The organism is Mesorhizobium sp. B3-1-9 (assembly GCF_006439595.1).
GTDB lineage: Bacteria > Pseudomonadota > Alphaproteobacteria > Rhizobiales > Rhizobiaceae > Mesorhizobium.
In genome coordinates, this window is the sequence record NZ_VFTJ01000006.1 from 56,137 (window position 1) to 111,888 (window position 55,752).

A 55,752-nucleotide genomic window follows, 5' to 3' on the forward strand; every position below is an offset into this window, starting at 1 on the left:
CGCGCGCCTTGCCGGCCAGCCTGCCGTGGCCGCGCAATTCCCGCGTTCTGTCGAGCAGGCCGGCGGTGCCTTCAATGCCTTCGAGGGCGACGGCTCGACCTCCAATCGCAATCGCAGCCTGTCCGATATCGAGTGCGCCGATGGCCTTGGCCGCCTTACGGGCGGCTTCGATGTCACGCCAGTCGGACTGGTTTGGCCCGGTCACCGTCAATGGACCTTCGCCAGCCGTCAGTTCCGGAACGACTTCGTGCGCGCCGACGACCTTGACGCCTCGCTTTTCCAGGCCTCGGGTCAACACCTTCAGCAGGCCGTCGTCGCCGCGTCGCAACGCTCTGACCACGGAGGGAATTATCGCCAGCAGGCCAAATGTCGGCTTTATCCTGCTCAGCCGCGGCCTGCGCTTGATCTCGCCGGCCAGGACAAGGTGCGTGATGCCCCGGCGCTTCAGCAACGGAAACAGCAGTCCGATGTCTTCCAGCGCGAGTTTTTCCTGATCGTAGGCCGCGAAGTCCGCCTCGCGGTCGACCTCACCGGCGGCGATGATGATGAAGGGCACGAAACCGTGCTTGACCAGGCCATCGGCGACTTCGACGGGCAGGCTGCCACCGCCGGCAATAATGCCGACCTTCGAGCCCGGCGCGAGTTGGAACGCTGATGCGGCGCGCTCAGGCCTCGTCATCGCCGCTGTCTTCGTCGCCGCCACCTTTGAGCGATGGGACGGCAAAGTGTCGCTTGTCGCGACTGGTGATGAAATCAATGATCTTCATGGCCGTTGGCGATCCGGCGAACTCGGCCTTGGCGAGCTCCACATTCTCACCGACGGTGCGGGAACGATCGAAAATCGTCCTATAAGCCTTGCGCAGCAGGTAGATCTCGGAACGCGGCAGACCGGAGCGTTTGAGACCAATGATGTTCAAGCCGCGCAGGCTGGCGCGGTTGCCGACGGCAATGGCGTAGGGAATGACATCGCCGACAAAAGCCGAGCAGCCGCCGAGAAAGGCGTTGTCGCCGACGCGCACGAATTGGTGAACCGCGCTTAGGCCGCCGATATAGACGTTGTCGCCAATCTCGCAATGTCCGCCGAGCGTCGCGCCATTGGCGAAGGTGGCGTTCTTGCCGACGACGCAATCATGGGCGATGTGGGCGTAGGCGAGGAAGTTGCCGTTGTCGCCGACAGTTGTCTCGCCACGGCTGGTGTCGGTGCCGACATGCATTGTGACGCCTTCACGAATGGTGCAGTTCGCTCCGATGACCAGGGTGGTGCGACCGCCCTTGTGCTTGGTGTTCTGCGGCGGCGCGCCGAGCGTCGCCATTGGATAGACCTTGGTCCCGGCCCCGATGGTCGTGGCGCCCATCACCGACACATGGCTGACCAGTTTCACACGATCGCCAATGATTGCATCGGCGCTGATATGGCAGAAGGGTCCGATGCGGACGCCTTCGCCGAGCCGGGCTCCTTCTTCGACGACCGAGGAAGGATGGATGGATGTCTCGACTTTCATGAGCATTTCGAACCGTCAGCCGGTAACCATCATGGCCGAAACCTCGGCTTCGGCGGCTTTCGCGCCGTCAACCATCGCCTCGCAAGCGAATTTCAGCAGGTTGCCGCGTTTCTTGATCTTTTTGACGTGGATCCTGAGCTGATCGCCCGGAACGACCGGCTTGCGGAATTTCGCGTTGTCGATGGTCATGAAATAAACCAGCGACGGCTTCTCGGTGTTGAGGCTGCGAATGCAGATCGCGCCCGCGGTCTGGGCCATGGCCTCGATGATGAGCACACCGGGCATGACCGGCTGCTGGGGAAAATGGCCCTGGAAATGCGGCTCGTTGATGGTCACGTTCTTGATGCCGACAGCGGACTCGTCGCCGTCTATGTCGACGATGCGATCGATCAGCAGGAATGGATAGCGATGCGGCAGGAGCTTCATAAGCCCCATGATGTCGACCGCGTCGAGTGTCGTTGCCACCATATCAGCCATTTCCGTCGCCTTGCTTGCGCGTCCTGGCCATCCTGCGCAGCATCGCTATCTCGCGCATGGCTTCCGCCATGGGCTGCGCCGGATAACCTCCCCAGACCTCGCCTGCCGGCACGTTGTTCATGAATCCACTTCTCGCAGCAAGCTTGGCCCCTGGTCCGATGGTCAGATGATCGGCAAGGCCGACACCGCCGCCCATGGTGACGTTGTCGCCGACGACGACGGAACCGGAAATACCCGAAAGCCCGGCTATAATGCAATTGCGGCCGATGCGAACATTGTGGGCGATCTGCACCAGATTGTCGATCTTGGTGCCTTGGCCGATGATGGTGTCGGACATGGCGCCGCGGTCGACGGTCGAATTGGAGCCGATCTCGACATCGTCCTGGATGATGACGCGGCCGATCTGCGGCACGCGTTCAGGTCCTTTGGCGCCGCCGACGAAGCCGAAACCATCCTGGCCGATCCTGGCGCCGCCATGGATGATGACGCGATTGCCGACAAGCGCATATTGAATGCTGGCACCGGGGCCGATGAAGCCGTCGCGGCCGATCTGGCAGGAACGGCCGATAACGGCGTGGGGCGCGACGACCGTGCCGCTGCCGATGGATACGCCGGGACCGATCACGGCACCCGCCTCCACGATCGCCCCGTCCTCGACATGCGCGAATGGATCGATAAACGCATGCGCCGAGATGCCGGTTTCTCCGGTCATTGGCCCCGGAGTCGCGGCCTGCGGAAACAACAGGCGCCCGACCATCGCGAAAGCTTGCTGCGGACGCGGATGCATGAGCACCGCGATGCCCGGTGGCGCCTTGCTGGCAAAATCGGCAGGACACAGCACCGCGGCCGCCCTGAGCGACTGCATCAGGGCGAAATTGCGCTTGCCGTCGACAAAGACGAGCGCGCCATTGCCACCCTCGTTGGCCGGAGCCAGCGCCTCGATGGCAATTTCGGCCTGATCGGAATCGAGCAGGCTGGCGCCGGTCAGATTCGCGACCTCGCCAGCCGTATACCGGCGTGAAGGCGCGAAGAACACCGGATCGGTCATTCCAGAAGCTATATCCAGCTGGGTCGGATCGGTCCACTCCGGGCCGTCAGCCGGCCCGGAACCATCGCAACCACGAAATTAGAAGCGGGTGGCGATACCGAAGTTGAATTCCTGCACGTTGTCGGTCGACTCTTTCTTGACCGGGATCGCATAGTCGATGCGGATCGGGCCGAACGGCGAGGCCCACATCAGGCCGACACCGACCGAGGCGCGCAGCTTCATGCCAGCCGAGTCTGTGCTAACGCCGACAAGGTTGTTGCCATAAAGCGTGGCCGCATCCGCAAAGACGGCGCCACGCAGACCGAAGCTCTCCGGAATGACTGGAAGCGGGAACTGGGCTTCTGCGGAGGCATTGAAATACGTCGTGCCGCCAAGGTGATCACCGCTGCCGTCACCGGCAACCGGACCGATGCCGCCATACTCGAAGCCGCGGATCATGCGATCGTTGCTCTGGAAGAGATCGAAGATGCGAAGATCGCCACTGCCGTAGCCCGCGATGTAGCCTGCTCCGCCCGAAACAAGGCCGACGATATCAAGCTGCTCGGACAAGGTCTGGTAGACGCTTGCGCGTCCCGTAAGCTTGACCCACTTGGCGTCGCCGCCCAAACCGGCAAACTCGGTTGTACCGGTGATATAAAGGCCCTCATGCGGGTTCTTCATATCGTCGATTGTGTTGTAGACCAGACCGAGACTGACCGAGGACTTGAGCCAAGGGCTTTCCGCAACACCATCCCGAATCGCCTGAGAGATGGTGCACTTGGTTGAATCGTAGATCCCGTTGGTCGTGCAATCGTCTGCAAGCGAGTACTTCTCTTGCGAGATATTGTACGCGAGCTGCGTCGAAATATTGTCGGTGATCGGCAGGCCGAAGCGAACGGTCGCGCCGGTGGTGTCCGTATTGTAGTGATCGTATTCGCGGGTCGACTTGTAGATGTCGAAACCCGCCGCGATGCGCCGGCCGAGGAAGTAGGGCTCGGTGAAGGAAAGGGCGAAGTCGCGCGAATTCTTGCCGCCGCCGGCCGACAGCTTGATGTACTGGCCACGGCCGAGGAAGTTGCGTTCGGTGATCGAGCCTTCGATGGACGGGCCGGGCGTGTCGCCGCCGGTCGAATAGCCGGCGCCGACCGAGAACTCGCCCGTCGACTTCTCGACCACGGTGACCACGAGCACGACCTGGTCAGGGGCAGAGCCCGGAACCGTCGAAATGTCCACGGACTGGAAGTAATCAAGGTTTTCCAACCGCTTCTTCGCGCGCTGGATGAGAACCTGGTTGAAGGCGTCGCCTTCGCTGACATCGAATTCGCGCCGGATGACATAGTCGCGCGTGCGGTCGTTGCCGCGGATTTCGATGCGCTCGACATAGGCCTTGGTGCCCTGGTCGATGGTGTAGACGACCGAAATGGTGTGGTTTTCGAAATTACGGTCGCCGCGCGGCGTCACCTGGGCGAAGGCATAGCCCGAGCCCGCGACCTTCTCGGTCAAGGCGACGATCGAATCCTCGACGTCCTTGGCGTTGTAGACGTCGCCCTTGTGGGTCTCGACCGCGGATTCCAGCGACTTCGAGTCGACCTCGGGAATGGTGCTTTCCACGCTGACGTCGCCGAACGTATAGCGATCGCCTTCCTGCACGGTGATGGTGACCGTGTATTTGTTGGTGGTATCGTCGAGCTCGCCGACGGCCGAGACGACCTGGAAGTCGGCATAGCCGTGATTGTAGTAGAAGCGGCGCAGCAGCTCCTGGTCGGCGCGCAGCTTGTCCTCGTCATAGACGTCGTCGCGCAGCACGAAGGAGAGCCACGACGAGCGCTTGGTGTTGATGACGTCCGACAGACGGCGGCTGGAATAAGCGTGATTGCCGACGAAATTGATCGCCGCGATCTGGGTGCGGCCGCCTTCGTTGATGTTGAAGACCACGTTCACGCGGTTGTCGCCGAGATCCATGATCTGCGTGGTCACCGCGGCGTCGTCGCGGCCGATGCGCTTGTAGGCGGCTTTGACCGACTCGACATCGGCATCCAGCGCCTGCTGCGAGAAGGTCGCGCGCGGCTTCAGCTGGATGGCGGCCTGGAGCGCGTTGTCCTTCAGCTTCTTGTTGCCCTGGAACAGGACCTGGTTGACGACCTTGTATTCCGAAACCTTGACGACCAGGCTCGAACCGACCTGGTTAATCTGAACGTCCGAGAACAGGCCGGTGCCGAACAGCGCCTTGACGGCGTCGTCGATATCGGAGCTGGAGAAAGGCTTGCCCGGCTTGATCGAAATGTAATTGCGGATGGTTTCCGCATCGACCCGCTGGTTGCCGCTTACCTCGACACGCGAAATGACCGCGGCCTCGGCCACCGACGTGGCGGCGAACTGCACTGCGAGCGCGCCTGGTACGACCAGAGCGGCGGACAAAGCCGCCGCGGAAGCGGCGCTCAGAAACTTGGATGCTGCCTTCATCGGGCTTTTGTACCTTTTTCTCGTAGTCCCCACGGCGAGAAAACCGGACGTGCGGTATTTTCCCTTACCGTATTAACCGGATTTTCCCTACACGCAAGGCTCCCGGTTAATTTGTATTTACTTAACCGTACCGCGTGGCTTTCGCGTCACGCATATCCCCACGCATGGTAAACGGCATCTCAATATGACCGGGGCTGAAGCCAAATTTCTTCATGATTTCAGCACCCAAACAGATCGTTCCAAAACACGAAGCCCATGAAGCCGAGCACCAGGAACAGCCCGGCCCGGTAGGCCATCTCCATCATTCGCTCCGAAACGGGCCGCCGTATGATGGCCTCCACGCCGTAGAACAAGAGGTGGCCGCCGTCGAGAGGGGGAATCGGCAGGAGATTGAGAAATCCTATCCCGACTGACAGAAATGCAACAAGCTGCACCAGCCACTCGAAGCCGAGCTTGGCTGCCTGACCCGACATCTTCGCGATCTTGATCGGACCGCCCAGTTGGCATTTGTCCTCGCGTCCAAGCGCAAAACGTTGCAGGAACTGGCCGGTGCGCTCGATCACATGCCCGGTTTCCTCCACCGCTGCCACAACGGCGCCGGCCGGCGTATAGGAGATCAGGCGCGGCTGGCCGAGCTCGGCGTTGTTGACGACGCCGATAACCGCGACCTTGATCTTGTTGCCCAGCGCATCCTGCTGCTCCATCGGCTCCGGCGTGGCCGTAACGTCGATTTCCTTGCCGTCGCGCAGCATGGTGAAGGCGATGGCGTCGCCCGCCCGGCCCGAAACCAGCCGCTGCACGTCGGCGAAGGTCTCCACCTTGCTGCCGTCGACTTTGACGAATCGGTCGCCTGGCTGGATTCCAGCCTTTTCCGCTGGGCTGCCCTTGGTGACTTCGGCGACTGTCGGCTCCAGGACCGGACGGCCATAAAGCGAAAACAGCACCGCGAACACGACGATCGTCAGCAGAAAATTGAACAGCGGCCCCGCAACGACGGTAGCGGCGCGCTTCCAGATGGGTTGCGTGTGGAAGGCGACCTCGCGCTCGGCTTCCGTCAGCGATTCGAGCTCTTCCGTGCTCGGCTGGCTCGATGTCGCGTTCATGTCGCCGACAAATTTGACGTAGCCGCCAAGCGGAATGGCGCAGAGCTTCCAGCGCGTGCCGCGGCGGTCGTAGAAACCGAAGATCTCAGGGCCGAAGCCGATAGAAAAAGCCTTCACGCCGATGCCGCACCAGCGGCCGATCAGATAGTGGCCCATCTCGTGGACGAACACGACCACGGTCAGCACGAACAGGAACGGCACCAGCGTGCCAAGGACGAAGCCTTGTGTGCTGAAGACCGCGTGAAAGATGTCGTTCAAGTCATGCCCTCAAATTCGCCCGCACGCGACACTCCACCGCGACTGTGGCATCAATCCGGGCGAATCCGTGGAGCGCGCCATTTTTCGCCTTACTGCTGCGTCGTTCAGTTCGGAAACAGCCCCAGTGCCGGATGCTCGGCGCCCGCCGCGATCCAGCCCAAGACGTACAGCGCGAACGCGGCCGCGACAAGCCCGTCCACCCTGTCCATGACGCCGCCATGGCCGGGAATGAGATTGCTGGAATCCTTGGCGCCGTGCCGGCGCTTGACCCATGATTCGGACAGATCGCCGATCTGCGAAACGATCGAAAGCGCCAGGGCGACGAGGCCAAGCTGGACGAGATTGCCGGCCCCGGCCGCAACCGCCAGCAGCAAGCCGGCGACAACGCCGCCGGCCGCGCCGCCCAGCGCGCCGCTCTGCGTCTTGCCGGGCGAGATCGACGGCGCGAGCTTCGGGCCGCCGACCGCACGGCCGACGAAATAGGCCGCAATGTCGGTCGCCCAGACCACGGCGAACAGGAAGAGAATCGCAATCAGTCCAGAATGATTGCCGTCACGGACATAGGCGAGCGAAAAGCCGGAAAGAGCCGCATAGGCCAGTCCAGGGGCTTCCCACGGCGCAGGCCCTCCGACGCGGGCGGCAATGGCCGCGACCGCCACAAGGATCGCGACAAGCAAGAGCAGCCACAAAGCCGGCACGCCGGCGATCAGCGCGCCGATGAAAACCAGAATCAGCGCTTCCGGCAGGAAGCCGAGAGCCGCCCCGCTCGCGGGACGCGCCATGCGCGTCCATTCATAGAAGATCAGCGCCGCTATTCCCGCGCAGAACAGCCGAAACGGCAATCCGCCGAGCCAGGTGAGCGCAAGCGTCAGCACCGCCATCACGATTGCCGAGATGACGCGCTGCTTGAGATTGCTCATGCGTGGCGGCGCCTAAAGCGCGACGTCGCGGGCGGCAAGCCCGCCGAAGCGTCGTTCTCGGCCGGCAAAGTCGCGCAAGGCGTCGGCCAGGTGCTCGCGGCTGAAGTCCGGCCAATAGCAAGGCAGGAAGATGAGCTCGCTATAGGCAGCCTGCCAGAGAAGGAAGTTCGACAGCCTGAGCTCGCCGCTGGTTCGGATCACCAGCTCGGGATCGGGAATGCCCTTTGTGTCGAGCGACGCGGCAAAACTTTCCGCCGTGATCGCGTCGCTCGCCATGTCGCCGCGCGCGACGGCATCCGCCAGCCTGCGCGCCGTGCGGACGATCTCGTCGCGGCCGCCATAGTTGAAGGCGATCACCAGCGTCAGCGACTCGTTGTCGGCGGTCAGCGATTCGGCCTCCTGCAACAGCCCTCTGATATCGGGCTGCAGCCCCTCCTTGTCGCCGATCACCCTCACCCGCACGCCGTTCTGGTGCAGTTCCGCGAGATCGCGGCGGATGAACAGCTTCAAAAGCCCCATGAGGTCGCTGACCTCGGATTTCGGCCGCGACCAGTTCTCCGAGGAAAAGGCGTAGACGGTCAGGTAGGATATGCCGAGCCCTGGCGCTGCGCGAACCGTCTTGCGCAGGGCCTCGACGCCGGCGCGGTGCCCGGCAAGGCGCGGCAGGCCGCGCGCCTTGGCCCAGCGTCCGTTTCCGTCCATGATGATGGCGACATGCGCGGGCGTTGCCATGGTCTCGCTTTCGGGCCGGAAAACCCGACCCTAAACCTGCATGATTTCAGCTTCCTTATCGGAAAGCAGGTGATCGATGGTGCTGATCGTCTCGTCCGTCAGCTTCTGCACCTGGTCGGAGCGCTTGCGCTGATCGTCCTCGCTGATGGTGCCGTCCTTCTCCGCCTTCTTGAGGAAATCCATGCCGTCGCGCCGCACATGGCGCGCCGCGACGCGGGCGTTCTCGGCGTAGCCGTGCGAAATCTTGACCAGTTCCTTGCGGCGCTGCTCGTTCAGCTCCGGCAGCGGAATCCTGAGATTGGTGCCGTCGACGATCGGGTTGAAGCCCAGATTGGCTTCGCGGATGGCGCGGTCGACGGCGCTGACCATCGATTTGTCCCAGACCGAGACCGAAATCATGCGCGGCTCCGGCACCGTCACATTGGCCACCTGGTTGATCGGCATCGTCGTGCCGTAGGCCTGGACCTGGACGGCATCGAGCAGGTTGCTGGACGCGCGGCCGGTGCGCAGCGAGGCCAGATCGTGCTTGAAGGCGGCGATCGCCCCGTCCATGCGTCGCTTCAGGTCTTCGAACTCGCCACTCATGATCATCTCCTCGACCCGTTCGCCGGGTTCAATGCTTGTGCCGTCGTCCCGTCCGCGGTTCCGTCTGACGGATCCCGGCCTCGGTTATTTGTCCGCGACGACCGTGCAATGGCCGCCGCCCCTCAGAATATCGCCGAAACCACCTTTTTCGTGGATCGAATAGACGATTATCGGAATGTTGTTTTCACGCGCAAGTGCAATCGCGGCGGTATCCATGATCGCAAGCCCGCGTTTGATGACCTCCGCGTGGCTGATGCGGTCGAAACGGACCGCGTTCGGGTCCTTCTTGGGATCGGCCGAATAGACCCCGTCGACCTGCGTGCCCTTGAACAGCGCATCGGCGCCGATCTCGGCGGCGCGAAGAGCCGCGGCCGAATCGGTGGTGAAGAACGGATTGCCGGTGCCGCCGGCGAAGATGACGACCTTGCCCTGGTTCATATAGGCGGTTGCCTGGCGCTGCGAAAAGCTCTCGCAAAGTTCCGGCATGGCAATCGCCGAAAGCACGACGGCGTCGACGCCGATCTTGTTGAGCGAGGTGCGCAGCGCCAGCGAATTGATGACGGTGGCGAGCATGCCCATGTGATCGCCGGTGACGCGGTCGCCGCCCTTCGAGGCCACGGCGACGCCGCGGAAGATGTTGCCGCCGCCGATGACGACACCCACTTCCACGCCCAGCGCGCGCGCCTCGGCAATGTCGGCGGCGATACGGTCGACCACGGAGACATCGATGCCGAAATGCTGCTCGCCCATCAACGCTTCGCCGGAAGCTTTCAGCACGACACGTCGATAGAGGGGCTTCACCGTCATCTGGATCCTCGAATATCTCGGCGCGGCAATTTTGGAGGCAAAACCGCCCCCGCTTCATCCGGCGATGCTGTCATGACGGGTTGACCCGATACACGAAGGGCGCGGCGATGTCACGCCGCGCCCTCGTGCAAAATCCCAGGCTGTTTCGGTCAGTTGCCGCCTTTTGATCAGTTGCCGCCTCTTCAGTTGCTTGAGATGCTGACCGCCTCGCCTTCGATCATGACCGCGGGCGAATAACCGGCCGGCTTGTCGCCAGTCACGGCCCCGCCGGTCACCCGAACCTGGATTTCCGAGCCGAAATAGGAATGCGGGAACGGCGCGGACGTGGCGCTGACCTTTTCCAGCCGCGCGCGAAGTTCTGCAGGAATCGAAAAGTCGAGCGCGCCGAGATTATCCTCGAGCTGCGCAAGCTTCGTCGCTCCGAGGATGACGGAAGCGATGCCCGGCTGCGTCGCCGCCCAGTTGAGCGCGACTTGAGCCATGCTGCGGCCGAGCTCGGCGGCCACTTTCTCGAGCTCCGCCACGATCGCCCAGTTGCGGTCGCTGAATTTCTGGAAGCCGGGATGCGTGGTGTTGCGGAAACCGTCGAGCCGGCCGGCATTGCCGTCCTGTGTCGGCTTGTATTTTCCGCTCAAAAGGCCGCTGGCCAGAGGGCTCCATACCATGATGCCGGCGCCGTGACGGGTGGCAAAGGGCACATATTCATGTTCGATCGTGCGTTCTGCCAGCGAATATTCGAGCTGCAGTGCCGAGACCGGTTCGTAGCCGCGCAGTTCCGCGATCGCCTGGGCGCGGCCGGCATACCAAGCCGGCACGTCGGAGAGGCCGATATGGCGCACCTTACCGGCGCGAACGAGGTCGTCAAGCGTGCGCAGCACCTCCTCGGCCGGGGTGATCCTGTCCCAGACATGCAGAAGGTAAAGGTCGATATAGTCGGTGCCGAGCCGTTTCAGCGAGGCTTCGACGGCCCGCATGATGTTCTTGCGGCCATTGCCGCCGGCATTCGGATTGCCCGGTTCCGAGTTGAAGGTGAATTTGGTGGCAATCACTGCCCTGTCGCGCAGGCCGCGCTCGGCGACGAACTCGCCGAGCCAGGTCTCGGCGGTGCCGCCGGTGTAGAGATCAGCCGTGTCGAAGAAGTTGCCGCCCGCTTCGACATAGGCGTCGAACATCGCGCGGGCAGCGTCCCTGTCAGCACCCCAGCCCCATTCGGTGCCGAAGGTCATGGTGCCGAGAGCCAGCCGGCTGACGCGCAACCCGCTGTTGCCAAGCGTGTAATAGGTCATGCTCATGTTCTCCGATCGTGTCTGCTTATTGGCCGGGAGTCGCCTTGACCCAGGGATTGCCGCGCTCATGCGTTATCCGGAACGTGAAGCCGTCGACCTTCCAGCCGGTGCCGGAACGCGTCAGGTGGTGCTCGTAGGTGCCCCAGACTTCCCAGAGCGGGTCGCCATTTCCTTCCATCCGGTTCCAGGCATAGCCGTTGGAGCGGACCGTCGCCGCACCGGCGTCGAAGGACACCTGATGGTTGGTGCGCAGATGCAGGCTGGTCTTGCTGCCCTTGAGGTTGCCCGCCCAGGCGCCGATCAGGTCGTCCGAGGCGATGTTGGCCGCAGGCTGTCCAGACAGAGTGCTGAAGTCCGCGGTCACCCGATCCGCAAAGTAGCTGCGGGCAAGCGTCCAGTCCTGCGCGTCGACGGCACGGTCGATGGCATCGGCAATGCGGATGACGGCGCGCTCATCGGCGAGCGCCCGCCAGTCGGACGGTTCTGCCCCGCCGGCGTCGATCGGGGCCAGCGCCATGCCTGCCGCGAAAGTGATGTGCCTCAATGCGTTCATCTTTTTTCTCCCTTGTGCATCAGCCCGCCGCCGACATCTGGCGACAATGTGGACCGGCGCGCCAGCAACGATAAGATTGCATTGTTCGCATGGACCATGCGATATCGTTCATGAATGGATCGCGACCTGCTTAGCCATCTTCCGGTCATCGTCGCTGTCGCGCGACGCGGCGGCTTTGCGCTTGCCGCGGCCGAGCTCGGCATGAGCGCTTCGGCGGTGAGCCACGCGGTGCGGCTGGTGGAAGAGCGCATCGGCCAACCGCTGTTTGCGCGCACGACACGCAGCGTTTCGCTGACCGAGGCAGGCAAGGCGCTGGTGGAGACGGCGGCCCCCGCCCTGCAGGACATCGCCGAGCGGATGGACCGGATCCGCGGCGTGAAGGGAAGGCCGGCCGGCCTGCTCAGGATCAACGCCTCCAACATAGCGATCCCCCTGGCGGTGACGCCGGTGATCGCGGCCATGGCCGAACGCTATCCCGACGTGACGGTCGAGATCGTTGCCGACCAGGGACTTATCGATATCGTCGGCGAAGGTTTCGACGCCGGCATCCGGTTGGGCGAGATGATCGCGCAGGACATGGTCACCGTCAGGATGACGCCGCCGTTCAAGGCCGTGATCGTCGCCTCTCCCGCCTATGTCGGCAAGCACGGCCGTCCACGCGACGTGGCCGATCTCGCCAATCACAATTGCGTCGGCTACCGGCTGGTCCGATCGGGCGCGCTTTACCGCTGGGATTTGAACGACAGCGGCAAGGATGTCGTCGTCGAAACGCGCGGCACGGCCATCGTCACGGATTCGCTTGGCGCCATCGATCTGGCGCTGGCCGGCCTCGGGCTCGCCTACGTCTTCGAGCCGCTGGTGCGCGCCGATTTGGCGGCCGGCCGTCTCGTCCAGATCCTGCCGCAGACGGCGATCGAGGAGCCCGGTCTTTTCCTTTACTTTCCGCGTCGCGCATCGATGGCGCCGAAGCTCAGGGCCTTTATCGACACCGCACAAGAAATCGGCCGAGCATCCATGCGGACACCCGGCCGAGTTGCCTGAGCTCGTAAGCTCTTCACCTTAAGGGAAACGCCGAGCGCTCCCCTCGGATCGGAGCTATTTCTTGACCGCCGCCGCGACTTCCGCCGCGAAATCGGTCGTTTCCTTCTCGATGCCTTCGCCCAGCGCGTAACGCAGATAGGCGGTGATCTTCGCCGGAGCGCCGATCTCCTTCTCGGCATCCTTCAACGCCTTCTCGACGGTGATGTCGGGATTGAGCACGAAGGCCTGCTTCAAAAGCACGACCTCTTCATAGAACTTGCGCAAGCGGCCCTCGACCATCTTCTCGATGATCGCTTCCGGCTTGCCCGACTGGCGGGCCTGATCGGAGAAGATCGCCTTCTCGCGCTCGACCAGCGCCGGATCGACTTCCTCGGCGCTCAGCGCGACCGGGTTGCTGGCGGCGACATGCATCGCCACCTGGCGGGCGAAGGCGTTGGCCGCATGCTCGTTGCCGGTGGTCTCGATCGCGACCAGCACGCCGAGCTTGCCCAGCCCATCGGCAACCGCGTTGTGCACATAGGTCGCCACCGCGCCATGCGGCACGGTGAGCTTCGCCGAGCGGCGGAAATTGATGTTCTCGCCGATGGTGCCGACCGCGTCCTTGACGGTCTCGGTGACAGTCTTGTCGGAGCCCGGATACTTGGCCGCGGCAACCGCCTCGGTCGCACCATAGGCGAGCGCGACCTTCGCGACATTGCGGACCAGTTCCTGGAACTGCTCGTTGCGGGCGACGAAATCGGTCTCGGAATTGACTTCGACAACCGCGGCCTCACGCACGCCGGCATCGACGCCGATCAGGCCCTCGGCGGCGGTGCGCCCGGCCTTCTTGTCGGCCTTCGAGATACCCTTCTTGCGCAGCCAGTCGACGGCCGCTTCCATGTCGCCGTTGGTTTCGTTCAACGCCGCCTTGCAGTCCATCATGCCCGCGCCGGTCAAGTCGCGGAGTTCTTTGACCTGTGCAGCCGAAATCGTCATTGTCGCCTCTTTGTTTCAAATGCGCCGACGCACCATCGGGACTCGATGATGCGCTCGGCAAAAGCGCTTTAGCGCGCCAATTTATTGGAAAGATGAAGGCCGGGACCCGGCCTTCCTTATCAAGCTTCCGGAGCTTCGGCAGCCGGAGTGTCGAGCGCGGGCTCGACCGGAGTCTCGGCCGAAGCGCCGATGTCGACCCCGAGCGCGCCCTGCTGGCGGGCGATGCCGTCGATGGCGGCCTTGGCGATCAGGTCGCAATAGAACTGGATGGCGCGGGCCGCGTCATCATTGCCGGGGATCGGGAAGTCGATCTTGTCCGGGTCGCAGTTCGAATCGATGATGGCCACGACCGGGATGCCCAGGCGCTTGGCCTCGAGGATCGCGATCGCTTCCTTGTTGGTGTCGATGACGAACATCAGGTCCGGCGTCGAGCCCATGTCCTTGATGCCGCCGAGAGCCTTGTTGAGCTTCTCGCGCTCGCGATCGAGGTTCAGGCGCTCCTTCTTGGTGAGGCCCTGGGCCTCGCCGGCGAGCGTCTCGTCGAGCTTGCGCAGGCGCTGGATCGAATTCGAGATCGTCTTCCAGTTGGTGAGCATGCCGCCCAGCCAACGCGAGTTGACATAGTACTGGGCCGAACGCTGCGCGGCGTCCGCAACGATGTCGGACGCCTGGCGCTTGGTGCCGACGAACAGCACGCGGCCGCCCTTGGCGACAGTGTCGGACACCTGCTTCAGAGCCTGGTGCAGCAGCGGCACCGTCTGCGACAGGTCGATGATGTGAATGTTGTTGCGGGCGCCATAGATGTAAGGCGCCATCTTCGGGTTCCAGCGGTGGGTCTGGTGGCCGAAGTGAACACCAGCTTCCAAAAGCTGGCGCATGCTGAAATCTGGCAGAGCCATTCTTTAGTTCCTTTCCGGTTGGCCTCCACGGACACAGGCATTTCGGACGTATGTCCTGATACCACCGGAGGTTTCAGCCGGATTTCTCCCGGGCAGACACCAAAGTCCGTGTGTGGAATGAGCGCGCATATAGAGGGGAAGTCTCATAAACGCAAGCCGGGAAAACGCCCTTACCTGCGGCGATCCGCCCAAATCTCAGCGTTTTACCTTGCCGTTCGGCACCCTGACGCGGCGAAAGATCGCGACGATTTCCTCGCGGCTGCATTCGATGGCGCCAAGCCGAACCGCGCGATCGCGCTCGAAGCCGGTGATGTCGTAATGCGGCGCCGACGTCTTGGGCGGCCCTTGATAGGAGGAAAGCTTGAGGCCGAGTTCGGTGGCGAAGCGGTGCAGCTCGTCCGTGTCGTCGGCAAGGAGATGGCACCAGCGGTGGCCGGCCCATTTCCAGATCGCCGCGTCGACATAGACCGCCATCAGGCTCGCCGCATTTGGTGAGCCTCACACATGGCGTTCGCAAGCCAGGCCTGCAAGCTAGGGCGGCTACCGTCGAAGCGCTGCTATTTCGACGCCGGGCAAGGCTTGGTCTGGTCGAACAACGACAGGTTCACCAGCTTGCCGGTCATCGAGAAGTCGCCATAGTCCATGACGAGGTCGCGAGTGATGCCGTTCTCGTGCAGCTTGAAGCTGATCCGGTACTCCGGCACCTCCTCGCCGCTTTTGTCGGTATCGTCGAAATAGGCAATGTCGACCGGCCAGTATTTGTCGGAGGCGAGCTTGGCCAGCGCCGGCGCTTCCGGATCCGCCTTTTCTGCGTCCGTCTTCTTGCCGACGATGACGGTGGTGGTCATCACCTTGTTGGCATCCTCTGAGCCGTCGAACAGATTGGTCTGGTAGAAATTCTCGCCTTTCTCGGCCTTGCCGATCAGCTCGACCAGATGCTGGGTCGGAAACTGCGTCGCCGCGAGATCGAGGCTGCTCTTCTCCGGCTTGTCGATATCGACCTTCAGGCCCTTCGCTTCCCTGGTCGCCGTGCCCTTGACTTCCTTGTCGAGGTTCTGGTCGACAAAGGATTTCGTTACGAAGGAAAAGGTCTTGCCTTCGGCGTCCTCGAAAGTCGTCGTCTGCTGGTCGGTCAGCCTGGTGTTGTCGTTGGTGACGATCTGCGTGACGAAGCGGAACTTGACCGTATAACCTTCGCAGGCCGAGCCGTTGAACTCGTAGACCATGCGGCCGGTGATGCCGGTAATGCCTGAACGGTCGGAGGCCTTGCTGAGCGTGAGATCGTAGACGGCGCGATGCGCCTGCAGCGCGGGCACCGCAAAGGCCGGCGCCATCGGAAGCGCCGCCGAAAAACAGGCGGCGGCGAGGGAAAGGCGCGTTGCGCGCATGCGTTACTCCGATCGTCGCGGCCGGGGGGCAGGCCGCAGGGAAAGATGGTCCAGCTTAAAAAAAGTCGTGGCGGAAGCGAGGCAAAAATAGCAATTTCGGCCCCGCCAACGCGGCGTCTTCCAGCAATAGGGAAAACCAATGAGCGAAACAATCGAAAAGCGGCTAAGCGATCTTGGCGTCACCCTTCCGGCCGCCGCCGCGCCCGCCGCCAACTACGTGCCCTATTGCCGCACCGGCAACACGCTGTTCACCGCCGGCCAGCTGCCGCTGAAGGACGGCAAGTTGCAGGCAAGCGGGTTGCTCGGCCGCGACATCGACACGGCGGCCGGCAAGGAAGGCGCGAAATTCTGCGCCATCAACATCCTGGCGCAGGCCAAGGCAGCACTCGGCGACCTCGAAAAAATTAGCCGCCTGGTCAAGATCACCGTCTTCGTCGCCTCCGCGCCGGATTTCGTCGAACAGCATCTTGTCGCCAACGGCGCCTCCGACTTCCTGGTCGCGGTACTCGGCGAGCGCGGCAAGCACGCCCGTTCCGCCGTCGGCACCGCCTCGCTGCCGCTCAACGCCGCGGTCGAGATCGAAGCGATCTTCGAAGTCGAGTGAGGTTCAAGATGACCGATCTTTCCTGGCTGATCGCGCAGCCTGTCGCGCATCGCGGCTTCCACGACATGAACAAGACGCGCTGGGAAAACACGCTGTCGGCCTTCGCCGCGGCGGCCGAGCGCGGCTATGCCATCGAATGCGACGTGCATATCTCGTCGGACGGCGTCCCGGTCATCATCCATGACGGAGATCTGAAACGGCTGACCGGCCAGGACGGCTTCGTCTGGCAGCGCACCGCGGCCGAACTGGCGACGCTCAAGATCGGCGGCACCAAGGACCACGTGCCGACGCTCAAGGAAGCGCTCGACCTGATCGACGGCCGCGTGCCGCTGGTGGTCGAGCTGAAAGGCGTTCCTGGCCACGATGCCGGGCTGGTGGCGAGCGTCGGTCAGCTGCTCAAGCGCTACAAGGGCAAGGTGGCGATCATGTCGTTCGATCACTGGCTGATCCGCGACTTCGCCAAGGACGCGCCGGGTATCCCCGGCGGGCTGACCGCCTATGGCAGGGACAATCAGTTGATCGAGGCGCATTTCGCCATGCTCGCGCACGGCCTCGCCTTCACCTCTTACGCCGCTGGCGACCTGCCCAACCCCTTCGTCAGCTTCGTGCGCGAAAAGCTGAAAATGCCGGTCATCACCTGGACCGTGCACGACCAGCCGGCGGTCGACCTCACCTTCAAATATGCCGATCAGATGACCTTCGAGGGTTTCGAACCCGATCTGGTCAAGGTCGCCTAGAGCCGGATGATTTCAGGTCAAACGACCTGAAATCCGATCCGCCTCTAATCAATCTAAAGAGAGAGCATGATGTCGTCCGAAAACCGCTTGACACTTTTCGGCATCATGCTCTCGGGAATGCCCGAAAACGTGACTTGTAGCAGCCCTGAGGACGCTTAAATAAGCCCCATGGATCAGGGCGACGACGACGATGGACGGGCAGCGAACGCGGATTATGCGATCCGCGTCGCGGCGGGCATCGGCGCCTTCACCTGCGAGGAGTGGGACGGCTTTGCCGGAACCACGCGCGGCGACAAAGAAAACGGCTACAACCCGCTGGTTTCATTCGCTTTTCTAAGCGCATTGGAAGATTCCGGCTGCGCCGTCCGGCGCACCGGCTGGCAGGGCCATCACCTGCGACTGGAAACCGCGCAAGGCAGGCTTCTCGGCGCCGTCCCCTGTTATCTCAAATCACACAGCCAGGGCGAATATGTCTTCGACCATGGCTGGTCGGACGCCTTCGAGCGCGCCGGTGGCCGCTACTATCCCAAACTGCAATGCTCGGTGCCGTTCACGCCGGTCACCGGCCCTCGCCTTCTGGTCGGCAAAGGCGAGAATGTAGGTGCCGTGAGAGCCGGACTGGCGGAAGGCCTGAAACTCGTGACCGACAAGCTCGGCGTCTCTTCCGCGCATGTCACCTTCGCCAACGAGCCTGATGTCGCGACGCTGGAAGCGGCGGGCTTCCTGCATCGCACCGACCAGCAGTTCCATTTCTTCAACGAAGGCTTTTCGAACTATGATGACTTCCTCGCCACGCTTGCCTCGCGCAAGCGCAAGGCGATGAAGAAGGAGCGTCGCGAGGCGCTTGCCGATGGCATCTCGATCGACTGGTTGACCGGCAAGGACCTCACCGAAAGCGCCTGGGACGATTTCTTCGCCTTCTACACGGATACCGGCGGCAGGAAATGGGGCCGGCCCTATCTCAACCGGCAGTTTTTCTCCCTGATCGGCGAGCGCATGGCCGATGACATTCTTCTGGTGATGGCCAAGCGCAACGGCCGCTACATTGCGGGCGCCATCAACTTCATCGGTTCCGACGCGCTTTATGGGCGCAACTGGGGCTGCATCGAGGACCACCCCTTCCTGCATTTCGAGGTCTGCTATCATCAGGCAATCGACTTCGCCATCGAGCGCAAGCTCAAGGTGGTGGAGGCCGGCGCGCAGGGCGAACACAAGCTGGCGCGCGGCTACCGGCCCGTGACCATGCATTCGGCGCACTACATTTCGCATCCCGGTCTGCGCAATGCCGTCGCCGACTATCTTAGGCGGGAGCGGCGCGAAGTCGAGCGCATGGGCGAGTATCTCGAAGAGCACACGCCCTTCCGCAAGGACCTCGCAGAATAAGGTCTAGCGGTCAGTGCGGCTTTCGGGCGGCGATCGGAACCAGGAACGAAAAGCAGGCGACCAGGAACAGCACCGCGCCGGCAAGCGCCAGCAAATCGCCCGCGCGCCATGCCGCGGCGATGAAAAACAGCGCCGACACGATGAACAGCAGCCAACCGGCGACGATCCACTTCATGATTGCTCCGTCCTAGATTGCCGCATCAGACGACAAATGTCGGTTCTCAAGCAATAGCAGAGCCTGCCGTCGACAGCTGCCTATAATATTGGCCAAGCAACGAAGCCGGCTCAACGCCTGCTGTTTACCGGATTGGTGGAATCCGCTAAGTCATCGCCAGGGGCATTGGTGCGCGAGCACCTTGGGTTTGGCATGCTGTTTTGGGCATCTTGGGGCGTCGGGCAATGGCTCGGTGTGGCGGGGCTTGCGGCCGCGCTGCTGTTGACCGTCCGGCTCGAAGGCAAGCCGGGAACCTGGCCTCTCGGCTTTTCCACCTTCTTCCTTCTCTTTGCTTTCCTGCACCTGGTTTTTCCAGGCGCGATCGTCGCGCTCTGGATGACGCTCATGCTGACGGCCATCATCGGCATCGCCTCGAAGCTGAAATACCGCTATCTCGGCTTCAATCTTCTGGCCGGAGATCTCTACCATCTGGCCGCGAGCAGTTGGCGCAGCGTCTTTGTCGACAATGCCCGAATGGCGATCCCGGCTCTCTTCGCCGGAGCGGCGATCGCTGCGGTCGCCATGCTTGTCGACATAACTCTGGTGGAACAGGCGACGTCGCTCTCGCTGCGCCTCGCGATTTTCGCCCTAGCCGTGCTGATCTACGTGGCAGTCTATCGGTTGAGCGGCGGAGCGCCTCGTTTCCGCTTCGACCTGCTCACCAGGGATCGCGCGCATCTCTCCGCCTTCGTGGCGTCGTGGCTCGGCGCGGGACCTTCGCAACGGCCGGGCTTCGTTGACATCGCTCACGATCCGCTGCCGTTTCTGCCGCCTGTGCCGGCTAAGCGGGATAACGGCGAGGCTCGACCGCACATCTTCATGGTCCTGCACGAATCGACATTTGATCCGAGGCACCATGGCGTGCCGATCAACCGTGCTTTCGAGCAATTCTTCTCGCCCGCAAACGGTCTGTCTGGGGCTTTGCATGTCGATGTTTTCGGCGGCAGCACGCTGCAGACCGAATTCTCGGTGCTGACCGGCCTGTCCTCGCTTTCCTTCGGCAACGACAGCCGCTTCGTCTTTCATCTGCTGGCTGGGCGGGTGCGCCACTCATTGCCCTCGGTGCTTTCAGGCATGGGGTACCATGTGTCGCATGTGAGCTGCGATCGTCCCAACTTCGTCAATTGCGATCGCTTCTATAAATCGATCGGGTTCGAGGAGGTCGCCTATGCCGCGACCTTGCCGCCGCCCTTCGATCTGGAGCGCTGGCGTCGCGAGCGCCATGACGAACAGCTTTACAGCCATGCTCTGAACCGGATTGCGGACCGCTTGGGAAGCGAGAGGCCCTGTTTCCTCTCGATAATGACGCTGATGAACCACGGCGATCACCGTCGCCGCATCTTTCCGCCCGAGCTTCAGGCCGATATCCGCCGTGAAGCCGTCGCGCTGAGCGGCAATGAGAATTACGGCGAATATGCCGTGCGGCTGGCAGAAAGCGTCGAGGCCTATGCCGCGTTTCGCGGACAACTCGAAACCGCGCTGAATGGCCGGCCAGCCATCGTCGTGCGTTATGGCGATCACCAGCCGTCATTCACAGCCGCCCTCACCGGCCTGCCGCCTTCCGACAGAGCCTTGCACAAGACCTTCTACGCGATCGAGGCGATCAACAGCGCTTTGCCCGCCGATCTGGCCGCTCCTGCCATGCTCGACGCGGCATTCCTGTCGACATTGACCATGTCCGCCGCGCGTCTGCCGCTCGATCCGGTATTCGCGACCAGGACGGCCCTTCTGGCTGACTGTGCCGCTCGCTATTTCGCAAGCGAGTCCGTGCGCAAGAAGCGCTTCCACCGGGCTCTTGTCGAAGCGGGCATGGTCGATCTCGCCTGAGCGCCTTGCCGCCCATCGGCGGCTTCGCTACACCGGACGGCGAATGCAATTGGGAGTGTCACCCCATGGCCGAAGCCTATGATCCCGGCAACATCTTCGCGAAAATCCTGCGCGGCGAGATTCCCTCGCACCGCGTCTACGAGGACGACGCGGTCGTCGCCTTCATGGATGTGATGCCGCAAGGCATGGGCCACACGCTGGTGGTCCCCAAGGCGCCGTCGCGCAACATGCTCGACGCCGATCCGGCAACGCTCGGCCCATTATTCGGCGTGGCGCAGAAAGTTGCGGTCGCGGTGAAAAAGGCCTTCAACGCCGACGGCGTCACCTTGATGCAGTTCAACGAACCGGCCTCCGGGCAGACCGTCTATCATCTCCATGTCCATGTCGTTCCGCGCTTCGAGGGCGTACCGTTGAAGCCGCATTCGGGCCAGATGGAGAAGCCGGAGGTGCTGGCCGAGAACGCCGGCAAGATCCGGGCAGCGCTGGGAAGCTGAACGGACCGGCGCTCAGGCGGTCGGCAAATTCGCCAATGTGTGGAAAGCCATTGGCGCTGGTCCCGCGATGAGCCTCTCGCGGATCGACCCCGCGCATGCCCGCGGGCTGAGCAACGACGTATCGACTTCCAGGTCGTAGAGGCCGGGCTTGTGCACCTCTTCCTGCCAGCGGCGGACGGGCAGCGGCATGGGATCGTCGTCCGTTCCAATGACATATGGTGTACCGGCCCCACCTGCTGCGCGCCTTCGCAACACCTCGTCGATCGGGCAGCGGACGCCGACGAGCAGCACCGGCAGGCCGGCCAGGCGTCGCGCACAATGGGGAAGGATGTTCAGCGATCTGGAATAGGCGTCGTGATGACCGATATCGACGACGACATTGAGTCCCAGCCGGCTGTGAGCGGCGATCGAAACGTAAAGCGCGGCGTAAAGCAGCGGCACGAAAGCCTCGATGTCGGGGCGTTCGCCACCGGGACGCAGGCCGATACCCGGGCGCAGCCGCGGCGGCGTGGCTTGGGCGCAGGCGTCGACGCCGAGATTGATCCACACACCCTCGAATGTCTCCTGGATCGCCGCGGCGATGCTCGATTTTCCCGAGCGCGGCGCGCCGTTGAGGATGATGATCTGTCCGGCTTCCAAGCGGTGCTCCTTTCAACGAAAAAGGCCCCGTTTCCGGGGCCTTTGTATTTCAAGCGAGGGCTTGTCAGCCCTTGCGCGGCAGTTGCGGCACAAGGCTGCGCTTGTTGCCGTCCTTGCCTTTCGGCTCCTGCTTCTGCGCCACCGCCTTCTTGGGCGCAGGCTTCTTGGCGACCGCCTTTTTCGGCTTCGGCGCGTCTTCCGGCTCTTCCTTCTTCGGCTGCACCGGCGACTCGTCGGCGAGTGATTCGAGCTTCAGGCCGGACTCGCCGGTTTCCTTCTTCTCGACGGTGACGCGCACCGTGCCGCCCTTCTTGAGCTTGCCGAACAGCACCTCGTCGGCCAGGGGCTTCTTGATGTGCTCCTGGATGACGCGGCCGAGCGGACGCGCGCCCATGCGCTCGTCGTAACCCTTGTCGGCCAGCCAGGCGATCGCGTCCGGCGACAGGTCGAAGGTAACGCCACGCTCGGACAGCTGCGCCTCGAGCTGCATGACGAACTTCTGCACCACCTGATGGATGACCGGCACCGGCAACGAGCCGAACGGGATGATAGCGTCCAGACGGTTGCGGAACTCCGGCGTGAACAGCCGGTTGATCGCTTCGACGTCGTCGCCTTCGCGCTTGGTCGAGCCGAAGCCGATCGCCGCGCGCTGCGCATCCGACGCGCCCGCATTGGTGGTCATGATCAGGATCACATTGCGGAAGTCGATCTGCTTGCCGTTGTGGTCGGTCAGCTTGCCGTGGTCCATCACCTGCAGCAGGATGTTGAACAGGTCCGGATGCGCCTTCTCGACCTCGTCAAGCAGCAGCACGCAGTGCGGATGCTGGTCGACGCCGTCGGTCAGCAAGCCGCCCTGGTCGAAGCCGACATAGCCGGGAGGCGCGCCGATCAGCCGCGAGACGGTGTGGCGTTCCATATATTCCGACATGTCGAAGCGGATCAGCTCGACGCCAAGCGAGGCGGCAAGCTGCTTGGCCACTTCCGTCTTGCCGACGCCGGTTGGCCCTGAGAACAGATAGGAGCCGATTGGCTTCTCCGGTTCGCGCAGGCCGGCGCGCGCCAGCTTGATCGCCGAGGTCAGCGCGGTGATGGCCGTATCCTGGCCGTAGACGACGCGCTTCAGCTCGATATCGAGGCCCTGCAGCACCTTCTCGTCATCGGCCGAGACGGTCTTCGGCGGGATGCGCGCCATGGTGGCGATCGTCGCCTCGATCTCCCTGATGCCGATCGTCTTCTTGCGCTTGGCTTCCGGCACCAGCATCTGCGAGGCGCCGGTCTCGTCGATCACGTCGATCGCCTTGTCCGGCAGCTTGCGGTCGTTGATGTAGCGCGCCGACAGCTCGACCGAGGCCTTGATGGCTTCGCTCGTGTAGCGGACCTTGTGGAACTCCTCGAAATAGGGTTTCAGGCCCTTCATGATCTCGATGGCGTCCTCGATGGTCGGCTCGTTGACGTCGATCTTCTGGAAGCGCCGCACCAGCGCGCGGTCCTTCTCGAAGAACTGGCGGAACTCCTTGTAGGTGGTCGAGCCGATGCAGCGGATGGCGCCGGACGACAGCGCCGGCTTCAGAAGGTTCGATGCATCCATGGCGCCGCCCGAAGTGGCGCCCGCCCCGATCACCGTGTGGATCTCGTCGATGAACAGCACAGCGCCCGGATAATCCTCGAGCTCCTTGACGACCTGCTTCAGCCGCTCCTCGAAGTCGCCGCGATAGCGGGTGCCGGCCAAGAGCGTGCCCATGTCGAGCGCGAAAATGGTGGCGTCCTGCAGCACTTCAGGCACGTCGCCTTCGACGATGCGCTTGGCGAGGCCTTCGGCGATCGCCGTCTTGCCGACGCCGGGGTCGCCGACATAGAGCGGGTTGTTCTTGGAACGGCGGCACAGCACCTGGATGGTGCGGTTGATCTCGCTGTCACGGCCGATCAGCGGGTCGATCTTGCCGGCCCGCGCCTTGTTGTTGAGATTGACGCAGTAGGCCGTCAGCGCGTCCTGCTGCTTCTTCTTGCCGCCCTCTTCCTGCGGCTCGGCGCCATTCTGGCCGCCCTGCTCGTCCTCGGCGCCGCGCGGCGTGCGCGACTCCGAAGCGCCCGGGCGCTTGGCGATGCCATGCGAGATGTAATTGACCGCGTCGTAGCGGGTCATCTGCTGTTCCTGCAGGAAATAGGCGGCGTGGCTCTCGCGCTCGGCGAAGATGGCGACGAGCACGTTGGCGCCGGACACTTCCTCGCGGCCGGACGACTGCACATGGATCACGGCGCGCTGGATGACGCGCTGGAAACCTGCCGTCGGCTTCGAATCCTCGTCGTAACCGGTGACGAGGTTGTCGAGCTCGGTGTCGATATAGGTGAGAACCGTATGCTTGAGCTCGTCGAGATCGACGTTGCAGGCACGCATGACGGCGGCCGCCTCGGTGTCGTCGATCAGGGCGAGCAGCAAATGTTCGAGCGTCGCATATTCATGATGCCGCTCGTTGGCGAATGTCAGCGCCTGATGTAGCGCCTTTTCCAGGCCTTGGGAGAAAGCCGGCATGTTACCTCACTTCTTCTCCATCACGCATTGCAGCGGATGCTGATTCTGTCGGGCGAAATCCATGACCTGGGACACTTTGGTCTCGGCCACCTCGAATGTGTAGACACCGCACTCGCCCACTCCATGATTGTGAACATGAAGCATGATGCGTGTGGCGGCCTCGCGGTCCTTTTGGAAAAACCGCTCCAGGACGTGAACGACGAACTCCATCGGCGTGTAATCGTCGTTCAGAATGAGGACCCGGTAGAGACTGGGCTTCTTGGTCTTGGTTTTGGTGCGCGTGATGACAGCGGTGCCGCGACCGGGATCGTTGCGGTCTCCGTCACCTTGCATTCGCACCACGCCTGCCGTGGCAGTCAAACCGATCGTCACGTAGTCCAGCCTTTTCGAATCCTCATGCGAGTTCAACATGTAGGTTCTCGATGAACGATTTTAAGCCCTTCTGTTTAGCTGACAATATGGCTAGGTGGGCAAACCTCTGCGAATTTCTCAATCGTGAATGCGGTTAATGTGCATCGAGTTGCGATCGCGCATGAAAAAACCCGGCCGCGTTTCCGCGACCGGGCCTTTCCGACTGGCCGGCTGGCCTTGTCAGGTGTGATCGGGCGAAATTACTTCGCCTTGGCGACCACCGATTCGAAGGGCTTGTAAGCTTCCTTGGCGAGTTCGGCATAGAGATTGCCGATCTTGCTGGCCTCGGCCACGAAGCTCTCATAGCTCTGCTTGGCGTAATCGGTCTGGATCTCGACGGCCTTTTCGATCGACTTGGCCGCGAACAGCTTCTCGAAGGCGGCGCTGCCGGCTTCGAAGCTCTTCTTGGTGTATTCGCCGGCTTCGGTGGCGATCGCCTGCGCGCCCTTGCTGAGCGAGGCAAAGCTCTTCAGCCCGGTGTCGGCAAATTCCTTGCCGTATTTCGTGAAGTCCTCATAGGTCTGGGTCATTTCATGCTTCCCTTTGGTTGAAACGCCCTTTTTGGCCCCGGGCGCCCTTGTGCAATGCACCTCAATATATTGTGCGATGCACAAAAGTCAAGAATCCCTTGGGTAAGCAGGGGCCCAGCGCCGGCGGCCGGTAAAATTCGATTAAAGAGAAGCTCGATTTGCCGAAAAATGGTGAACGCTGCGGTTACCATAAACGGATTGGTAACGCTGGGCGCGATAGCTTGGCCGGAAGCGAGGCAGGCCTCCCTTTGCCGCCTCCGGGGCAACGAAAATTCAGGGTAAGTAACGGTGCGTCAGGCGTTGTCGGGCTTCGTCTCCAAATCTTCTCTCTCCTTCAAGGCAATCATGGTTGCCGCGCTCGCGGTGACGATTGTCGCCGCCGATGTCGCTTCGGCTCTTGCGGCAAGGTCCGCGGCCATCGTCGTCGACGCCAAGACCGGCAAGGTGCTTTATTCGGCCGATGCCAATGGCCGGCGCTATCCGGCTTCGCTCACCAAGATGATGACGCTCTATTTGACCTTCGAGGCGTTGGCGAAAGGCAGGATCAGCAAGAACACGCCGGTTCCGTTTTCCGCGCATGCCTCCGCCGAGGCACCGACCAAGCTCGGCGTTCGGCCCGGCGGCTCGGTTCCGGTCGAGACCGCTATTCTGTCGATCGTAACGAAGTCGGCGAATGACTCGGCGACCGCGCTCGGCGAAATGCTCGGCGGCAGCGAAGATAATTTCGCCCGCATGATGACGGCCAAGGCGCGCCAGCTCGGCATGACCGGCACTGTTTTCCGCAACGCCAACGGCTTGCCCGATCCCGGCCAGTTCACCACGGCGCACGACATGGCCATACTTGGCATCGCGCTGCGCGAGCACTACCCGCAATATTACGGCTATTTCTCGCAGCGCTCGTTCCTGTATGGCCGCCAGCGCATCAACGGCCACAACCGCCTGCTTGGCCGCATCAAGGGCGTCGACGGCATCAAGACCGGCTACACCCGCGCCTCGGGTTACAACCTCGTCTCCTCCGTGGCCGACGGCGATCGCCGCCTGGTCGCGGTGGTGATGGGCGGCGCTTCCGGCCGCAGCCGCGACAACCAGATGGCTGCGCTGATCAACACCTATCTGCCGCGCGCTTCGACGCGCGGCGGTGGCGATCTCATCGCCAAGGGCGGCGACAATCCGATCAAGACCTTGGCCAAGGTCTTCTTGCCCAAGCATGACGCGCCCACTCCGGACGCCAAGCCGGTAACGGATGACACTGTCGTTGCCTCAGCCGACGACGACGTCCAGCAGGTCGCCGAGGAGACGAAGCCCGTCATCAAGGTCAAGAAGGTGAAGACGGTTGCCGTCGCCGCCATGGCGCCTGCCCCTGAATCCCAGGAGACCTCGCCCCAGGTCGTCACCGCCTATGCCGAACCCGCGCCGGCCGCGCCCACGATCGATCCGGTCAAGACGTCGTCGGTGCCGTCCGGCTGGGTGGTTCAGGTTGCCTCCTCGCCGACGAAAACGGGAGCCCAGGCACTGCTCGATCAGACCGCCAAGCAGGCGCCGAGGATCCTGGCCGACGCATCGGGCTTCACCGTCGCATTCGACAAGGACGGCACAACCTACTACCGCGCCCGCTTCGGCGGCTTCGGCTCGAAGGGCGCCGCCTGGAAGGCCTGCGATGCCCTGAAGCGCAAGAAAATCTCGTGCTACGCCGTCGAGCAATAGGCGGCTGTTGAATCTCCCGGAAGGTACCGGCGTCGAAGGAGACTAATCGTGATTGGAGAGCAAGACGTCCTTGGCTTCATTGATCCGCGCCGCCAGGACGGACGTGCCGCCGACATCGGCGTTCAGGCGCTGCATCAGGCGGCGGTGCGCCTTGCGGATATCCGCCGCGGCAGCCCCCGCTTCAAGACCAAGGACCTTGTAGGCCTCCTCCTTAGTCATGGCGCCCGCACCTGGCGCAACACCCAGCCCTTCGCCACCGTGAGGCTGCGCGTCCTTGCGCCAGACGGGAAAACGGCCGTCAAGATACGTCTCTAGGAGCTGGCGGCTCTCCGGATCTGGACTGAGCTCGCCATGAAGTTGGCGCAGGTCCGTCAGTCCCATGGCCCCCAGCATCTTGCCTTCATAACGCCCGGCCAAGACAAGCCCCTCGAGCCTGCCGCTGTCATGGTCGAGGTCCATTTCGAGCGCGGCGGTGCGCACTGTCGAATGCTTGGAGGCGGCCGCCCGCGCCGGAGGCCGCCTTGTGCGTATCCATCCGACCCAGGCCAGCGCCGCGAGCAAAAGCAGTCCGCCGATAAGGCTGCGGCCGAAGATCAGCATGGGCGCGCCAACCAACCCCAGGAAGGCCGGCCCAAGCGATCTCAGACCGTCGGCCATCCTTGCCGCATCCGCGCGCACAAAGAGCATCGCGGCGCCGAAAAGCACCACGAGCACCGCTGCCAAAGCAAGGATCACGCCCATCGATTAGCACCGCCATACGGATGACCGAGCATAAGAAATAGGATGGGACCAAGGTCCGGCGCTTGCAAGTCCCACATCGGACGAGCCGAAGGGCCAGCGCCAGGGGCGGTAAACAAAGCCGCGCTAGAGCAGACCGAGTTCGGCGAGTTCGAGCCTCAGCTTGGGCGGCATTTCGGCGAGCGCCTTGCCAAGATCGGCCGGCGCATCGGCGGGCTTCAGATAGCGCCAGCCCTGGAAGGCGCGGCGCGGCTGCCAGTCGGTGCGCACCACATTCGGATCGAGCATAAGATGGCAGCGGCCGATGCCTTCATCGTCGGTGAAGGGCCGGATCTCGGTGATCAGCTGCCGGCACTGCACGCTGCCCTTGATCACCCAATAGAGCGAGCCGCCGTCGGTGATCTCGCCGCCGCGCGTCGGCACCACGCGGGTGGTGTGCCAGTGCTCGGCAGGCTCGCCGGCGCGTCGCCGCTCGTCGAGGCGGAACGCAATCCACTCCTCAAGGTCCTCGACGCTGTCGCAGCCGACGCACAGTTTTAGGAGATTAAGTGACATGCCCCAAGATTTAGCCGCAAGGGTTGACGCGTCAACGCCTTGAGCGACTTCTCCACAGGGCCAGCCTGGAGTCTTGGTAGGACCTCAGCACTCGACGACATTGACCGCCAGACCGCCGAGGCTGGTTTCCTTGTACTTCTCGTTCATGTCGAGGCCGGTCTGGCGCATGGTCTCGATCGCGGCATCGAGCGGCACAAAATGCGTGCCATCGCCCTTGATGGCCAAGGAAGCGGCCGTCACCGCCTTCACCGCGCCCAGCGCGTTGCGTTCGATGCAGGGCACCTGCACCAGGCCGCCGACGGGATCGCACGTCATGCCGAGATGATGCTCGAGCGCGATCTCGGCGGCGTTCTCCACCTGCTCCGGCGTACCGCCCATGACGGCGCACAGGCCGGCGGCGGCCATCGCCGAAGCCGAACCCACCTCGCCCTGGCAGCCGACCTCGGCGCCCGAGATCGAGGCGTTGGACTTGATGATGCCGCCGACGGCGGCGGCCGTCAGCAGGAAGTCGCGGATGCTCGGCTGGTCGGCTTCGGGATGGAAATGCAGCCAGTAGCGCAGCACTGCCGGCAACGTGCCGGCGGCGCCATTGGTCGGCGCCGTCACCACGCGCCCGCCGGCGGCGTTTTCCTCGTTGACCGCCATCGCATAGATCGACAGCCAGTCATTGGCGAGCAAGGGATTAGGCCGGTTCTGCTGCCACTGTTCCTGCAGCTTGTCGTGCAGCTGCCGCGCCCGGCGGCGCACCTTCAGCCCGCCCGGCATGATGCCGTCCTGCGACAAGCCGCGATCGATACAGCCCTTCATTGCGCCCCAGATCGCGTCGAGGCCTTCGTCGAGCTCCTCGCGCGACATATGCTTTTCCTCGTTGGCGCGCTTCATCTCGGCGATCGAAAGCCCGCTCTTGGCCGCCATCGCCAGCATTTCGACGGCGTTCTTGAAGGGGTACGGCACGTTCTTGCCCTCGGTCGTCACCGAGCCCTTTGCCTTCATGCGCTGCAGCTCTTCCTCCGAAACGACGAAACCGCCGCCGATCGAATAATAGATGCGCTTGAGCAGCAGCCGGTCGGATGCGTCATAGGCATAGAAAGCCATGCCGTTGGCATGACCGGTCAGCGGCGTCTTGCGGTCGAGCACGAGGTCCTTGGCGGGATCGAAGCGGTATGCCGGATGCCCGGGCGGCGAAATGCGCTTCTGCGCGCCGATGCGGGCGACGATGCTATCCGCCTCGTCCGGATCGACCGTCTGCGGAGTCTGGCCTGCCAGGCCGAGGACAACGGCCCGATCCGAGCCGTGGCCGATGCCGGTATAGGCAAGCGAGCCGTGCAGGCTGGCGCCGATGCGGTCGACCTTGACGCCGGCGGGGCGCGGCCAGTCATCGGCCAGTATCTCGTCGAGGAACCGGCGCGCGGCCGTCATCGGCCCCATCGTGTGCGAGCTCGACGGGCCGATGCCGATCTTGAACAGGTCGAAAACCGAAAGGAACACGGGGTCGTTGTCTCCTGAGGGTCGCTTGAAACCTACATATAGGAATTCCCGGGATGTTTCCGCTGTTTTGCATGCCGCGGCGCGGCGGCTGCCGACCTTGTTTGCTCCGCCAGCGACATCACTTCAACTCGGGCCTGCGCGCCGTCTTCTTCTCGATCGGCTATCTCGGCTGGTTCGTCGATCCGGTGGTGTTCGTGGTGTCGACGCTGGTGCTGTTTGCCGTGCCGGTGCGCCGTCAGTTCTTCTCCGCGGCGCGGCAGGCGGTGCTCGGTCAGCCGCCCGGCCCGGGGAAGAACTGATCGATCCTGCCGGACAGCCTGTAGGCGAAAAGCCCGATCCACTCGCGCACCGCAATGGTGGTCGCCTGCACCGAGTCGACCGGATTGTCGCTGTAGAAGCCGACGCCTTCCCTGCCCGAGGTGCGATAATCGACCGGCCACGGAATGGTCGCAAAACCCGCCTTGTCGAACAGCGCCTTGGCGCGCGGCATGTGGAAAGCCGAGGTGACCAGCAGCCAGGTCTCGCCCGGTTTCGGCTCGACGAGATTCCGCGAGAAGACGGCATTCTCGTAAGTGTTGCGGGATTTGTCCTCGAGGATCATGCGATCGGCCGAAACGCCGAGCGCCCCGAGCAGCCGCGGTGCCGTATCGGCGTCGCCCTCGCCGTCGAGGAAAAGCGAACCGTTGCCGCCGGACACGACGATCTTCGCTTGGGGAAAGTGCCTCGCCAGGATCGCGGTCTCGACCATGCGGTCGCCGCTGCTGTTCAACTCATAGCCGCCGCGCGCCAGGTTGATGGCGCCCTCGAAGCCGCCGCCAAGCACGACGATGCCATCGACCTTTTCCGGTAGCGGCGGCTTGGGGAAGCGTTCTTCTAGCGGGGTCAACATCATCGCGCCAACCGACGTCCAGGCCGAAAGCATCAGGATCAGAAAAGCCAGCACGCTGCCGGTTGCAGCCAGCCGCCGGCGCCCGAACAGCGCCGCAAGCAGGCCGGCGAGCAGCAGGAAGATGGCCAGATTGATCGGCTGGATGAAGAACCAGAGAATCTTGGAAAGATAGTAGAACACGCTTGGCACCTACCGCGCATAGGAATGGTTGGTGGCGGTAAATCGCCTAACGGCTTCCGCCACCGCTTCAGCTTCGGGCCGGCTCAGTTCCCGGCCAAAGGAGATTGAACCTGTTGCGCCGGTCAAACGGACAACTTCCTTCAGGCCGGCCTCGTCGGTCGGATAGGGATGGTTCAGGATTTCGACCGAGAGCGGCCCACTGAAGGTCAGGGAGGCGCGATCGGGAAGCGGGCTGCCCCTGGTTTCGCGGAGCACGGTGGTTTTGGTGACGCGCAGCTCTTCCCCGGCGCAAGCCAGCCACAGCAATTCCCTGCCGAGGAAATAGGCGAACAACCCGACCACAGCCAGGAATGAAAAAAGACCAACGAGGCCCATCGCGATCGTCGCCGGCGACCTGTCGAAAAACCCCCAATACGCGGTGACGGCGACAATCCCGACAGAGAGCAGGACAAAGCCTGTCCTTATGGCCGAACGCCGCGGCGGGTTGCCGATGATCAATTCGCCTGCCGTCTCGACAATGGATATGCGAGACGGGGCCGACATCCTACCACCATTTCTCCGGTTGGAATCTGCCCGCGGCCTTTTCGATCACATGCGCCGTCTGGAACAGCGTTTCCTCGTCGAACGGGCGACCGATCAGCTGCAGGCCGAGCGGCAGGCCCTTGCCGTCGAGGCCGGCCGGCACCGAAATGCCGGGAAGACCCGCCATGTTCACGGTCACGGTGAAGATGTCGTTGAGGTACATCTTGACCGGATCGGAAGCCATGTCCTCGTCGGCGACGCCGAAGGCGGCCGACGGTGTCGCAGGCGTCAGGATGACGTCGACGCCGGCGGCAAAGACGTTCTCGAAGTCGCGCTTGATCAGCGTGCGCACCTTCTGCGCCTGCAGATAGTAGGCGTCGTAATAGCCGGCCGACAGCACATAGGTGCCGATCATGATGCGACGCTTGACCTCGCGACCGAAGCCGGCGGCACGCGTCTTCTCATACATGTCGATGATGTCCTTGCCGGGCACGCGCAGGCCGTAGCGCACGCCGTCATAGCGGGCGAGGTTCGACGACGCCTCGGCGGGTGCCACGATATAGTAGGCCGGCAAGGCATATTTGGTGTGCGGCAGGGAGATATCGACGATCTCGGCGCCGGCGTCCTTCAGCCAGGCGATGCCCTTTTGCCAGAGCGCCTCGATGTCTTCCGGCATGCCGTCGACGCGGTACTCCTTCGGAATGCCGACCTTCATGCCCCTGACCGGCTTGCCGACCGCCGCTTCATAGTCCGGCACCGGGCGGTCGACCGAGGTCGTGTCCTTCGGATCGACGGAAGCCATCGACTTCAACAGGATGGCGGCGTCGCGCACGTCGCGCGCGATCGGCCCCGCCTGGTCTAGCGAGGAAGCGAAGGCGACGACGCCCCAGCGCGAGCAGCGCCCGTAAGTCGGCTTGATGCCGACCGTGCCCGTGAAGGCGGCTGGCTGGCGGATCGAGCCGCCGGTGTCGGTGGCGGTGGCGCCCGCGCAGAGGAAGGCGGCCACGGACGATGCCGAGCCGCCAGACGAGCCGCCCGGCACCAACTGGGCATTGTCCAAGGTCCGCGCCGTCTTCGTGCCGCCGGCGGAAACAAAGCCACCGTCGCCCTGATGCGTCGTCGGCATGACGACCGTGTCGAGGCGCGAACGCCGCCACGGATTGATCACCGGGCCGTAATAGGAGGTCTCGTTCGACGAGCCCATGGCGAACTCGTCCATGTTGAGCTTGCCGAGCATCACCGCGCCGTCGGCCCACAGGTTTCTGGTCACGGTCGATTCGTAGCGCGGCTTGAAGCCGTCCAGCACATGGCTGCAGGCCTGGGTGTGGATGCCTTGGGTAGCGAACAGGTCCTTGATGCCGAGCGGAATGCCTTCCAGCGCGCCGCCCTCGCCCGTGGCGAGCCTGACATCGGAAGCCTTGGCCATGTCGCGCGCCTTGTCGGCGGTGACAGCCACATAGGCGTTGAGCACGGGATTGGCGCGATCGATCGCCGCGAGATAGGCCTCGGTGATCTCGGCCGCGGTGATCTCCTTGCCGCGCAGCTTGGAGCGGGCCTCGGAAATGGTGAGATGTGTGAGATCGCTCATCAGGCAAGGCTCTTTTCGTAAAACACCGACCATTCGGAGTCGGGATAATCCAGCACCGGTCCGCAACGCGAGAATCCGGCGCGCTCATAAACGGTCCAGGCGGCAGGGTGCCGATCGCCGGTTTCGAGAACCAGGCGCTTCAGCCGTTCCTTCCGGGCAAGCGCCTCGACACGTCCGACGATCTCGGCGCCGATCTTGCGGCCGCGGTGCGAAGGCCGCGTATACATGCGCTTGACCTCGCCGGTGGCATCGTCATGGCGCTTGAGCGCGCCGCAGCCGACGGCAAGGCCGTGGTCGCGGGCGATGAATACCGTCGTATCCATGCCCGCCATCTGCTCGACGGTGAGATGATAGCAGTGCTCGGGCGGCGTCAGCTCGAGCAGCGCGGCGTTGAGTTCGGCGACCAGCGCACGCACGTCGTCCTGCAAAGGCGTCTCGATGGCGATCTCGACAGCCACAGCCTACTCCACCACCTTCGGAACGAGGAAGAAATTCTCTTCCGTCGCCGGCGCGTTGGCGACGATGTCGGCGGCCTTGTTGCCGTCGGTCACGGCATCCTGGCGCTTCTTCATCTCCATCGGCGTGACCGAGGTCATCGGCTCGACGCCCGAGACATCGACCTCGTTCAATTGCTCGACGAAGCCGAGGATGGCGTTCAATTCGCCAGTCATGCGCTCGGCGTCCTGCTCGCTCACCGCGATACGGGCAAGGTGCGCGACGCGCTTCACGGTCTGAAGATCAACGGACATGTTCTTTTCGCCTCGGGAAAACCAGTGCGGGCTATAGCGGCGCCGCGCTCAGCGCGCAACATGGATGATGCCGGAGCGGTCGGCACGCGGCCGCCCGCTCGGTTACTGAGGCAGCGCTACGCCTTCGCAATGATAGTAGCTGCCGCCGTTGCCGGACCGCTCGCCCTCATCGTCGACCGGCCGGACCGAGACAAGGTCGATCTGTTTTGCGCTTACCGGGGTGGCCGAAAGCACGTCCGGAAACACATGGTCGGGTTCCCGGCAGATCGCGGTCACGGCCCAGCTCGGCGCGCTCTGTGCCTTGCGGACTTGGAGGAACTCGCAATTGTACTCGACCCCTTGCAATCCCTCAGCCGTCAGCACGATGTTGCCGGCGTCGATCACGGTCTGCAGCGTCTCGTTCTTGGCCTTGTCGCAGAGTTCCTCGGATTGCAGCCCTCGATGAATCGTCGGTCGCCGGCGCCGGCGTTGCCGCGACCAGCATCGAAACGCAAAGAGTCTGTCTCAAGGCCATGATTTTATTCCAGATTCCTGACGGAGCAACCTAGATCGTGATCGCCTTGCCGATTTCCGGCAACGCCACCTTGACGCCCGAGCCTTCCATGCCGGCGACGAACTTGTCGGCGGTCTGGTCGATCATCGAGAAAGTGCCGAAATGGCAGGGAACGACTGTGTCGAAGCCGAAGAAGCGGCGGCAGGCAAGCGCCGCCACCGCGCCGCCCATGGTGAAGCGGTCGCCGATCGGCACGATGCCGATCTTCGGCTCGTGCAGCTCGTTGATCAGCCCCATGTCGGAGAAGATGTCGGTGTCGCCCATGTGGTAGAGCGTCTTGTCCCCGGGAAAGTGCAGGACGAGCCCGCCCGGATTGCCGAGATAGGTGTTCGTGCCGCCCTCACCGCCGAAGGAGGACGAATGCAACGCCTGCACGAAAGTGGTGGTGAACGGCCCGCAATCGACCGTGCCGCCGAGATTGCCCGGATTGATCTTGTCGCCGCTGACGCCCTGGCCGACGAGATACATGCAGATCTCGAAATTGGCGACCAGCATGGCGCCGCTTTTCTTCAGCACCTCGACCGCGCCGCTGACATGGTCGTTGTGGCCGTGGGTCAGGAGCACATGGGTCACGCCCTCAGCCGGCCCTTCCCAGCCGCCCGTCCAGGACGGGTTGCCGACCAGATAGGGGTCGATGAGAATGGTGGCGTCCTTGGTCTCGACGCGGAATGCCGAATGTCCGTACCAGGTCAGTTTCATGAATGCTTCCTCGATTTTTCCGTTGCCGGAAGATAGAACGCTCCCGGCAAATTGAAAGTAGCGCGGCGCTTCTCACCGTCAAAAGAATGTGTGACGCCCGGATGTCAGGAAAAAGCCGTTGGGCATTATTTCAATCGAGGAACTGCCGGAACGGCTTGCCGGCGGCAGGACGCTCGCCGGGCTCGATCTCGGCGACAAGACGATCGGCGTGGCGGTTTCCGATCGCGGGCTGTCCTTCGCCCATCCGCGCCAGGTCATCCTGCGCAAGAAGTTTTCGCTCGATGCCGCCCAGTTGCTCGCTCAGTTCGAGAAGGACAATGTCGGTGCCGTCGTGCTCGGCCTGCCGGTCAACATGGACGGCTCGGAAGGACCGCGGGCCCAGAAATCGCGCGCCTTCGTCCGCAACATGGCGCCGCTGTCGGACCTGCCCTTCGTGCTGTGGGACGAGCGGCTGTCGACGGTCGCTGCTGAACGCACACTGATCGAGATGGATTTCTCGCGCAAGAAGCGCGCCGGCAAGATCGATTCGGCGGCCGCCGCCTTTATTCTGCAGGGAGCGTTGGACCGGCTTCAGTCGCTCGGCCGAACCGACCGGAGCTGATATCGCCCTGCCGGCGCTGTCTGATCCATTCGGCGATGTTGCGCCGGCGGCGGAAGACCCAAAGCCCCATCAGCAGGAAAAAGTCGAAAATGCAGGTCCGCGCCACCATGCCGGGGATAATGGCCGGATCGATGCCCAGCATCTGGCCATAGAGCTCGAAGACGAAATCATGCAGCTGGCGGCTCAGCATCACATAGCCGAAATTCATGTCGTTGAGCGACAGGAAGAACCATCCCCAGAAGATGGCCATCGGAGCGGCCCACAGTGCGAACAGCGTGCGCATCAGCGGCTGCCTCCTGGCTTGCGTTCCGGGCGGCCGGATATGCGGGAAAGGAGCGAGCTGTGCGCGGCGCCCATCGCCATGCGCGAGGCGGCGCGAACATCGCCCTCCGGCAAATTCATTGCGGCGAAGGTGGAGCGCCGTTCGGCCAGCACGGCGACGTAGGAAGCAAGCAGCGCCGTCATCTGGATGGCGACGATCATGAACAGGCCGTCGACGCCTTGCGCCACGCCGCCGATGAGGATCACCGAGAGCAGGAAGGACGCCGAGATGAAGGCGATCCGCGCCACGCTCTCGCCCGCGTCCGGCCTTGCCGCCGCGTTCAGCAGCGTTTCGACGAAGGTCCAGCAGAACAGCACCGCGACGGTCAAAAGCGCGACCGAAAGCGGCGCGACCACGACGGCATTTTCAAACTGCGGAAACCGGTTCCCCTGGACTGAGAGGCCGAGCACGCCAAGCGCCGCCGCTATGCCGCGGCTGCCGTCTATGCAGATATAGGCAAGCAGGGCGAAAACCACCGCCCAATGCAAGGCCAGAACTGAGCTCAACACGTGCCGCATACGCTTCCCGCTGGCGGAGCTCGGGGGGTCATGGTTAACCGTTCCCTACTCCAGCAAGCGGAGATTGGGCTTTGCAACGGTTCGCCGCAACGGAAACCATTTGTTAAGGTTAACAGCTATCCACAGATCGGCAATCCGCCTTTGGGGCATGATGCCGAAAAGCCGGATCAGGTCACCGGCGGATAGAGCGTGTCGATGATCATGCGCGCGTCGTGGCGCGAATCGAGCATGCCGTAGGTGGTGCGCCACTGGCCGCCGAGCCGGGTTTCGACGAAGGCGTCGGCGATCCGCCCTGCCCCCAGCCTGCGAAGCTCCGCCGCGGCGGCCGAAAGCGCCAGCTGTTCGGTGAGCAGGCGCGCCGAGCCCTGGTCGGTCGCGGCGACCTGCATGGCGGCTTTCAGCACGCCGATGGTGCCGCGCCCGCCGGTGCCGAGATCGCGGTCGATGCCGGTTAGCACCTCCTCGAACAGGCCGGGCGCGCGGCCAAGCACGCGCAGCACGTCGAGCGCCATGACATTGCCCGAGCCCTCCCAGATCGCGTTGACCGGCGCCTCCCGGTAGTAGCGGGCAAGCGGCGCTTCCTCGACATAGCCGTTGCCGCCAAGGCATTCCATCGCTTCGTAAAGCAGCTGCGGCGCGATCTTGCAGACCCAGTATTTGACGACAGGCGTCATGGCGCGGGCAAAGGCCGCCTCGCCGCGATCGCTTGCCGCCTCGTCGAAAGAGCGCGCCAGCCGGAACGACAGCGCCGTGGCCGCGGCGACATCGAGCGCCATGTCGGCCAGAACCCGCTGCATCAGCGGCTGGTCGATCAGGCTGGAGCCGAACACCTGGCGATGACGCGTGTGATGGACGGCCTCGGCGAGGCCCGCCCGCATCAGTGCCGACGAAGCGACAGCGCAGTCGAGCCTGGTCAGCGTCACCATGTCCATGATCGTCTTCACGCCGGCGCCCGGATCGCCGACCATCTCGCCGATCGCGTTGACGAACTCCACCTCAGACGAGGCGTTCGAGCGGTTGCCGAGCTTGTCCTTCAGACGCTGGAAGCGGAAGCCGTTGCCGGAGCCGTCGCCCAGTATGCGCGGCACGAGGAAGCAGGACAGTCCCTCCGGCGCCTGACCGAGCACCAGGAAGGCATCCGACATCGGCGCCGACATGAACCATTTGTGGCCGGTCAACCGGTAGAACCCGCTTCCCGTGCGCTCCGCCCTGGTGGTGTTGGCGCGCACATCGGTGCCGCCCTGCTTCTCGGTCATGCCCATGCCGAGCGTCAGTCCGGTCTTTTGCACGGGAGGCTTCTGTGTCTGGTCATATTTGCGCGTCGTCACGCGCGGCGCCCATTCGCGGAAAAGCTTCGGACTTGCCATCAAGGCCGCCAGCGAGGCGCTGGTCATGGTGATGGGACAAAGATGCCCGGTCTCGAGCTCGGCGGTCAGATAAAAGCGCGCCGCCCTCACCTGATGGCGACGGCCGATCTCGGCATCGCCGTTTTCCCACACGGAAGAATGCAGCCCGCCGGCGACCGAGCGGCGCATCAAGGCGTGATAGGCCGGATGGTATTCGACCAGGTCGAGGCGGCGGCCCTGGCGGTCATGCGTCCGCAATTTCGGCGTGTCGGTGTTGGCGAGGCGGGCGAGCTCCTGCGCCTCCTGCGTCATCACGAACCGGCCAAGCCCGTCGAGATCCTTGCGTACGGGGTCGGAAAAACGCTCGGCAAGCTGGATGAGCAACGGATCGCCCCGCCATGCGTTGCCGCCCGTCAACGGCGGCGGCTGGTTGATCACCTCGTCGGTCAAGCCCAATCCTTCGTTTGGCAGGGAGGTCCTATCATTTTCAAGGCCGCGGTCGCGAATCCGAAGCCACTGGGCCTTATAGCCCATGCCATGCAAGGCGCGCGACGAAAATACCGGGGAGAACGCTCGCAATCCAAAGCTGGCGCTTGCGGCAGGCCGGACCGCACCCTATAGCAGCGCCTTGAGATGACCGACGCTTCGTCCCTGCCGCTCTTTCCCCACCGCCATCTTCTGGGCATCCGCGATCTTTCCCCCGCCGATATCGAGCTGCTGCTCGATCGGGCGGACCAGGCCGTGGCAATCTCGAGGCAATCGGAAAAGAAGACCTCGACGCTGCGCGGCCGAACCCAGATCAACCTGTTCTATGAGGCGTCGACCCGCACGCAATCGTCCTTCGAACTGGCCGGGAAAAGGCTTGGCGCCGACGTCATGAACATGTCGGTGGCAAGCTCTTCGGTGAAGAAGGGCGAGACGCTGATCGATACGGCGATGACCCTCAACGCCATGCGCCCGGACATCCTCATCATCCGCCACCAGTCGGCCGGCGCGGCGGCGCTCCTGGCGCAGAAGGTCGGCTGCTCGGTGGTCAATGCCGGCGACGGCGCGCACGAGCATCCGACGCAGGCGCTGCTCGATGCGCTGACCATCCGCCGCGCCAAAGGGCCGCTGTCGAAGCTGATCGTGGCGATCTGCGGCGACATCCTGCATTCGCGCGTCGCCCGCTCCAACATCATGCTTTTGAACGCGCTTGGCGCGCAGGTGCGCGTCGTCGCGCCCTCGACATTGCTGCCGTCCGGCATCGACAGGATGGGCGTGATCGTCGCGCGCTCGATGGCCGAGGGCCTGAAGGATGCCGACGTCGTCATGATGCTGCGCCTGCAGCGCGAGCGCATGGAAGGCGCGTTCGTGCCGTCGATCCGCGAATATTTCCACTATTTCGGCCTGGATGCCGAAAAGCTGAAAGCCGCCAAGGACGATGCGCTGGTCATGCATCCCGGTCCGATGAACCGTGGCGTGGAAATCGCCTCCGAAATCGCCGATGGGCCGCAAAGCGTCATCCAGGAACAGGTGGAGATGGGGGTCGCCGTACGCATGGCGGTCATGGAAGCTCTGCTCGACCCGCGCCGCAACCATGAGGGGCGCGGCGCATGAGCGTGACCGTCTTCAGCAAGGCGCACATTGTCGACCCGTCGCGCGGCGTCGACGAGATCGGCAGCGTTATCGTTGACGGCCGCAGAATCGTCGCGGCCGGAAAGGCGGCACTGAACCAGGGCGTGCCGGAAGGCGCCGCCGTCGTCGACTGCGCCGGCAAGACGATCATTCCGGGCCTTGTCGACGCGCGCGTCTTTATCGGCGAACCAGGCGGCGAACATCGCGAAACCATCGCCTCGGCAAGCATGGCGGCGGCGGCGGGCGGCGTCACCTCCATCGTCATGATGCCGGACACCGATCCGGTGATCGACAATGTGGCGCTGGTCGAATTCGTGCTGCGCACGGCACGCGACACCGCAAGCGTCAACATCTTTCCGGCGGCCGCGATCACCAAGGGCCTCGAAGGCCGCGAAATGACCGAATTCGGCCTGCTGCGCGCAGCCGGCGCCGTTGTCTACACCGACGGCCGCCACACGATCGCCAATGCGCTGGTGATGCGCCGCGCGCTCACCTACGCCCGCGATTTCGGCGGTGTGATCGCGCATGAAACCCAGGATGCCGACCTCGCCGCGTCCGGTGTGATGAACGAGGGGCTCTACGCAAGCTGGCTTGGCCTCTCTGGCGTCCCGCGCGAAGCCGAGCTCATTCCTCTTGAACGCGACCTGGCACTGGCCCGGCTGACCGGTGGCGCCTACCACGCCGCCAAGATCTCGTCGGCGATGGCGGCCGGCGCGGTGAACAGGGCCAAGACCGACGGCGCCAATGTCACGGCCGGCGTCGCCATCCACAACCTGTCGCTCAACGAGAATGACGTCGGCGAATACCGCACCTTCTTCCGGCTGACCCCGCCCTTGCGCGCCGAGGACGACCGGCTGGCGATGATCGAGGCGATCAAGGACGGCACGATCGACATCATCGTCTCCTCGCACGACCCTCAGGACGTCGACACCAAGCGCCTGCCCTTTGCCGATGCCGCCGCCGGCGCCATCGGGCTGGAGACGCTGCTTGGCGTAGCACTTCGGCTCTACCACAATGCCGACGTGCCGTTGCTGAGGCTGATCGAGACGCTGTCCACGGCGCCGGCAAGACTGTTCGGCCTGCCGGGCGGCACGCTGAAGCCGGGCGCGCCGGCCGATCTCGTACTTGTCGACGTCGACGAGCCGTGGATCGTCAGCGAAAGCGGTCTGCGCTCGCGCTCGAAGAACACCTGTTTCGAAGGCGCGCGCCTGCAGGGCAAGGTCTTGCAGACGATGGTTGCGGGACGCACGGTGTTTTCCGCATAGACCACCCACCGCTTTGAGCCCTGCCTGGCCTGCCCCTGCACAGAGTTGCTTGGCGAACCCTCCCGACTCTACCATTATGACCAACTGATGCCTGAGCAGAGCTAGCTCTTGCAAACAATGGTTGCATAACGCACAGTATCTCAATCCTGGAGCGAGCAGCCGGAGCAACAGGAAATAAGGGGGAAACAATGGGTTACGCAGTCGCGCTCGTCTTCGGCTATCTGCTCGGCTCGATCCCGTTCGGGCTCCTGATCACCCGCGCGGCCGGGCTCGGCGACGTTCGCAAGATCGGCTCCGGCAACATCGGCGCGACCAATGTGCTGAGGACGGGCAATAAAGGGCTCGCTGCCGCCACGCTGCTGCTCGATGCGCTGAAAGGCACGGCCGCGGTGCTGGTCGCCGGGCATTTTTCGCCGGACTTCGGCCTGTTGGCCGGCTTCGGCGCTTTCCTCGGCCATCTCTTCCCGGTCTGGCTCGGCTTCAGGGGCGGCAAGGGCGTCGCCACCTATCTGGGCGTGCTGCTAGGCCTTGCCTGGCAAGGCATGCTGGTCTTCGCCGTCGTCTGGCTCGCAATGGCCTTCCTGTTCCGCTATTCCTCGCTGGCGGCGCTGTCGGCGGCGGTCATTGTGCCGATCGCGCTCTATTTCATAAGCATGCCGCAGATCGCCGGCCTGTTCGCCGTGATGAGCCTGATCGTCATCGTCAAGCATCATGCCAACATCTCGAGGCTGCTGGCCGGCACCGAAGGCAAGATCGGGGCGAAGGGATGAGCGCGCCGGCCGCCGGCCCGCGCCTCAGCGACCGGCAGCGGCTTGCCTGGCTTCGCCTGATCCGCACGCCCAATGTCGGCCCGGCCTCGTTTCGCGAGTTGATCAACCGCTTCGGCTCGGCCGAAGCCGCGCTTGAAATGCTACCCGAGCTGATGATCTCCGGCGGCGCCAATCGTATCGTCCGCATCCCTTCCGTCGCCGAGGCCGAAGCCGAGCTGGACGCCGCCCGGCGCGCCGGCGCCCGCTTCGTCGGTATTGGCGAGGCCGATTATCCGCTCTTGCTGAAGACCCTCGACAATCCGCCGCCGCTGCTGGCGGTGAAAGGCGAAGGCGCCGTCTTCCGCCTGCCGGCGGTGGCGATTGTCGGCGCCCGAAATGCCTCGCTGGCCGGCATCAAGATGGCGCGCATGCTGGCAGCCGACCTCGGCCGCGAAGGCTACGTCATCGTTTCCGGTCTGGCGCGCGGCATCGACACGGCCGCGCACAAGGGCAGCGTTTCGACCGGCACCATCGGCGTGCTGGCCGGCGGGCTCGATGTCCCCTACCCGTCCGAGAATGCCGGCCTGTGCGACGAGATCGCCGATCGTGGCGGCGCCATCGTTTCGGAAATGCCCTTCGCCTGGCAGCCGCGCGCCCAGGATTTCCCGCGCCGCAACCGCCTGGTCGCAGGCATGGCGCTTGGACTTGTGGTGGTCGAGGCCGCACAGCGCTCCGGCTCGCTGATCAGCGCCCGCCTCGCCAATGAAATGGGCCGGCTGGTCTTCGCCGTGCCGGGCTCGCCGCTCGATCCGCGCGCCGCCGGCTGCAACGCGCTGCTCAAGGACGGCGTCACGCTCGTCACCGAGGCCGCCGATGTGCTCGGCGCGCTGGCGCCGCTTGCCGGCACTCGGGCTCCAAGAACCGCGCCAATTGCCGAGGCGCCCGACATATCCGCCATGCCGCCGCCAGGCGAAAACGACCGCGCCGATGTGCTGGAAGCGCTCGGACCCACGCCGACAGGCATAGACGAGATCATCCGCCACACGGGATTAAGCGCCGCGCAGATTGCGATGGTGCTTCTGGAGCTCGACCTCGCCGGAAGGTTGGAACGCCATGCTGGCGGGAATGTTTCGCTGATCGCGTGATCCGCGGACTGCCGCAACTTTACCGGAACAGATATTTAGACACTTCCGGATTGCCGCGGCGCCACATCACATTGTCGAGGAAGTAGTGGTGCACGTTGATGAAGATCAGCACGATGAAGAAGAACAGCGAGGAACCGAGGACCTGGCTGTCGTAGGGGATCAGGGCGGTCAGCACGAAGGGGATCAGCCAGAAGCCGAGATAGCCGAGAGCGCCACCGCCGATGATGAACCCCAGCACCCGCAACCGGTAGCGGGGCCCAAGCACGGATAGTATCTTCGGCTCCGGATCGCGCGCGGCGTCCGAGACGTCACGCTCGACATTGGTCTGATAGCGCCACACCACGGCCAGATATTGGAGTGAGTGAAGCGCCGGCACCACGAGCAGCCAGAGCGGGTTGATCCTGGCGATCAGGATCCAGAGATAGAGTGACGCGACATAGGCCACGATGCCGTTGTAAGGCAGTCCGCCGCCATTCCTTCGCCAGCGGTTGACCAGCATCAAAAGCGTGGCTGCCGTCGACCCAACGGCCGCCAGCACGGCAATGTCGGTGATCCAGGACGGCGCCGCGAAGGTGTAATATTGAAGGCCATAATACTGTCCCTGCGTCACGGCCGTATTCGTCTGCAGCCAGGCCAGGATCCACACCGCGTAGCTGTTGACGAGCAGCACCTTCTTGTCCCGGTGATCGAAGAATTTGCGTTTCAGGACGGCGTCGACCATCAGCATGCCGTAGCCTTGCTTGACGTAGTGCCAGCCGACGAAGAAGAACATCGCGTTGGCCGCGAAGCCGAGCAGCCGCGTGTTCGACGTCGCCGCGCCATAGGCAAAGAACAGCGCCATGATCGCCGGAACGATGACGCCGGCGAAAATATAGCGAAGCTGCAGGCTCCTGTCGTAGCCGTCGCCGCGCGCCTTGCGGCCGAAATTGCGGTAGAAAATCTGGTAGGAGTGGGCGAAGTGCGGATAGTTCACCAGATAGGCCACGACGACCATCGTCGCGGCCAACGGGCCTTCATACGCGCGCGGCACGAAGAACAGCACCGGCAGGATCAGAAACGCGCTGCCGCCCAGCATGAGGAAGTCGGCGACCGGACCAAAAAGATATTTGCCAGGCGGTGTCGTCGCCTTGGGGGCCTCAGCGTCTACCGAAAGGTCGAGTGTCATCCTGGAGCCTCCCTCGGAGGCGCCGAGTTTAACCACGACCTTATCCAGGGACAAGGCAACGCGGCAGGATCACGCTTGTCTTGGGGAAGTCACCCCATCAGGCGGTCGAAGCGATATTCATCAGCCGCTTTCTGGCCTCCGCGACCCGCTGCTGTTCCGACCTTATGCGGTCGCATAGGGCAAGATTGATCCCGACGCCGCATTCCTCGTCCAGCAGTTCTTTTGCGTGATTGAGCGAAATCTCTGCGCGCTTGACGCGCTGCCTGGCCCTGGCCAGTTCCAAGTTCAGTACGTCCACCGTATCCGCATCCCGAATTGCAGTCCCTTCGGGTGGGAAACAGCCGCGCATAAGTTTTTGTTCCGATTGCCGGGGACACGGACGGTTTTGGATCATGAATTTTGGTGAGCGCGATGGGATTCGAACCCATGACCTACTGATTAAAAGTCAGTTGCTCTACCGGCTGAGCTACGCGCTCCCGCGGGCTCGAAACGCCGCCCTCGAAATTGCGCGGAACATAGGGAGAGTGCCGCGGCCGGTCAACCGGAAAAAGACGGCCGCCAGTTGGAGTTATCAACGGGTCTGGCGAATTTTGGCGACTGGCGATCAAGCATCCGTAGTGCCGAGTCCGATGCCCGCTTCGATCTGCCCGGGTATCTCAGAAGCTCCTGAAATAACAATGGTTTGAGATTCAAACGGGAACCATTGAGGCCATTTTCCGTTCCTTCGGCACAGGGACGTCAAACCACCCTCTCAAGGAGAAGACCCATGAAAAAGATCGTGTCGGGCTTGCTTGCCGCCACCTTGTCGGTTTCGTTCGCCGCCGCGGCAGCGGTGCCGGCCAACGCCGCGCAGGTGTTCGTCCCGCAGGCTTCGCCGGCTTCGTCCGACGTCCAGACGGTCGCAGAACGCGATTTCCGATGGAGGCATGGCCGCCATTGGCGCGGCGGCCAGCGTTTCTCGCGCAATGACGGCATGTACTGGAACGGCCATCGCGGCTATCGTGAATATCGCCGCGGCTATCGCCGTCATGGCGACTACTGGTTCCCGCTTGCCGCTTTCGCCACCGGCGCGCTGATCACCGGCGCCATCGTCAACAGCGAGAACAACCGCGTCTATCGCGGCAACTCGCACGTGCAGTGGTGCTACGACCGTTATCGTTCGTATCGCGCTTCGGACAACACCTTCCAACCCTACAACGGCCCGCGTCAGCAGTGCGTTTCGCCCTACTGACGGCCTCCAGTCAGTACCCAGGGTCGTTGACTGAGCCCGTGCCTCGAGAGGCACGGGCTCTCTCGTTGTTATTCAGCCGGATTTCAACAGTTGAGCGCGCCCACAGGTCAGCTTGCCCAGCTAATGCTTTTGAGAATCAGATAAAGACCTACGCCGTCATCTGGAGGAGAGCGATAGGCTCCGCAAGCGTTGCAAATCCGAGTCACTGCTGAGGTCAGTTTCCAGCCGAGTGCATCAAGATCTTCGTCCGTCACATAGTCTCGAGTTAAATCGCCGATGCCGTGCTTCTTACCGAAAGATCGGGCTGACTGGGCGTCAGTTATGAATTCCGAGGGCCAATTCGAATTGGCCCAAGCCCAGAGCCAATTGCCAGCTTCAACGCTCGTTGACCCAGCAATTTGGATCTCCGAGACGACCGTGACGACGCCTTGTTCTGAGAAAAGGAGCTTTCCAGCCTTCAGGTCGTAATTATAGCGAGACCAACTGCCAAGGCGGAAGTCATCCTGCAAGCGCCTATTTTTCCCTCGAAGTTGTTCGAAAGCCTCCTCACGCCAGGCAGCATACCAGTCTGGGTCCATTCCCCTCACCCTGCACGCTGACTGACAGCTCCTTATTGCCCACTCAACGTCCTGCGCACCGCATCGCGCCATCCGGCCAGCTTCGCCCCGCGCGCGGCCGCATCCATCTGCGGCATGAAGCGCCGTTCAAGCGCCCAGCTCTTAGCAAATTCCCTTGCCTTCGGCCACACACCAGCCTTCGAACCGGCGAGCCAGGCGGCGCCAAGCGCCGTCGTCTCCGGGATCGTCGGACGGTCGACCGGCGCGTCGAGAATGTCGGCGAGCCGCTGCATGGTCCAGTCGGACGCCACCATGCCGCCGTCGACACGAAGCACCGTCTTGGCCGAGGCGCCTTTCCAGTCCTTGCGCATCGCGTCGAGCAGGTCACGCGTCTGGAAGGCGACCGATTCAAGTGCGGCGCGTGCGAACTCGGCCGGGCCGGAGTTGCGCGTCAGGCCGAAGATAGCGCCGCGCGCGTCCGCGTCCCAATGCGGCGCGCCGAGGCCGACAAAGGCCGGCACCAGATAGACTTGTTGCGCCGGGTCCGCGGCCGCCGCCAAGTCGCCGCTTTGCTCGGCCTTGCCGATCACCTTGATGCCGTCGCGCAGCCACTGCACGGCGGCGCCCGCGATGAAGATCGAACCTTCCAGCGCGTAAGTTGTCTTGCCGTTGAGCCGATAGGCGATAGTGGTCAAAAGCCGGTTCTTCGAACGCACCAGGTCGGCGCCGGTGTTGAGCAGCGCGAAGCAGCCGGTGCCGTAGGTGGATTTCATCATGCCGGGTTCGAAGCAGGCCTGGCCGATCGTCGCCGCATGCTGGTCGCCGGCCACGCCGAGGATCCGCATCTCGGCCCCGAAGAGGCTCTTCTCGGTGACGCCGAAATCGTCGGCGCAATCCTTCACCCGCGGCAGGATCGCGGCCGGTATGTTGAGAATGGAAAGCAGCTCGTCGTCCCAGACATTCTTCTCGATGTTGTAGACCAAAGTGCGCGAGGCGTTGGTCGCGTCGGTGGCGTGCACCTGGCCGCCGGTCAGCCGCCAGATCAGGAAACTGTCGATGGTGCCGGCGAGCAGTTCGCCCTTCTCGGCGCGCTTCCTGGCACCCTTCACCTTGTCCAGCATCCAGGCGATCTTGGTGCCGGAGAAATAGGGATCGAGCAGCAGGCCGGTCTTCTTCGTGAATGTCTTCTCCAATCCCTGCTTCTTCAGCTTCTGACAGAGCGGCGCGGTGCGCCTGTCCTGCCAGACGATCGCGTTATGGATCGGCTTGCCGGTCGCCTTGTCCCAGATGACGACGGTCTCACGCTGGTTGGTGATGCCGATCGCGGCGACATCCGATGCCGTGCGGCCGGCGGCCTTCAACGCCGATTTCACCGTGGCGAGAACACTCGCCCAGATGTCTTCCGGGTCATGTTCGACCCAGCCGGAAGCCGGATAATGCTGCGTGAATTCCTGCTGACCGGCGCCGGCGACCTTCATCTTGTCGTCGAACAGGATGGCCCGGGTCGACGTCGTCCCCTGATCGATGGCCAGCACAAAACCGCTCATTCCGCATCCTCCCACTTCTCATGCAACAGGGGAGACGGCAAAGCCGCCTCCCCCGCACTTCCTACATGGGCAAGCACGCCCGCGTCATGCAGTTACTGCTGCTGCCAGCTCTTCACCAGTTCGTCGTAGTTGATGGTGATTGGCTTTTCCTTCTCGTTCTCGATCTTCAACTGAGGCGCGAGATTGCCTTTCTTGACCGCGTCGGCGTTCCAGTAGGCGAGGTCATGCTCTTCGGCCATCTTCGGGCCGATATCGCCCTGGACGCCCGACTTCTCGATGCGGCTCATGACCTTTTCCTGCTCGGCGCAGAGCGAGTCCATCGCTTCCTGAGCCGACTTGGCGCCGGACGAGGCATCGCCGATCGCCTGCCACCAGAGCTGCGCCAGCTTCGGATAGTCAGGCACGTTGGTACCCGTCGGCGACCACTGGACGCGGGCCGGCGAACGATAGAACTCGATCAGGCCGCCGAGCTTCGGAGCGCGCTCGGTGAAGCTCTTGTCGTGGATCGTGCTCTCGCGGATGAAGGTCAGGCCGACATGGCTCTTCTTCACGTCGACCGTTTTCGAGGTGACGAACTGCGCATAAAGCCAGGCCGCCTTGGCGCGATCGTCCGGCGTCGATTTCATCAGCGTCCAGGAACCCACGTCCTGATAGCCGAGCTTCATGCCGTCCTTCCAGTAGACGCCATGCGGCGACGGCGCCATGCGCCACTTCGGCGTGCCGTCGTCGTTCAGCACCGCCTTGGCGCCGGCGTCGACCATCGAAGCGGTGAAGGCGGTGTACCAGAAGATCTGCTGCGCGACCGCGCCCTGCGCCGGCACCGGGCCGGATTCGGAGAAGGTCATGCCCTGGGCTTCCGCCGGAGCGTAGGCCTTCAGCCAGTCGAGATATTTCTGGATCGAGTAGACCGCCGCCGGGCCGTTGGTGTCGCCGCCACGCGCCGTGCAGGAGCCGACAGGGCGCGAATTCTCGTCGACCTTGATGCCCCATTCGTCGACGGGCAGGCCGTTCGGAATGCCCTTGTCGCCATTGCCGGCCATGGACAGCCAGGCGTCGGTGAACCGCCAGCCGAGCGACGGGTCCTTCTTGCCGTAGTCCATATGGCCGTAGACCTTCTTGCCGTCGATCTCGCGGCCGGTGAAGAATTCGGCGATGTCCTCATAAGCCGACCAGTTGACGGGAACGCCTAGGTCGTAGCCGTATTTGGCCTTGAAGTCGGCCTTGTTCTTCTCGTCGTTGAACCAGTCGTAGCGGAACCAGTAGAGGTTGGCGAACTGCTGGTCGGGGAGCTGATAGAGCTTCTTGTCGGGCGCCGTCGTGAACGAGGTGCCGATGAAGTCCTTCAGGTCGAGGTTCGGATTGGTGACGTCCTTGCCTTCATTCGCCATCCAGTCGGTCAGGTTGCGCACCTGCTGGTAGCGCCAGTGCGTGCCGATCAGGTCGGAATCGTTGACCCAGCCGTCATAGAGGTTCTGTCCCGTCTGCATCTGGGTCTGGATCTTTTCGACGACGTCGCCTTCCTGGATGACGTCATGCGTGACCTTGATGCCGGTGATGGCGGAGAAGGCCGGCGCCAGCACCTGTGACTCGTATTGGTGCGTGGCGATGGTTTCCGAGACGACCTTGATGTCCATGCCGGCGAACGGCTTGGCTGCGTCGATGAACCACTGCATTTCCTTTTCCTGGTCGGCGCGTGAAAGCGTCGACAGGTCGCCTATCTCCTTGTCGAGAAAGGCTTTTGCCTCGTCCATACCGGCATAGGCGTTGCCCACGCCGAGCAATAGGGCTAGGGCGGTCGTCGATGTTAGAAATTGCCGTCGCATGTGTCTCCTCCAGTCTTAGGTTTCGAGTGCATTCCGGGGCGGCCGCCAGCACGCGGCCGCTCCGGCTATTCCCCCTCTATACGTATCGGACCACGCCAACGGCGTAGACCACGGAGAGAGCGAGAGCCCACCACAGGTTGGGTCCTACCAGACCCAGCCAAGCGAGATGGATGAAGGCGCTGCCAAGCAGCGACAGGAACAAACGATCGCCGCGCGTCGTCTCGAAGCGCAGCACGCCGACGCGCGGATTGCCGCCGGGCGAGACATATTCCCAAACGCCCATGCCGCAGAGCATCAGCGCGATGACGATGAAGAAAGCAGCCGTCGGCCATGTCCACGCCATCCAGGAGAAGTCGAGGTTCATGGCTTAGACCCTCCCCAGGGCAAAGCCCTTGGCGATATAATTTCGCACGAACCAGATCACCAAAGCACCGGGGATCAGTGTCAGCACGCCAGCGGCGGCGAGCAGGCCCCAATCCATGCCGGCGGCAGAGACGGTGCGGGTCATGGTGGCGGCGATGGGCTTGGCGTCGGTCGTGGTCAGCGTGCGCGCGATCAGGAGCTCCACCCACGAGAACATGAAGCAGAAGAAGCAGGCGACGCCGATACCGCTCGCGATCAGCGGCATGAAGATCTTCACGAAAAAGCGCGGGAAGGAATAGCCGTCGATATAGGCTGTTTCGTCGATCTCCTTCGGCACGCCGGACATGAAGCCTTCGAGGATCCACACCGCCAGCGGCACGTTGAACAGGCAGTGCGCCAGCGCCACGGCGATATGGGTGTCGATCAGGCCGAACGCCGAATAGAGCTGGAAGAACGGCAGCGCGAACACCGCCGGCGGCGCCATGCGGTTGGTCAAAAGCCAGAAGAACAAATGCTTGTCGCCAAGGAAGCGGTAGCGCGAGAAGGCGTAGGCCGCCGGCAGCGCCACCGCCACCGATATCACCATGTTCATCACCACATAGGTGATCGAGTTGATATAGCCCGAATACCAGGACGGGTCGGTGAAGATGGTGCGATAGTTCGCCAGTGTCGGATTATGCGGGAACAGCGTCAGCGACGACACGATCTCCGCGTTGGTCTTGAAGCTCATGTTGATGAGCCAGTAGATCGGCAGCAGGATAACGATGATGTAGACCGTCGGCACGATCCACCACCAGCGCGATTCCTCGCCGCGGCGGCGCATCAGCCTCGCCACCTCGTCCTGCGACAGCGCGCTGCCCACTTCGGTGACCGCCGTCTCGCTCACGCGCGTCGTCTCGTTGGCGCCCGCCATCTCAGCGCTCCGCGTCGTAATTGGTCATCACGGTGTAGAACACCCACGACAACAACAGGATGATCAGGAAGTAGACCAGCGACATTGCCGCCGCCGGACCGAGGTCGAACTGGCCGAGGGCAGTCTTGACGAGGTCGATCGACAGGAAGGTGGTCGAATTGCCGGGGCCGCCGCCGGTGACGACGAAGGGCTCGGTATAGATCATGAAGCTGTCCATGAAACGCAACAGCACGGCGATCAGCAGCACACGCTGCATCTTGGGCAGCTGGATGTAGCGGAACACCGCCCAGCGCGAGGCGCCGTCGATCTTGGCCGCCTGGTAGAAGGCATCGGGAATCGAGACCAGGCCGGCGTAGCAAAGCAGCACGACCAGGCTGGTCCAGTGCCAGACATCCATGATGATGACGGTGACCCAGGCGTCGATCGGATCCTGGACGTAGTTGTAGTCGATGCCAAGCGCATTGACGTAATAGCCGAGCAGGCCGATGTCGTTGCGGCCGAAGACCTGCCAGATCGTGCCGACGACGTTCCACGGGATCAACAGCGGCAGCGCCATCAGCACCAGGCAGACCGGCACGCCCCAGCCCTTCTTCGGCATGTTGAGCGCGATGAAGATGCCGAGCGGCACCTCGATCGCCAGGATGATGAAGGAGAAGATCAGGTTGCGCACCATCGCTTCCCAGAAGCGGTCGGAGTGCAGCAATTCCTCGAACCATTCGGTCCCGGCCCAGAAGAAGACGTTGTTGCCGAACGTGTCTTGCACCGAATAGTTGACGACGGTCATAAGCGGGATGACGGCCGAGAACGCCACCAGCACCAGCACCGGCAGAACAAGGAACCAGGCCTTGTTGTTCCAGGTCTTGTCCATCTACGCCCCCATCTCGACGCGCCAGGAATCGGCATAGATGTTGATGCCGGCCGGATCGAAGCGGACTTTCGGTTCGGCAGGCACCTCGTCGTCCTCGCCGATCACCGCGGCAATCTCCCTGCCTTCCAGGTTGGCGCGCACGACCTTGTGGCGGCCGACGTCCTCGACCTTGGAGACCTGCACCGCCATGCCCTCGCGGCCGAGCCGCACATATTCGGGCCGGATGCCGAGCTCGACGGCGCCGGCTTCGGCCTTGGGCACGCCGGGCAATTCGATGCGCTGCGCGCCGAGCGTCGCCGTTCTGCCTTCCAGCGCAACCGGCAGCACGTTCATGCCCGGCGAGCCGATGAAATAGCCGACAAAAGTGTGTCGCGGGCGCTCGAAGAGCTCGGCCGGCGAGCCGATCTGGACGATCTCGCCGTCATACATGACCACGACGCGGTCGGCGAAAGTCAGCGCTTCGGTCTGATCGTGCGTGACATAGACCATGGTGTAGCCGAAGCGCCGATGCAGCTGCTTCAACTGCGAGCGCAGCACCCACTTCATATGCGGGTCGATCACCGTCAGCGGCTCATCGAACAGGATGGCGTTGACGTCCGAGCGCACCAGGCCGCGCCCAAGCGAGATCTTCTGCTTCTGGTCGGCGGTGAGCCCGCGCGCCTTCTTCTTTGCCAGCGAAGCGAGATCGATCATGTCGAGCGTCTCGCGCACCTTGCGGTCGACGTCCGTCTCCGGCACGCGGCGGTTGCGCAGCGGGAAAGCCAGATTGTCGTAGACGGTCATGGTGTCGTAGATGACCGGAAACTGGAACACCTGCGCGATGTTGCGTTCCTGCGTCGACAGATTGGTGACGTCACGGCCGTTGAACAAAAGCTTGCCGTGCGAGGGATGCAGCAAGCCGGAAATGATGTTGAGCAGAGTGGTCTTGCCGCAGCCCGATGGCCCAAGCAGTGCGTAGGCGCCGCCATCCTCGAAGGTGTGGTGCACTTCCTTCAGCGCGAAATCGGAATCCTTCTGCGGGTTGGGCAGGTAGGAATGACGAATATGGTTGACCTCGATGCGCGCCATCGTTTGCTCCTCACGCCGCCAGCTTCGACGCCGTCACGGCGCGGCCGTTCTGGTCGAACACCATGATGTGGCGCGGATCGATGAACACCTCGACCTCGTCGTCCGTCTCGAAATCGAGAATGCCATGCGCAAGCATGACCCAGCGCGCATCGGCGAAATCGAGATGGACGAAGCTTTCCGAGCCGGTGATCTCGGTGATGGTGACCTTCGCCCGCACCGGCACAGCGGAAGCGTTCGGCCGCTCCAGCGACAAATGATGCGGCTGGAAGCCGATCGTGTAGCTGGCGTCCGCAATGCCGTTGAGTTCCGTCGGCACCGGCAACTTGACGCCGCCTTCGAGCAGGAAATCCGCCCCCTTCTTGGAGAGCACGATGGTGTTGAGCGGCGGATCGGCGAAGGTCCGCGCCGTCACCAGGTCGAGCGGCTTGCGGAACACTTCGACCGTCGGGCCGAATTGTGTGACGCGGCCTTCCGAAAGCGTCGCCGTGTTGCCGCCGAGCAAAAGCGCCTCGTGCGGCTCTGTCGTCGCATAAACGAAGATGGTGCCGGCGGCGGCAAAAATTTTCGGCAGCTCCGCGCGCAATTCCTCGCGAAGCTTGTAGTCGAGATTGGCCAAAGGCTCGTCGAGCAGCACCAGGCTGGCATTCTTGACGATGGCGCGGGCAAGCGCGGTGCGTTGTTGCTGGCCGCCGGACAGGTTGAGCGGCGTGCGGTCGAGATAGGGCGTGAGCTTCAAAAGCGCCGCCGCGTTGCGCACCTCCTTGTCGATCTTCGCCTGATCGAGGCCGGCCACCCGCAGCGGCGAGGCGATGTTCTCGTAGACGGTCATCGCCGGGTAATTGATGAACTGCTGGTAGACCATGGCGACATTGCGCTTCTGCACCTTCTGTCCGGTGACGTCCTTGCCATCGAACCAGACCGAGCCGGAAGTCGGCGCGTCGAGGCCTGCCATCAGTCGCATCAGGCTGGTCTTGCCGGAAAGCGTCGGCCCGAGGAGCACGTTCAGCGAGCCGTGCTGAAGCGTCAGCGACACGTCGCGGATATGCTCCTGCGCGCCGACGGTCTTCGTCACGTTCCTCAGTTCCAGCATCACGCCTCCTCCCAGGCCTTGCGCATCAGCGGTCGATCCTCATTCCGCCGCAGCCACATGGCGGCTGCTCAGTCCGCGCATGAATTCTTCCAATGCGGCCGTCTGCTCGCGGCTGAAATGCAGGCCGCGCTTGGTGCGGCGCCACAGCACGTCCTCGGCGGTGACCGCCCATTCGTTTTCGGCCAGATAGCGAACTTCCACCTCGAAAAGGTCGGCGCCGAAATTGCGGCCGAGATCGGCATTCGACTTGGCGAGCCCGAGCAATTTCTCCGCCCGCGTGCCATAAAGCCGGGTGAAGCGGCGCGCCAGCCGCTGGTCGAGGAACGGATAGGCGTTCTTCAGCCTGGCGACCTGGGCATCGAAGCCGGTCGCGGCGAAATCGCCGCCGGGCAGCGGCGCGTCATGCGTCCACGGCCTGCCGCGCTTGCCGAGAAAACCTTCGATCTTCTCAAGCATCGATTCCGCCAGTCGGCGGAAGGTCGTGATCTTGCCGCCGAAAGCGTTGAGCAAGGGGGCTGCGCCCTCCCCGCCATCGGCCTTCAGCACATAATCGCGCGTCGCCTCCTGCGCCTTGGAGGCGCCGTCGTCATAGAGCGGGCGCACCGCCGAATAGGTCCAGACGATGTCGGAGCGCTTCACCGGCTGCGCGAAATATTCGCTTGCCGCGGCGCACAGATAGTCGATCTCGGTGTCGGAGATCTTCACGTCGTGCGGATCGCCCGGATAATCGCGGTCGGTGGTGCCGATCAGCGTGAATTCTTCCTCGTAAGGAATGGCGAAGATGATGCGGCCATCCTTGTTCTGGAAGAAATAGGCGCGCGGATCGTCGAACTTCCTATGGATGACGATGTGGCTGCCTTGCACGAGGCGGACATTGTGGACGTCGTTCTGGCCGACGGCGGTCGAGAGCACGTGATCGACCCAAGGGCCGGCGGCGTTGACGAGAAGCCGCGCGCGAACCTCCTCGATTTCACCGGTAAGCACATTCTGCACTTTTATGGTCCAAAGCGCACCGTCGCGCCGCGCACCGACGACCTTGGTGCGGGTGCGGATAACGGCGCCCCGATCTGCCGCGTCGCGGGCGTTCAGCGCCACCAGGCGCGCGTCGTTGACCCAACCGTCCGAATATTCGAAAGCCTTGCGGAACAATGGCTTGAGCGGCTTGCCTGCCGGATCGCGGGCCATATCCAGCGTCTTCGTCGCCGGCAGCAGCTTGCGCCCGCCGATATGATCGTAAAGGAACAATCCCAGCCGGATCAGCCAGGCGGGCCTGAGGCCTTTGGCATAAGGCAGAACGAAGCGCATCGGCCAAATGATATGCGGCGCGTTCTTCCACAGAACCTCGCGCTCCATCAGCGCCTCACGCACCAGCCGGAACTCGTAGAATTCGAGGTAGCGAAGGCCGCCATGGATGAGCTTGGTCGAGCCCGACGAGGTTCCGCTGGCGAGATCGTTCATCTCGGCGAGGTATACCGAAAACCCACGACCAACGGCGTCTCGGGCTATGCCGCAGCCATTGATGCCGCCGCCGATGACGAAAATGTCATGGATCGGAGATGCGTCCAAGGAATCCTCCAACGATTTCGCATTGCACCATTTTTGTGTTTTACGAAACCGTGGCGGAATTATTTCGAACTCAAACCGAATGTCAAACGAAATATCACAGCTGCGTGAGCAAGCCGCGATGCGCGCCTATTCGAGCGCTGTCTCAAGCAGCCGGACCTCGGTTTCCTCGCAAATCTTGCGGATCGACGGGATCTCGCAACGATCGGTGATGAAGGTATTCACCTGCGAAAGATGGCCAATCCGAACCGGCGCCGTGCGCTCGAATTTCGTCCGGTCGGAGACCAGGATGACGTGGCGCGCATTCGCGATGATGGCCTGCGCCACCTTCACCTCGCGGAAATCGAAGTCGAGCAGCGCGCCGTCATGATCGATCGCCGAGGCGCCGATGACGGCGTAATCGACCTTGAACTGGCGGATGAAATCGACGGCCGCCTCGCCTACGATGCCGCCGTCGGAACCGCGCACCACGCCGCCGGCGATCACCACCTCGATCGTCGGGTAGATGCGCATCCTATTGGCAACGTTGATGTTATTGGTGATGACCATAAGCCCGTTATGGTCGAGCAGCGCCTTGCTGACGGCCTCGGTGGTGGTGCCGATATTGATGAACAGCGAGGCATTGTCAGGGATCAGCCGCGCCGCCGCGCTGCCGATCGCCTCCTTCTCGTCGGCGGCAATCTTGCGCCTTGCCTCGTACTCCATGTTTTCGATGCCGGACGGGAACAGCGCACCGCCATGGATGCGGGTCAGCAGCCGCTGATCGCACAGATCGTTGAGGTCCTTGCGGATGGTCTGCGGCGTCACATTGAAATGCGTCGCCAGGTCGTCGACCAGCACCCGGCCATGGTCTTTCGCCATCTGGATGATCTCGGCATGGCGTGGCGAAAGAAACATCGCGCGTCCTCCATTTTCGTTTTTTCCGTCTATATCGGAAAACGAAAGCGAAGA

The 55,752-nt window shown here is 63.2% G+C and carries 59 protein-coding genes, 1 tRNA gene and 1 pseudogene (1 of these 61 only partly in view); 14 read left to right on the forward strand and 47 right to left on the reverse strand.

Features of this window, described 5'->3' with window-relative positions; all coding sequences use genetic code 11:
• From lpxI to FJW07_RS12845, 12 genes are all read right to left on the reverse strand, one after another.
• On the reverse strand, positions 1–679 hold the 5' portion of the coding sequence (lpxI, locus tag FJW07_RS12790) for a UDP-2,3-diacylglucosamine diphosphatase LpxI (RefSeq protein WP_140642675.1). It extends 239 nt beyond the left edge of the window; only the first 679 of its 918 coding nucleotides appear in the window; the start codon lies at positions 677–679; the stop codon falls past the left edge of the window.
• A complete protein-coding gene (gene lpxA / locus FJW07_RS12795; protein ID WP_140856781.1) occupies positions 666–1,502 on the reverse strand; it encodes an acyl-ACP--UDP-N-acetylglucosamine O-acyltransferase in 837 nt (278 codons plus the stop codon). The genes lpxI and lpxA overlap by 14 nt, the downstream gene beginning before the upstream one ends.
• A 15-nt stretch (positions 1,503–1,517) precedes the next feature.
• Positions 1,518–1,979 carry a 3-hydroxyacyl-ACP dehydratase FabZ gene (fabZ, locus tag FJW07_RS12800; protein WP_140642679.1) on the reverse strand — a complete coding sequence of 154 codons (462 nt, stop codon included), beginning with the start codon at positions 1,977–1,979 and terminating at the stop codon, positions 1,518–1,520.
• The gene (gene lpxD, locus FJW07_RS12805) at positions 1,972–3,027 is read right to left on the reverse strand and encodes a UDP-3-O-(3-hydroxymyristoyl)glucosamine N-acyltransferase (protein WP_140856783.1); all 1,056 of its coding nucleotides are present in this window, start codon (positions 3,025–3,027) and stop codon (positions 1,972–1,974) included. Before lpxD ends, fabZ begins: the two co-directional genes overlap by 8 nt.
• A 78-nt stretch (positions 3,028–3,105) precedes the next feature.
• Complete coding sequence (gene bamA / locus FJW07_RS12810) at positions 3,106–5,469, reverse strand: outer membrane protein assembly factor BamA (protein ID WP_140856785.1); 2,364 nt, start codon at positions 5,467–5,469, stop codon at positions 3,106–3,108.
• Positions 5,470–5,687: 218 nt separating this feature from the next.
• Positions 5,688–6,830, reverse strand: a complete 1,143-nt coding sequence (gene rseP / locus FJW07_RS12815; RefSeq protein WP_140856787.1) for an RIP metalloprotease RseP — start codon at positions 6,828–6,830, stop codon at positions 5,688–5,690.
• A gap of 104 nt (positions 6,831–6,934) precedes the next feature.
• Complete coding sequence (locus tag FJW07_RS12820) at positions 6,935–7,750, reverse strand: phosphatidate cytidylyltransferase (protein WP_140856789.1); 816 nt, start codon at positions 7,748–7,750, stop codon at positions 6,935–6,937.
• A 12-nt stretch (positions 7,751–7,762) separates the two neighbouring features.
• The gene (locus FJW07_RS12825; protein WP_140653097.1) at positions 7,763–8,482 is read right to left on the reverse strand and encodes an isoprenyl transferase; all 720 of its coding nucleotides are present in this window, start codon (positions 8,480–8,482) and stop codon (positions 7,763–7,765) included.
• Between the two features lie 30 nt (positions 8,483–8,512).
• Complete coding sequence (gene frr / locus FJW07_RS12830) at positions 8,513–9,067, reverse strand: ribosome recycling factor (protein WP_140642694.1); 555 nt, start codon at positions 9,065–9,067, stop codon at positions 8,513–8,515.
• An 84-nt stretch (positions 9,068–9,151) separates the two neighbouring features.
• Positions 9,152–9,874 (reverse strand): UMP kinase, encoded by a 723-nt coding sequence (gene pyrH, locus FJW07_RS12835; RefSeq protein ID WP_095765617.1) that lies wholly within the window; start codon positions 9,872–9,874, stop codon positions 9,152–9,154.
• A gap of 182 nt (positions 9,875–10,056) precedes the next feature.
• Entirely contained in the window at positions 10,057–11,166 is a 1,110-nt protein-coding gene (locus FJW07_RS12840) for an aldo/keto reductase (RefSeq protein ID WP_140856791.1), read from the reverse strand.
• A gap of 19 nt (positions 11,167–11,185) precedes the next feature.
• On the reverse strand, positions 11,186–11,713 hold the full coding sequence (locus FJW07_RS12845) for a nuclear transport factor 2 family protein (RefSeq protein ID WP_140856793.1): 528 nt from the start codon (positions 11,711–11,713) through the stop codon (positions 11,186–11,188).
• Positions 11,714–11,827: 114 nt separating this feature from the next.
• Here FJW07_RS12845 and FJW07_RS12850 point away from each other — a divergent pair, with 114 nt between their 5' ends.
• On the forward strand, positions 11,828–12,754 hold the full coding sequence (locus tag FJW07_RS12850) for a LysR family transcriptional regulator (RefSeq protein ID WP_140856795.1): 927 nt from the start codon (positions 11,828–11,830) through the stop codon (positions 12,752–12,754).
• Between the two features lie 54 nt (positions 12,755–12,808).
• Here FJW07_RS12850 and tsf read toward each other — a convergent pair whose 3' ends face one another.
• From tsf to FJW07_RS12870, 4 genes are all read right to left on the reverse strand, one after another.
• Positions 12,809–13,729 (reverse strand): translation elongation factor Ts, encoded by a 921-nt coding sequence (gene tsf / locus FJW07_RS12855; RefSeq protein WP_140856797.1) that lies wholly within the window; start codon positions 13,727–13,729, stop codon positions 12,809–12,811.
• Between the two features lie 119 nt (positions 13,730–13,848).
• Complete coding sequence (gene rpsB, locus FJW07_RS12860) at positions 13,849–14,628, reverse strand: 30S ribosomal protein S2 (RefSeq protein ID WP_140856799.1); 780 nt, start codon at positions 14,626–14,628, stop codon at positions 13,849–13,851.
• A 195-nt stretch (positions 14,629–14,823) separates the two neighbouring features.
• Positions 14,824–15,102, reverse strand: a complete 279-nt coding sequence (locus FJW07_RS12865; RefSeq protein ID WP_040987257.1) for a DUF4031 domain-containing protein — start codon at positions 15,100–15,102, stop codon at positions 14,824–14,826.
• Positions 15,103–15,185: 83 nt separating this feature from the next.
• Positions 15,186–16,016, reverse strand: coding sequence for a cell envelope integrity EipB family protein (locus FJW07_RS12870; RefSeq protein WP_140856801.1), 831 nt, complete (start codon positions 16,014–16,016; stop codon positions 15,186–15,188).
• 139 nt (positions 16,017–16,155) lie between these two features.
• On the opposite strand from FJW07_RS12870, the gene FJW07_RS12875 reads away from it, so the two are divergent.
• The 3 genes from FJW07_RS12875 (at position 16,156) to FJW07_RS12885 (ending at position 18,740) form a co-directional block, all read left to right on the forward strand.
• Positions 16,156–16,620: a RidA family protein gene (locus tag FJW07_RS12875; RefSeq protein WP_140653090.1), complete on the forward strand. Its 465-nt coding sequence runs from the start codon at positions 16,156–16,158 to the stop codon at positions 16,618–16,620.
• An 8-nt stretch (positions 16,621–16,628) separates the two neighbouring features.
• Positions 16,629–17,357 (forward strand): glycerophosphodiester phosphodiesterase, encoded by a 729-nt coding sequence (locus FJW07_RS12880; protein WP_140856803.1) that lies wholly within the window; start codon positions 16,629–16,631, stop codon positions 17,355–17,357.
• Positions 17,358–17,525: 168 nt separating this feature from the next.
• Positions 17,526–18,740, forward strand: coding sequence for a GNAT family N-acetyltransferase (locus tag FJW07_RS12885; RefSeq protein WP_140856805.1), 1,215 nt, complete (start codon positions 17,526–17,528; stop codon positions 18,738–18,740).
• Between the two features lie 10 nt (positions 18,741–18,750).
• Here the strand turns inward: FJW07_RS12885 and FJW07_RS12890 are convergent, their stop codons facing one another.
• Positions 18,751–18,915 carry a cytochrome oxidase subunit III gene (locus FJW07_RS12890; protein ID WP_140642732.1) on the reverse strand — a complete coding sequence of 55 codons (165 nt, stop codon included), beginning with the start codon at positions 18,913–18,915 and terminating at the stop codon, positions 18,751–18,753.
• Positions 18,916–19,083: 168 nt separating this feature from the next.
• Between FJW07_RS12890 and FJW07_RS12895 the strand changes: the two genes are divergently transcribed.
• Positions 19,084–20,781, forward strand: a complete 1,698-nt coding sequence (locus FJW07_RS12895) for a sulfatase-like hydrolase/transferase (protein WP_140856807.1) — start codon at positions 19,084–19,086, stop codon at positions 20,779–20,781.
• 65 nt (positions 20,782–20,846) lie between these two features.
• Positions 20,847–21,275 (forward strand): HIT family protein, encoded by a 429-nt coding sequence (locus tag FJW07_RS12900; protein WP_140642737.1) that lies wholly within the window; start codon positions 20,847–20,849, stop codon positions 21,273–21,275.
• Between the two features lie 12 nt (positions 21,276–21,287).
• On the opposite strand, the gene FJW07_RS12905 is transcribed toward FJW07_RS12900, so the two are convergent.
• The 4 genes from FJW07_RS12905 to FJW07_RS12920 form a co-directional block, all read right to left on the reverse strand.
• The gene (locus FJW07_RS12905; protein ID WP_140642740.1) at positions 21,288–21,914 is read right to left on the reverse strand and encodes a chloramphenicol phosphotransferase; all 627 of its coding nucleotides are present in this window, start codon (positions 21,912–21,914) and stop codon (positions 21,288–21,290) included.
• A 64-nt stretch (positions 21,915–21,978) separates the two neighbouring features.
• Positions 21,979–24,444 (reverse strand): ATP-dependent Clp protease ATP-binding subunit ClpA, encoded by a 2,466-nt coding sequence (gene clpA / locus FJW07_RS12910; RefSeq protein WP_140642742.1) that lies wholly within the window; start codon positions 24,442–24,444, stop codon positions 21,979–21,981.
• Positions 24,445–24,450: 6 nt separating this feature from the next.
• On the reverse strand, positions 24,451–24,777 hold the full coding sequence (gene clpS, locus FJW07_RS12915) for an ATP-dependent Clp protease adapter ClpS (RefSeq protein WP_041000825.1): 327 nt from the start codon (positions 24,775–24,777) through the stop codon (positions 24,451–24,453).
• Positions 24,778–25,055: 278 nt separating this feature from the next.
• Positions 25,056–25,385 carry a phasin family protein gene (locus FJW07_RS12920; RefSeq protein WP_140642744.1) on the reverse strand — a complete coding sequence of 110 codons (330 nt, stop codon included), beginning with the start codon at positions 25,383–25,385 and terminating at the stop codon, positions 25,056–25,058.
• Between the two features lie 288 nt (positions 25,386–25,673).
• Here FJW07_RS12920 and FJW07_RS12925 point away from each other — a divergent pair, with 288 nt between their 5' ends.
• On the forward strand, positions 25,674–27,089 hold the full coding sequence (locus FJW07_RS12925; protein ID WP_140856809.1) for a D-alanyl-D-alanine carboxypeptidase: 1,416 nt from the start codon (positions 25,674–25,676) through the stop codon (positions 27,087–27,089).
• A gap of 42 nt (positions 27,090–27,131) precedes the next feature.
• Here the strand turns inward: FJW07_RS12925 and FJW07_RS12930 are convergent, their stop codons facing one another.
• The 3 genes from FJW07_RS12930 to FJW07_RS12940 form a co-directional block, all read right to left on the reverse strand.
• Complete coding sequence (locus tag FJW07_RS12930; protein WP_140642748.1) at positions 27,132–27,830, reverse strand: molecular chaperone DnaJ; 699 nt, start codon at positions 27,828–27,830, stop codon at positions 27,132–27,134.
• A gap of 123 nt (positions 27,831–27,953) precedes the next feature.
• Complete coding sequence (locus FJW07_RS12935; protein WP_140856811.1) at positions 27,954–28,382, reverse strand: DUF1489 family protein; 429 nt, start codon at positions 28,380–28,382, stop codon at positions 27,954–27,956.
• Positions 28,383–28,466: 84 nt separating this feature from the next.
• Complete coding sequence (locus tag FJW07_RS12940) at positions 28,467–29,870, reverse strand: L-serine ammonia-lyase (RefSeq protein WP_140856813.1); 1,404 nt, start codon at positions 29,868–29,870, stop codon at positions 28,467–28,469.
• A gap of 119 nt (positions 29,871–29,989) precedes the next feature.
• Between FJW07_RS12940 and FJW07_RS12945 the strand changes: the two are divergent.
• Positions 29,990–30,169, forward strand: a pseudogene (locus tag FJW07_RS12945) (DUF599 family protein); the annotation flags it as partial.
• Here the strand turns inward: FJW07_RS12945 and FJW07_RS12950 are convergent.
• The 7 genes from FJW07_RS12950 to FJW07_RS12980 form a co-directional block, all read right to left on the reverse strand.
• Positions 30,142–30,939, reverse strand: coding sequence for a YdcF family protein (locus FJW07_RS12950; protein ID WP_140856815.1), 798 nt, complete (start codon positions 30,937–30,939; stop codon positions 30,142–30,144). The pseudogene FJW07_RS12945 and the gene FJW07_RS12950 overlap by 28 nt on opposite strands.
• A 9-nt stretch (positions 30,940–30,948) precedes the next feature.
• A complete protein-coding gene (locus tag FJW07_RS12955; protein ID WP_246680747.1) occupies positions 30,949–31,437 on the reverse strand; it encodes a hypothetical protein in 489 nt (162 codons plus the stop codon).
• Between the two features lie 46 nt (positions 31,438–31,483).
• Positions 31,484–33,049 (reverse strand): amidase family protein, encoded by a 1,566-nt coding sequence (locus FJW07_RS12960; protein WP_140856819.1) that lies wholly within the window; start codon positions 33,047–33,049, stop codon positions 31,484–31,486.
• A complete protein-coding gene (locus FJW07_RS12965) occupies positions 33,049–33,507 on the reverse strand; it encodes a GNAT family N-acetyltransferase (protein ID WP_140856821.1) in 459 nt (152 codons plus the stop codon). Before FJW07_RS12965 ends, FJW07_RS12960 begins: the two co-directional genes overlap by 1 nt.
• Positions 33,508–33,510: 3 nt before the next feature.
• Entirely contained in the window at positions 33,511–33,798 is a 288-nt protein-coding gene (gatC, locus tag FJW07_RS12970; protein WP_140642765.1) for an Asp-tRNA(Asn)/Glu-tRNA(Gln) amidotransferase subunit GatC, read from the reverse strand.
• A 102-nt stretch (positions 33,799–33,900) separates the two neighbouring features.
• Complete coding sequence (locus tag FJW07_RS12975) at positions 33,901–34,182, reverse strand: hypothetical protein (RefSeq protein ID WP_246680748.1); 282 nt, start codon at positions 34,180–34,182, stop codon at positions 33,901–33,903.
• 160 nt (positions 34,183–34,342) lie between these two features.
• A complete protein-coding gene (locus FJW07_RS12980) occupies positions 34,343–35,050 on the reverse strand; it encodes a metal-dependent hydrolase (RefSeq protein WP_140856822.1) in 708 nt (235 codons plus the stop codon).
• Between the two features lie 118 nt (positions 35,051–35,168).
• On the opposite strand from FJW07_RS12980, the gene ruvX reads away from it, so the two are divergent.
• Positions 35,169–35,651, forward strand: a complete 483-nt coding sequence (ruvX, locus tag FJW07_RS12985; protein WP_140856824.1) for a Holliday junction resolvase RuvX — start codon at positions 35,169–35,171, stop codon at positions 35,649–35,651.
• Here ruvX and FJW07_RS12990 read toward each other — a convergent pair.
• From FJW07_RS12990 to FJW07_RS13000, 3 genes are all read right to left on the reverse strand, one after another.
• Positions 35,593–35,934, reverse strand: a complete 342-nt coding sequence (locus tag FJW07_RS12990; RefSeq protein ID WP_140653058.1) for a DUF6105 family protein — start codon at positions 35,932–35,934, stop codon at positions 35,593–35,595. The genes ruvX and FJW07_RS12990 overlap by 59 nt on opposite strands.
• Positions 35,934–36,491, reverse strand: a complete 558-nt coding sequence (locus tag FJW07_RS12995) for a hypothetical protein (RefSeq protein ID WP_140642775.1) — start codon at positions 36,489–36,491, stop codon at positions 35,934–35,936. Before FJW07_RS12995 ends, FJW07_RS12990 begins: the two co-directional genes overlap by 1 nt.
• A 167-nt stretch (positions 36,492–36,658) precedes the next feature.
• Entirely contained in the window at positions 36,659–38,287 is a 1,629-nt protein-coding gene (locus FJW07_RS13000) for a DNA alkylation response protein (RefSeq protein WP_140653054.1), read from the reverse strand.
• A gap of 183 nt (positions 38,288–38,470) precedes the next feature.
• Here FJW07_RS13000 and FJW07_RS13005 point away from each other — a divergent pair, with 183 nt between their 5' ends.
• The 4 genes from FJW07_RS13005 to dprA all read left to right on the forward strand — a co-directional run bounded on the left by FJW07_RS13005 (position 38,471) and on the right by dprA (position 42,613).
• Positions 38,471–39,436 carry an aspartate carbamoyltransferase catalytic subunit gene (locus FJW07_RS13005; RefSeq protein ID WP_140642779.1) on the forward strand — a complete coding sequence of 322 codons (966 nt, stop codon included), beginning with the start codon at positions 38,471–38,473 and terminating at the stop codon, positions 39,434–39,436.
• On the forward strand, positions 39,433–40,719 hold the full coding sequence (locus tag FJW07_RS13010) for a dihydroorotase (protein WP_140856826.1): 1,287 nt from the start codon (positions 39,433–39,435) through the stop codon (positions 40,717–40,719). Before FJW07_RS13005 ends, FJW07_RS13010 begins: the two co-directional genes overlap by 4 nt.
• A 188-nt stretch (positions 40,720–40,907) precedes the next feature.
• Complete coding sequence (plsY, locus tag FJW07_RS13015) at positions 40,908–41,489, forward strand: glycerol-3-phosphate 1-O-acyltransferase PlsY (protein ID WP_140856827.1); 582 nt, start codon at positions 40,908–40,910, stop codon at positions 41,487–41,489.
• Positions 41,486–42,613 (forward strand): DNA-processing protein DprA, encoded by a 1,128-nt coding sequence (dprA, locus tag FJW07_RS13020; protein WP_140856829.1) that lies wholly within the window; start codon positions 41,486–41,488, stop codon positions 42,611–42,613. The genes plsY and dprA overlap by 4 nt, the downstream gene beginning before the upstream one ends.
• 19 nt (positions 42,614–42,632) lie before the next feature.
• On the opposite strand, the gene FJW07_RS13025 is transcribed toward dprA, so the two are convergent.
• From FJW07_RS13025 to FJW07_RS13035, 3 genes are all read right to left on the reverse strand, one after another.
• Positions 42,633–43,778, reverse strand: a complete 1,146-nt coding sequence (locus FJW07_RS13025; protein WP_140856831.1) for a hypothetical protein — start codon at positions 43,776–43,778, stop codon at positions 42,633–42,635.
• A gap of 97 nt (positions 43,779–43,875) precedes the next feature.
• Positions 43,876–44,127, reverse strand: a complete 252-nt coding sequence (locus FJW07_RS13030; RefSeq protein ID WP_140782831.1) for a hypothetical protein — start codon at positions 44,125–44,127, stop codon at positions 43,876–43,878.
• Between the two features lie 51 nt (positions 44,128–44,178).
• Positions 44,179–44,254, reverse strand: a tRNA-Lys gene (locus FJW07_RS13035).
• Between the two features lie 290 nt (positions 44,255–44,544).
• On the opposite strand from FJW07_RS13035, the gene FJW07_RS13040 reads away from it, so the two are divergent.
• Positions 44,545–45,009: a BA14K family protein gene (locus FJW07_RS13040; RefSeq protein WP_140782832.1), complete on the forward strand. Its 465-nt coding sequence runs from the start codon at positions 44,545–44,547 to the stop codon at positions 45,007–45,009.
• Between the two features lie 107 nt (positions 45,010–45,116).
• On the opposite strand, the gene FJW07_RS13045 is transcribed toward FJW07_RS13040, so the two are convergent.
• From FJW07_RS13045 to FJW07_RS13090, 10 genes are all read right to left on the reverse strand, one after another.
• Entirely contained in the window at positions 45,117–45,587 is a 471-nt protein-coding gene (locus tag FJW07_RS13045; protein ID WP_140856832.1) for a DUF6882 domain-containing protein, read from the reverse strand.
• Positions 45,588–45,619: 32 nt separating this feature from the next.
• Entirely contained in the window at positions 45,620–47,113 is a 1,494-nt protein-coding gene (glpK, locus tag FJW07_RS13050; RefSeq protein WP_140856834.1) for a glycerol kinase GlpK, read from the reverse strand.
• 92 nt (positions 47,114–47,205) lie between these two features.
• The gene (locus FJW07_RS13055; protein ID WP_140642813.1) at positions 47,206–48,936 is read right to left on the reverse strand and encodes an ABC transporter substrate-binding protein; all 1,731 of its coding nucleotides are present in this window, start codon (positions 48,934–48,936) and stop codon (positions 47,206–47,208) included.
• 76 nt (positions 48,937–49,012) lie between these two features.
• A complete protein-coding gene (locus tag FJW07_RS13060; RefSeq protein ID WP_140782834.1) occupies positions 49,013–49,300 on the reverse strand; it encodes a DUF2160 domain-containing protein in 288 nt (95 codons plus the stop codon).
• 3 nt (positions 49,301–49,303) lie between these two features.
• Positions 49,304–50,212, reverse strand: a complete 909-nt coding sequence (locus tag FJW07_RS13065) for a carbohydrate ABC transporter permease (RefSeq protein WP_140642818.1) — start codon at positions 50,210–50,212, stop codon at positions 49,304–49,306.
• Between the two features lies 1 nt (position 50,213).
• Complete coding sequence (locus FJW07_RS13070; protein WP_140856836.1) at positions 50,214–51,080, reverse strand: sugar ABC transporter permease; 867 nt, start codon at positions 51,078–51,080, stop codon at positions 50,214–50,216.
• The gene (locus FJW07_RS13075) at positions 51,081–52,148 is read right to left on the reverse strand and encodes an ABC transporter ATP-binding protein (RefSeq protein WP_140856838.1); all 1,068 of its coding nucleotides are present in this window, start codon (positions 52,146–52,148) and stop codon (positions 51,081–51,083) included.
• Between the two features lie 10 nt (positions 52,149–52,158).
• Positions 52,159–53,238, reverse strand: coding sequence for an ABC transporter ATP-binding protein (locus FJW07_RS13080; protein WP_140856840.1), 1,080 nt, complete (start codon positions 53,236–53,238; stop codon positions 52,159–52,161).
• Positions 53,239–53,277: 39 nt separating this feature from the next.
• Positions 53,278–54,804, reverse strand: a complete 1,527-nt coding sequence (glpD, locus tag FJW07_RS13085; RefSeq protein ID WP_140856841.1) for a glycerol-3-phosphate dehydrogenase — start codon at positions 54,802–54,804, stop codon at positions 53,278–53,280.
• 126 nt (positions 54,805–54,930) lie between these two features.
• Positions 54,931–55,698: a DeoR/GlpR family DNA-binding transcription regulator gene (locus FJW07_RS13090; RefSeq protein ID WP_140642832.1), complete on the reverse strand. Its 768-nt coding sequence runs from the start codon at positions 55,696–55,698 to the stop codon at positions 54,931–54,933.
• Positions 55,699–55,752 lie beyond the last annotated feature (54 nt).

Coding starts and splice junctions, on each gene's coding strand:
- lpxA (WP_140856781.1), bottom strand. CDS start 1,502: ATGAAAGTCGAGACATCCATCCATCCTTCCTCGGTCGTCGAAGAAGGA.
- fabZ (WP_140642679.1), bottom strand. CDS start 1,979: ATGGCTGATATGGTGGCAACGACACTCGACGCGGTCGACATCATGGGG.
- lpxD (WP_140856783.1), bottom strand. CDS start 3,027: ATGACCGATCCGGTGTTCTTCGCGCCTTCACGCCGGTATACGGCTGGC.
- bamA (WP_140856785.1), bottom strand. CDS start 5,469: ATGAAGGCAGCATCCAAGTTTCTGAGCGCCGCTTCCGCGGCGGCTTTG.
- FJW07_RS12820 (WP_140856789.1), bottom strand. CDS start 7,750: ATGAGCAATCTCAAGCAGCGCGTCATCTCGGCAATCGTGATGGCGGTG.
- FJW07_RS12825 (WP_140653097.1), bottom strand. CDS start 8,482: ATGGCAACGCCCGCGCATGTCGCCATCATCATGGACGGAAACGGACGC.
- frr (WP_140642694.1), bottom strand. CDS start 9,067: ATGAGTGGCGAGTTCGAAGACCTGAAGCGACGCATGGACGGGGCGATC.
- pyrH (WP_095765617.1), bottom strand. CDS start 9,874: ATGACGGTGAAGCCCCTCTATCGACGTGTCGTGCTGAAAGCTTCCGGC.
- FJW07_RS12840 (WP_140856791.1), bottom strand. CDS start 11,166: ATGAGCATGACCTATTACACGCTTGGCAACAGCGGGTTGCGCGTCAGC.
- FJW07_RS12845 (WP_140856793.1), bottom strand. CDS start 11,713: ATGAACGCATTGAGGCACATCACTTTCGCGGCAGGCATGGCGCTGGCC.
- FJW07_RS12850 (WP_140856795.1), top strand. CDS start 11,828: ATGGATCGCGACCTGCTTAGCCATCTTCCGGTCATCGTCGCTGTCGCG.
- tsf (WP_140856797.1), bottom strand. CDS start 13,729: ATGACGATTTCGGCTGCACAGGTCAAAGAACTCCGCGACTTGACCGGC.
- rpsB (WP_140856799.1), bottom strand. CDS start 14,628: ATGGCTCTGCCAGATTTCAGCATGCGCCAGCTTTTGGAAGCTGGTGTT.
- FJW07_RS12865 (WP_040987257.1), bottom strand. CDS start 15,102: ATGGCGGTCTATGTCGACGCGGCGATCTGGAAATGGGCCGGCCACCGC.
- FJW07_RS12870 (WP_140856801.1), bottom strand. CDS start 16,016: ATGCGCGCAACGCGCCTTTCCCTCGCCGCCGCCTGTTTTTCGGCGGCG.
- FJW07_RS12875 (WP_140653090.1), top strand. CDS start 16,156: ATGAGCGAAACAATCGAAAAGCGGCTAAGCGATCTTGGCGTCACCCTT.
- FJW07_RS12880 (WP_140856803.1), top strand. CDS start 16,629: ATGACCGATCTTTCCTGGCTGATCGCGCAGCCTGTCGCGCATCGCGGC.
- FJW07_RS12885 (WP_140856805.1), top strand. CDS start 17,526: ATGGATCAGGGCGACGACGACGATGGACGGGCAGCGAACGCGGATTAT.
- FJW07_RS12890 (WP_140642732.1), bottom strand. CDS start 18,915: ATGAAGTGGATCGTCGCCGGTTGGCTGCTGTTCATCGTGTCGGCGCTG.
- FJW07_RS12900 (WP_140642737.1), top strand. CDS start 20,847: ATGGCCGAAGCCTATGATCCCGGCAACATCTTCGCGAAAATCCTGCGC.
- clpA (WP_140642742.1), bottom strand. CDS start 24,444: ATGCCGGCTTTCTCCCAAGGCCTGGAAAAGGCGCTACATCAGGCGCTG.
- clpS (WP_041000825.1), bottom strand. CDS start 24,777: ATGCAAGGTGACGGAGACCGCAACGATCCCGGTCGCGGCACCGCTGTC.
- FJW07_RS12920 (WP_140642744.1), bottom strand. CDS start 25,385: ATGACCCAGACCTATGAGGACTTCACGAAATACGGCAAGGAATTTGCC.
- FJW07_RS12930 (WP_140642748.1), bottom strand. CDS start 27,830: ATGGGCGTGATCCTTGCTTTGGCAGCGGTGCTCGTGGTGCTTTTCGGC.
- FJW07_RS12935 (WP_140856811.1), bottom strand. CDS start 28,382: ATGTCACTTAATCTCCTAAAACTGTGCGTCGGCTGCGACAGCGTCGAG.
- FJW07_RS12960 (WP_140856819.1), bottom strand. CDS start 33,049: ATGAGCGATCTCACACATCTCACCATTTCCGAGGCCCGCTCCAAGCTG.
- gatC (WP_140642765.1), bottom strand. CDS start 33,798: ATGTCCGTTGATCTTCAGACCGTGAAGCGCGTCGCGCACCTTGCCCGT.
- FJW07_RS12980 (WP_140856822.1), bottom strand. CDS start 35,050: ATGAAACTGACCTGGTACGGACATTCGGCATTCCGCGTCGAGACCAAG.
- FJW07_RS12990 (WP_140653058.1), bottom strand. CDS start 35,934: ATGCGCACGCTGTTCGCACTGTGGGCCGCTCCGATGGCCATCTTCTGG.
- FJW07_RS12995 (WP_140642775.1), bottom strand. CDS start 36,491: ATGCGGCACGTGTTGAGCTCAGTTCTGGCCTTGCATTGGGCGGTGGTT.
- FJW07_RS13005 (WP_140642779.1), top strand. CDS start 38,471: ATGACCGACGCTTCGTCCCTGCCGCTCTTTCCCCACCGCCATCTTCTG.
- FJW07_RS13010 (WP_140856826.1), top strand. CDS start 39,433: ATGAGCGTGACCGTCTTCAGCAAGGCGCACATTGTCGACCCGTCGCGC.
- plsY (WP_140856827.1), top strand. CDS start 40,908: ATGGGTTACGCAGTCGCGCTCGTCTTCGGCTATCTGCTCGGCTCGATC.
- dprA (WP_140856829.1), top strand. CDS start 41,486: ATGAGCGCGCCGGCCGCCGGCCCGCGCCTCAGCGACCGGCAGCGGCTT.
- FJW07_RS13025 (WP_140856831.1), bottom strand. CDS start 43,778: ATGACACTCGACCTTTCGGTAGACGCTGAGGCCCCCAAGGCGACGACA.
- FJW07_RS13030 (WP_140782831.1), bottom strand. CDS start 44,127: ATGCGCGGCTGTTTCCCACCCGAAGGGACTGCAATTCGGGATGCGGAT.
- FJW07_RS13040 (WP_140782832.1), top strand. CDS start 44,545: ATGAAAAAGATCGTGTCGGGCTTGCTTGCCGCCACCTTGTCGGTTTCG.
- FJW07_RS13045 (WP_140856832.1), bottom strand. CDS start 45,587: ATGGACCCAGACTGGTATGCTGCCTGGCGTGAGGAGGCTTTCGAACAA.
- glpK (WP_140856834.1), bottom strand. CDS start 47,113: ATGAGCGGTTTTGTGCTGGCCATCGATCAGGGGACGACGTCGACCCGG.
- FJW07_RS13055 (WP_140642813.1), bottom strand. CDS start 48,936: ATGCGACGGCAATTTCTAACATCGACGACCGCCCTAGCCCTATTGCTC.
- FJW07_RS13060 (WP_140782834.1), bottom strand. CDS start 49,300: ATGAACCTCGACTTCTCCTGGATGGCGTGGACATGGCCGACGGCTGCT.
- FJW07_RS13065 (WP_140642818.1), bottom strand. CDS start 50,212: ATGGCGGGCGCCAACGAGACGACGCGCGTGAGCGAGACGGCGGTCACC.
- FJW07_RS13070 (WP_140856836.1), bottom strand. CDS start 51,080: ATGGACAAGACCTGGAACAACAAGGCCTGGTTCCTTGTTCTGCCGGTG.
- FJW07_RS13075 (WP_140856838.1), bottom strand. CDS start 52,148: ATGGCGCGCATCGAGGTCAACCATATTCGTCATTCCTACCTGCCCAAC.
- FJW07_RS13080 (WP_140856840.1), bottom strand. CDS start 53,238: ATGCTGGAACTGAGGAACGTGACGAAGACCGTCGGCGCGCAGGAGCAT.
- FJW07_RS13090 (WP_140642832.1), bottom strand. CDS start 55,698: ATGTTTCTTTCGCCACGCCATGCCGAGATCATCCAGATGGCGAAAGAC.